This window comes from Ureibacillus sp. FSL W8-0352 (assembly GCF_038004345.1).
Classification (GTDB): domain Bacteria; phylum Bacillota; class Bacilli; order Bacillales_A; family Planococcaceae; genus Ureibacillus; species Ureibacillus thermosphaericus.
This window is the reverse complement of the sequence record NZ_JBBOQT010000001.1, coordinates 1672474-1730144: the sequence shown is the minus strand read 5'-3', so window position 1 is coordinate 1730144 and position 57671 is coordinate 1672474. Positions and strand designations below refer to the sequence as shown.

42 protein-coding genes and 6 pseudogenes (1 of these 48 running past the window's edge) are annotated in these 57671 nt (G+C 36.5%); 39 read left to right on the top strand and 9 right to left on the bottom strand.

Translation table 11 applies throughout. The features are described from left to right. From brxC to NST98_RS08790, 7 genes are all read left to right on the top strand, one after another. Window positions 1-188, top strand: partial view of a BREX system P-loop protein BrxC gene (gene brxC, locus NST98_RS08820; RefSeq protein WP_340714948.1) — the final stretch only. Its footprint begins 3382 nt before the window's first position; 188 of the gene's 3570 nt are visible here — the last part of the coding sequence; its start codon lies beyond the left edge, outside the window; its stop codon occupies window positions 186-188. A gap of 13 nt (window positions 189-201) precedes the next feature. Next, the gene (gene pglX, locus NST98_RS08815; protein ID WP_340714947.1) at window positions 202-3681 is read left to right on the top strand and encodes a BREX-1 system adenine-specific DNA-methyltransferase PglX; all 3480 of its coding nucleotides are present in this window, start codon (window positions 202-204) and stop codon (window positions 3679-3681) included. Window positions 3682-3688: 7 nt separating this feature from the next. Beyond that, a complete protein-coding gene (locus NST98_RS08810) occupies window positions 3689-3922 on the top strand; it encodes a hypothetical protein (RefSeq protein ID WP_340714946.1) in 234 nt (77 codons plus the stop codon). Next, window positions 3912-4178: a type II toxin-antitoxin system RelE family toxin gene (locus NST98_RS08805; RefSeq protein WP_340714945.1), complete on the top strand. Its 267-nt coding sequence runs from the start codon at window positions 3912-3914 to the stop codon at window positions 4176-4178. The genes NST98_RS08810 and NST98_RS08805 overlap by 11 nt, the downstream gene beginning before the upstream one ends. Window positions 4179-4288: 110 nt before the next feature. Then, on the top strand, window positions 4289-6844 hold the full coding sequence (gene pglZ / locus NST98_RS08800) for a BREX-1 system phosphatase PglZ type A (protein WP_340714944.1): 2556 nt from the start codon (window positions 4289-4291) through the stop codon (window positions 6842-6844). Window positions 6845-6862: 18 nt separating this feature from the next. Further along, entirely contained in the window at window positions 6863-8911 is a 2049-nt protein-coding gene (gene brxL, locus NST98_RS08795; RefSeq protein ID WP_208650573.1) for a protease Lon-related BREX system protein BrxL, read from the top strand. 226 nt (window positions 8912-9137) lie between these two features. Then, on the top strand, window positions 9138-9710 hold the full coding sequence (locus NST98_RS08790) for a sce7726 family protein (protein ID WP_208650572.1): 573 nt from the start codon (window positions 9138-9140) through the stop codon (window positions 9708-9710). On the opposite strand, the gene NST98_RS08785 is transcribed toward NST98_RS08790, so the two are convergent. The 3 genes and pseudogenes from NST98_RS08785 to NST98_RS08775 form a co-directional block, all read right to left on the bottom strand. After that, on the bottom strand, window positions 9679-10191 hold the full coding sequence (locus NST98_RS08785) for a beta family protein (RefSeq protein ID WP_340714943.1): 513 nt from the start codon (window positions 10189-10191) through the stop codon (window positions 9679-9681). The genes NST98_RS08790 and NST98_RS08785 overlap by 32 nt on opposite strands. A 25-nt stretch (window positions 10192-10216) precedes the next feature. Then, complete coding sequence (locus tag NST98_RS08780; protein ID WP_340714942.1) at window positions 10217-10669, bottom strand: beta family protein; 453 nt, start codon at window positions 10667-10669, stop codon at window positions 10217-10219. Window positions 10670-10841: 172 nt separating this feature from the next. Next, window positions 10842-11953, bottom strand: a pseudogene (locus tag NST98_RS08775) (IS4 family transposase). Window positions 11954-12140: 187 nt separating this feature from the next. Here NST98_RS08775 and NST98_RS08770 point away from each other — a divergent pair. Together NST98_RS08770 and NST98_RS17295 are read left to right on the top strand one after the other, a co-directional pair. Next, complete coding sequence (locus NST98_RS08770; RefSeq protein WP_141603158.1) at window positions 12141-12599, top strand: hypothetical protein; 459 nt, start codon at window positions 12141-12143, stop codon at window positions 12597-12599. Between the two features lie 476 nt (window positions 12600-13075). Beyond that, window positions 13076-13183: pseudogene (locus tag NST98_RS17295) on the top strand (IS3 family transposase); the annotation flags it as partial. Window positions 13184-13396: 213 nt separating this feature from the next. Here NST98_RS17295 and NST98_RS08760 read toward each other — a convergent pair. After that, window positions 13397-13696 (bottom strand): annotated as a pseudogene (locus NST98_RS08760) (IS982 family transposase); the annotation flags it as partial. A 305-nt stretch (window positions 13697-14001) separates the two neighbouring features. On the opposite strand from NST98_RS08760, the gene NST98_RS08755 reads away from it, so the two are divergent. The 9 genes from NST98_RS08755 (at window position 14002) to NST98_RS08715 (ending at window position 24864) form a co-directional block, all read left to right on the top strand. Then, window positions 14002-14916 carry a polyprenyl synthetase family protein gene (locus tag NST98_RS08755; RefSeq protein WP_340714940.1) on the top strand — a complete coding sequence of 305 codons (915 nt, stop codon included), beginning with the start codon at window positions 14002-14004 and terminating at the stop codon, window positions 14914-14916. Window positions 14917-14933: 17 nt separating this feature from the next. Next, window positions 14934-15089: a competence pheromone ComX gene (gene comX / locus NST98_RS08750; protein WP_008881885.1), complete on the top strand. Its 156-nt coding sequence runs from the start codon at window positions 14934-14936 to the stop codon at window positions 15087-15089. 6 nt (window positions 15090-15095) lie between these two features. Next, the gene (locus NST98_RS08745) at window positions 15096-16220 is read left to right on the top strand and encodes a PDZ domain-containing protein (RefSeq protein ID WP_340714939.1); all 1125 of its coding nucleotides are present in this window, start codon (window positions 15096-15098) and stop codon (window positions 16218-16220) included. Between the two features lie 152 nt (window positions 16221-16372). Further along, complete coding sequence (locus NST98_RS08740; protein WP_096550514.1) at window positions 16373-17734, top strand: IS4 family transposase; 1362 nt, start codon at window positions 16373-16375, stop codon at window positions 17732-17734. Between the two features lie 141 nt (window positions 17735-17875). Further along, entirely contained in the window at window positions 17876-18901 is a 1026-nt protein-coding gene (locus tag NST98_RS08735) for a sensor histidine kinase (protein WP_340714938.1), read from the top strand. Between the two features lie 22 nt (window positions 18902-18923). Further along, on the top strand, window positions 18924-19595 hold the full coding sequence (locus tag NST98_RS08730) for a response regulator transcription factor (RefSeq protein ID WP_340714937.1): 672 nt from the start codon (window positions 18924-18926) through the stop codon (window positions 19593-19595). A gap of 138 nt (window positions 19596-19733) precedes the next feature. Next, window positions 19734-20729, top strand: a complete 996-nt coding sequence (locus NST98_RS08725) for a 3-oxoacyl-[acyl-carrier-protein] synthase III C-terminal domain-containing protein (RefSeq protein WP_208650568.1) — start codon at window positions 19734-19736, stop codon at window positions 20727-20729. A 39-nt stretch (window positions 20730-20768) separates the two neighbouring features. Then, window positions 20769-22946, top strand: a complete 2178-nt coding sequence (locus NST98_RS08720) for an MMPL family transporter (protein WP_328216815.1) — start codon at window positions 20769-20771, stop codon at window positions 22944-22946. A gap of 265 nt (window positions 22947-23211) precedes the next feature. Continuing rightward, the gene (locus NST98_RS08715) at window positions 23212-24864 is read left to right on the top strand and encodes an IS1182 family transposase (protein ID WP_340714936.1); all 1653 of its coding nucleotides are present in this window, start codon (window positions 23212-23214) and stop codon (window positions 24862-24864) included. Window positions 24865-25181: 317 nt separating this feature from the next. On the opposite strand, the pseudogene NST98_RS08710 reads toward NST98_RS08715, so the two are convergent. Further along, window positions 25182-26336 (bottom strand): annotated as a pseudogene (locus tag NST98_RS08710) (IS701 family transposase). Between the two features lie 363 nt (window positions 26337-26699). Between NST98_RS08710 and NST98_RS08705 the strand changes: the two are divergent. From NST98_RS08705 to NST98_RS08695, 3 genes are all read left to right on the top strand, one after another. Then, window positions 26700-27236, top strand: a complete 537-nt coding sequence (locus tag NST98_RS08705; RefSeq protein WP_340714935.1) for a lanthionine synthetase LanC family protein — start codon at window positions 26700-26702, stop codon at window positions 27234-27236. Between the two features lie 129 nt (window positions 27237-27365). Continuing rightward, window positions 27366-28064, top strand: a complete 699-nt coding sequence (locus NST98_RS08700; protein WP_340715707.1) for a response regulator transcription factor — start codon at window positions 27366-27368, stop codon at window positions 28062-28064. Next, window positions 28051-29478 (top strand): HAMP domain-containing sensor histidine kinase, encoded by a 1428-nt coding sequence (locus NST98_RS08695; protein WP_340714934.1) that lies wholly within the window; start codon window positions 28051-28053, stop codon window positions 29476-29478. Before NST98_RS08700 ends, NST98_RS08695 begins: the two co-directional genes overlap by 14 nt. Window positions 29479-29782: 304 nt before the next feature. Here the strand turns inward: NST98_RS08695 and NST98_RS17290 are convergent. Next, a pseudogene (locus NST98_RS17290) lies at window positions 29783-30536 on the bottom strand (IS1634 family transposase); the annotation flags it as partial. A gap of 364 nt (window positions 30537-30900) precedes the next feature. On the opposite strand from NST98_RS17290, the gene NST98_RS08685 reads away from it, so the two are divergent. From NST98_RS08685 to NST98_RS08630, 12 genes and pseudogenes are all read left to right on the top strand, one after another. After that, the gene (locus tag NST98_RS08685; RefSeq protein ID WP_340715706.1) at window positions 30901-31593 is read left to right on the top strand and encodes a lantibiotic protection ABC transporter ATP-binding protein; all 693 of its coding nucleotides are present in this window, start codon (window positions 30901-30903) and stop codon (window positions 31591-31593) included. 15 nt (window positions 31594-31608) lie between these two features. Beyond that, a complete protein-coding gene (locus NST98_RS08680; RefSeq protein WP_340714932.1) occupies window positions 31609-32355 on the top strand; it encodes a lantibiotic immunity ABC transporter MutE/EpiE family permease subunit in 747 nt (248 codons plus the stop codon). A 1-nt stretch (window position 32356) separates the two neighbouring features. After that, window positions 32357-33142, top strand: a complete 786-nt coding sequence (locus NST98_RS08675) for a lantibiotic immunity ABC transporter MutG family permease subunit (RefSeq protein WP_340714931.1) — start codon at window positions 32357-32359, stop codon at window positions 33140-33142. Window positions 33143-33177: 35 nt separating this feature from the next. Then, window positions 33178-33612: a NisI/SpaI family lantibiotic immunity lipoprotein gene (locus NST98_RS08670; RefSeq protein WP_340714930.1), complete on the top strand. Its 435-nt coding sequence runs from the start codon at window positions 33178-33180 to the stop codon at window positions 33610-33612. Window positions 33613-34033: 421 nt separating this feature from the next. Further along, a pseudogene (locus tag NST98_RS08665) lies at window positions 34034-35201 on the top strand (IS256 family transposase). A gap of 206 nt (window positions 35202-35407) precedes the next feature. Then, window positions 35408-35695: a hypothetical protein gene (locus NST98_RS08660; protein ID WP_340714929.1), complete on the top strand. Its 288-nt coding sequence runs from the start codon at window positions 35408-35410 to the stop codon at window positions 35693-35695. Window positions 35696-35925: 230 nt separating this feature from the next. Next, window positions 35926-37287, top strand: a complete 1362-nt coding sequence (locus NST98_RS08655) for an IS4 family transposase (protein ID WP_340714928.1) — start codon at window positions 35926-35928, stop codon at window positions 37285-37287. Between the two features lie 238 nt (window positions 37288-37525). Next, the gene (locus NST98_RS08650; RefSeq protein WP_340714927.1) at window positions 37526-38560 is read left to right on the top strand and encodes a Wadjet anti-phage system protein JetD domain-containing protein; all 1035 of its coding nucleotides are present in this window, start codon (window positions 37526-37528) and stop codon (window positions 38558-38560) included. Beyond that, a complete protein-coding gene (locus NST98_RS08645) occupies window positions 38530-40038 on the top strand; it encodes a replicative DNA helicase (protein WP_141602345.1) in 1509 nt (502 codons plus the stop codon). Before NST98_RS08650 ends, NST98_RS08645 begins: the two co-directional genes overlap by 31 nt. Next, window positions 40025-40768 (top strand): DUF6063 family protein, encoded by a 744-nt coding sequence (locus NST98_RS08640; protein WP_340714926.1) that lies wholly within the window; start codon window positions 40025-40027, stop codon window positions 40766-40768. The genes NST98_RS08645 and NST98_RS08640 overlap by 14 nt, the downstream gene beginning before the upstream one ends. Next, window positions 40752-45170, top strand: coding sequence for a hypothetical protein (locus NST98_RS08635; protein WP_340714925.1), 4419 nt, complete (start codon window positions 40752-40754; stop codon window positions 45168-45170). Before NST98_RS08640 ends, NST98_RS08635 begins: the two co-directional genes overlap by 17 nt. Window positions 45171-45656: 486 nt before the next feature. Beyond that, window positions 45657-45806, top strand: a complete 150-nt coding sequence (locus NST98_RS08630; RefSeq protein ID WP_340714173.1) for a hypothetical protein — start codon at window positions 45657-45659, stop codon at window positions 45804-45806. Window positions 45807-45983: 177 nt separating this feature from the next. On the opposite strand, the gene NST98_RS08625 is transcribed toward NST98_RS08630, so the two are convergent. From NST98_RS08625 to hutG, 3 genes are all read right to left on the bottom strand, one after another. Continuing rightward, the gene (locus NST98_RS08625) at window positions 45984-46208 is read right to left on the bottom strand and encodes a hypothetical protein (RefSeq protein WP_016838192.1); all 225 of its coding nucleotides are present in this window, start codon (window positions 46206-46208) and stop codon (window positions 45984-45986) included. 368 nt (window positions 46209-46576) lie between these two features. After that, a complete protein-coding gene (gltS, locus tag NST98_RS08620; protein WP_340714924.1) occupies window positions 46577-47755 on the bottom strand; it encodes a sodium/glutamate symporter in 1179 nt (392 codons plus the stop codon). 5 nt (window positions 47756-47760) lie between these two features. After that, a complete protein-coding gene (gene hutG, locus NST98_RS08615; RefSeq protein ID WP_340715705.1) occupies window positions 47761-48696 on the bottom strand; it encodes a formimidoylglutamase in 936 nt (311 codons plus the stop codon). Between the two features lie 127 nt (window positions 48697-48823). Between hutG and NST98_RS08610 the strand changes: the two genes are divergently transcribed. The 6 genes from NST98_RS08610 to NST98_RS08585 all read left to right on the top strand — a co-directional run bounded on the left by NST98_RS08610 (window position 48824) and on the right by NST98_RS08585 (window position 56296). Then, the gene (locus NST98_RS08610) at window positions 48824-49711 is read left to right on the top strand and encodes a LysR family transcriptional regulator (RefSeq protein WP_340714923.1); all 888 of its coding nucleotides are present in this window, start codon (window positions 48824-48826) and stop codon (window positions 49709-49711) included. 95 nt (window positions 49712-49806) lie between these two features. Beyond that, on the top strand, window positions 49807-51558 hold the full coding sequence (gene pabB / locus NST98_RS08605) for an aminodeoxychorismate synthase component I (protein WP_340714922.1): 1752 nt from the start codon (window positions 49807-49809) through the stop codon (window positions 51556-51558). Between the two features lie 207 nt (window positions 51559-51765). Further along, window positions 51766-52974, top strand: coding sequence for a dicarboxylate/amino acid:cation symporter (locus tag NST98_RS08600; protein ID WP_340714921.1), 1209 nt, complete (start codon window positions 51766-51768; stop codon window positions 52972-52974). 233 nt (window positions 52975-53207) lie between these two features. Continuing rightward, window positions 53208-54494 carry a mechanosensitive ion channel family protein gene (locus NST98_RS08595; RefSeq protein ID WP_340714920.1) on the top strand — a complete coding sequence of 429 codons (1287 nt, stop codon included), beginning with the start codon at window positions 53208-53210 and terminating at the stop codon, window positions 54492-54494. Window positions 54495-54569: 75 nt separating this feature from the next. Further along, window positions 54570-55283 (top strand): glucosamine-6-phosphate deaminase, encoded by a 714-nt coding sequence (gene nagB / locus NST98_RS08590; RefSeq protein WP_340715704.1) that lies wholly within the window; start codon window positions 54570-54572, stop codon window positions 55281-55283. 122 nt (window positions 55284-55405) lie between these two features. After that, a complete protein-coding gene (locus NST98_RS08585) occupies window positions 55406-56296 on the top strand; it encodes a S66 peptidase family protein (protein WP_340714919.1) in 891 nt (296 codons plus the stop codon). Window positions 56297-57671 lie beyond the last annotated feature (1375 nt).

Sequence of the window (57671 nt, the reverse complement as noted above, 5' to 3'; positions counted from 1 at the left end):
GAACTGTTGTAGAACCACCAATTGCTGCGATTGAACAAGCTCCGAAAAAACAACAAGTAAAAATATCACAATTGGTATCTGTAAAAACATTGAAAACGGAAGAAGAGGTCGATAAATATATCCATACCCTCTCCAATAAATTAAAACAAATCATTAAAGAAAATAAACAAATTGAGTTAGTTGATTAAGGGTGAAGAAAATATGAATAAAAGTGCATTAAAGAAATTTGCAACAGAAGCACGAAAAGAACTGCTTGAACGGGTTGAACTACAAGCAAGAAAAATCGGGATTACGGAAGATGCGATAAAAAAAGCTGATGTGGAAAGCTCCGATGCCGTCTTTATTGACGGCAGACAGCTTTCTGACATCGAAAGACACCAAAGAAATAAATTGATTGCCCGTATCAAAGAAATTGGATTTAAGCGGGTAATGGAAGAAACGGCATATACATGGTTTAACCGATTTATCGCCTTACGCTTTATGGAAGTGAATGACTATCTTCCAACAAAAGTGAGAGTGCTCTCTTCGTTGGATCCAAACAGCGCCGAGCCGGATATGATGAAAGAGGCATTGTCTCTTGATTTAGAGATTGATAATGAGTATGTATATGAATTGAAAATAAACAATAAAACGGATGTACTATTCAAATATCTCATTAAAGTACATTGTAACGATTTAAACCGATATATGCCGTTTATGTTTGAAACGGTTGAGGACTATAAAGAAATTCTTTTTCCAGAAGGATTGCTTGGTAAAGACACTTTCCTTCGAAAACTAACAGATACCAATGAAATTCCAGAAGAAGATTGGAAAAATATTGAGATAATTGGATGGTTATATCAATTTTATATTTCTGAAGAAAAAGACCGTGTTTTTAAAGAGAAAAAGAAATATAAGGCAGAAGAAATCCCTTATGCAACCCAATTATTTACGCCCGATTGGATTGTACGATATATGGTACAAAATTCATTGGGAAGATATTGGACAGAAGCCCATCCAGAACATAATGATTTAAAAGATAATTGGGAATTTTTCATTGAACATCAAGAAGAAGATTTTCAAGAGAAAATAGCGCCTTATGTCAATAAGGAGTTAAAGGTAGAAGAGATTAAATGTTTTGACCCAGCTATGGGGAGTGGGCATATTTTAGTCTATATGTTTGATGTTCTATATGAAATTTATAGCAAATGCGGTTATATAGAGAGGGAAATTCCTCGCCTCATTATCGAAAATAATTTATATGGCTTAGATATAGATGATCGAGCTTATCAATTGGCATGCTTTTCTGTTGTGATGAAAGCTCTTCAATACAATCGCCGTTTTCTTCGTAGCATTGAACGGGAAGGGTTAACATTGAATCTGGCTTCCATAGAAGAAACGAATAATTGGACGGACGAAGACATTGTCTATATTACTGGTGAAGAAAAAGGGGAACTTTTTGATAAAATTAAAACTTTTATTGACCAGTATAAAAATGCGAAAACATTTGGTTCATTGATTAAAATCACAGAAAAAGATACAACATTTTTAGAAAAACGACTAGAGGAAATAAAAGAAACTCCTGTAACAGATATCTTTGATGAAGAAAAACGTGAACAAGTATTAGAATTACTACCATTATTAATTAAACAAACGAAAATTATGAGGAAACAATATGATGTTGTTATCATGAACCCACCCTATATGGGTTCTGGAAATATGAATAAGGATTTATCAGAATTTCTAAGAAAAAATTATCCTGATTCGAAATCGGACTTATTCGCGGCATTTATGGAAGTAGACCATTATTTAAAAGAAAATAGTTTTTATGCGGCTATTAACCAACATTCATGGATGTTTATATCTAGTTATGAGAAATTACGTAAGAAATTAATTAATGATAAATCTATAGACACAATGTTACATCTAGGCCCAAGAGCATTTGAGGAAATTGGTGGAGAAGTAGTTCAATCCACAACATTTATTTTGAGAAACTCAAAATGTATAGAAATTAATAATGGAACTTATATCCGTTTGGTTGACGAAAAAACAACTGTTGATAAGAAGAAGAAAGGAATAGAAGCAGTTCAAAATCCTAATGTAACTTATCGATATACATTTAATCAAGAAAATTTTAGTAAAATTCCAGGAAGTCCAATTGCTTATTGGGCTTCAGAAAATGTAATTGATTTATTTAATAAAAGAATAGGTAATTTTTTTAAAGCGAATGCTGGAATTTCTACTGGAAACAATGAAAAGTATATTTTTTACTGGCATGAAGTACCTTTTAATAAAATTGCAATAGATAATTATAATAAAGACTATGCTTTTGTTCCTCTTTCAAAAGGTGGAGAATATAGAAAGTGGTATGGCAATCAATCTTATGTAGTTAAATATAATGAAAAAACTTTAGAAGAGATGGTAAAATTACCAGGTTTCAGACACGATGGAAAAAAATATTATTTTATGAATTTATTATCATGGAGCAAAATTACAAGTTCAAAGTTTAGTGTTAGATATTATGAATCTAATCATATTTTTGATAGTGCTGCGCCTACAATTAGTTCAATATGTATTGAGTATGAATTATTAGGATTTTTAAATAGTAAATTAGCTAACTATTTCCTATCTTTTTTAAGTCCAACATTAAATTTTCCACCTGGATATATAGAATTATTACCGTATATTAAATCCGATAACAATTATGTTGTTGAAAAAGTTAAAAAGTGTTTAAGTATAAGTACGGAAGATTGGAACTTATTTGAAACTTCTCGAGATTTTCTGAAACATCCATTTTTAAATGGATCTTCTAATAAAATAAAGTATTCATTTGAACAATGGAAACAATTTACTGAAAAACAATTCAATCAGTTAAAACAAAACGAGGAAGAACTAAACCGAATCTTTATTGAAATTTATGGTTTACAAGATGAATTGACTCCAGATGTAGCGGATGAGGATATAACAGTTCGTAAAGCTGATTTAGAACGGGATATTAAGAGCTTCATCTCTTATGCTGTCGGCTGTATGTTCGGGCGTTATTCTCTTGACGAAGAAGGTTTGATTTACGCAGGAGGAGAGTTTGATCCAACCCGTTATAAAACGTTCCCTGCAGATGAAGACAATATTTTGCCAATCCTTTCAGGTTCATATTTTGAAGATGATATTGTGTCGAAGTTTGTGGATTTTGTAAAAATTACCTTTAGTGAAGAGACATTAGAAGAGAATTTGGATTTCATTGCTGATGCTATTGGACGAAAACCAAATGAAACCGCAAAAGAAACATTGCGACATTATTTCTTAAATGACTTCTTCAAAGATCATGTTCAAACATATAAGAAACGGCCGATTTATTGGTTATTTACATCAGGTAAGGAAAAAGCCTTTAATTGCCTGATTTATACGCATCGTTATGATAAAACAACCCTTTCCCGCATCCGTACGGATTATTTACATGAAGTCCAAACACGTATGGAAGCAGAAAAACTTCAGTTACTAGAAATTATTGAAGGAGATTTCTCAGCTAAAGAAATTACAAAAGCCAAGAAAGAACTAAAAGCCCTTGAGAAAAAAATTGATGAATTAAAAGCTTATGATGAATTACTTCACCACATGGCCGATATGCAAATTGAAATTGACCTTGATGATGGTGTAAAAGTGAGTTATGAAAAGTTTAAAGGGTTGGTAGCACCAATTAAGTAAAGGGGAAATGATGATGGAAATTACGAAATGGGATTTATTTAAGCAAATCGATCAAATGCCTGCTGATAAATACAAAATCATAAAAGATTTTCTTGATAAGTTAAACGAAGATTCCATCGAAGAAGTTGTTCTTGATAAAGAGACAAAGAAAGAGATTGAAAGAAGCTATGAAGAATATCAAAAAGGTGAATTCCTAACCTTTGACCAAGTCTTTGAGGATGATGGAAAGCGTGAAGTATGAACTCCGCTTTTCAAAATTGGCAGCAAAAAATATTAAAAAATTAGATAGAGTGACGCAAGAAAGAATAAAAAAATCCTTATTACAATTATCTGAATCCCCTTTTGACTTTACGAAGCATGATATAAAAAAATTGGCAGGCTATACGAATTCTTATCGATTGCGTGTAGGAAAATATCGGATTCTTTATACTATCATGGAGCATGAAATTGTGATTTTTGTTTTTAATGTTGATAGTCGTGGAGATATTTATAAATAGTTATATGTTTAAAGCAAGTCCGCTTTGGATTTGCTTTCTTCTTTTTTCTTAGCGTCATTGTTGGAACGCTGGATTATACGGTAATATTGATAATTAGGTAGGTGATTGCAATGAATTTAACCCAAATTACATCTGCATTACAAGATATTTTTAATGACCCCCTCGAAGATGGAGAACTCCGAAAAATTGTCTTTTGGGTAGATCGGGATCAAGAGTTTATTGAAGACATTCAACAATTTACTTTAGAGGATGTAAAAATTGAAACCTTGACAGAAAATAATCAATTTTATATGAAGTATTTATTAGAGGAAGAAGACCCAACTTCAAATTATTTAATCTATACCAACTTAGACTTGGAAATAGAACATAATTGGTTGGCAGATACCGTTCTATATTCGAAGACTTTCTATGCTGATCGCATTTCTTTAATTTTAAATGATCTTCGAATGGATTCTTCTTTGCGTCCTGTCATCAAAAAATATGAAAAGTTCTTTAACAATAAAGAACGCTATCGAAAGTTTCAAGCTTTCCAAATGGATTCTTACAATGAAGAAATGATCGAAATTGCCATCATGAGTGTTTTTTGCAATTTGAAAACACCTGACTTTGAAGAGGTGTTGAAAACAGTTTTAATGGATACGTTGGAAGATGAAAACAACAAGTATTTAACACAAATGGAGAAGTTTTTTGATATTGATGCTTTTTGGAAATATGCAGCAGAATATTATGGTTATGAACGGGAAACAAAAAGTTTAAAAACATTATTTATTCATTTGGCAGTAACAGCTTTCAGTCATTCTGTCAAAGAGGAATATTTAGCGGATATTAAAGATTATATTGCTGTTCGAAACCGAACAAATGCCCTAGTATTCATTGATCATTGGATGCATCACAAAGCCGATTACGTTGTATTTAATGATTATATTGAGTTGGTGGAAAGAGAAATTCAACTTCCTCAAATTTTACTATCCATTCCGATTGATGAATTTAAACAGGCTGAGATTTTTCCTTATATTGATAAAACCATTATTATGTATATTGCTAATAGCCTATTGGAAAAGCTTGAAGATTTTGAAGAATATATTAAGCTCATTAAATTAAGAAGGGCAAAACATTTTTATGAACGGTTTGCTGCGGTTTATGAAGCACTTTATTATACAGTAAAAATGCATGAGTTTTATAAAGAATATTCCCTTGGTATTCCTACTGGTCAGGCAATTGATATGTTTAACGCATATCAAACAAAGTATCATGTAATGGATACATATTATCGCAAGTTTTACGTTGCCTATGATCAGGAGAATAATGAACTTTTGAAAAAATTGAAAGAACAAGTGGAATATCTTTATACTCATTGGTATATGGGTGAATTGAGTGCTCATTGGACCCAAGCCGTGAAATCGGAAATGACGGAACAATGGTCATTACCTGGTGTATTGAATCAGCAAAAATTTTATTCTTCCATTATTGCTCCTCATATTTATAAAGGAGAGCGGGTATTTGTTATTATTTCAGATGCCTTACGTTATGAAATCGGTGTCGAACTTGCAGAGCGTTTGAATGCGGAAACGATTGGAATATGCGAAATTCAGTCAATGCTTGGGGTCATTCCGTCTGTTACTAAGCTTGGCATGGCAGCCCTTCTCCCTCATAAAACGATTGATATAAATGAATCTGGACAAGTGCTTGTGAATGGACAGGTTTCATCCGGACTTGAACATCGAAAATCTATTCTTGAAGGGGTAACAGAAGATAGTATCGCTATTTATTATCAAGATATATTGAATATGAATAAAGCAGGTAGACGTGAAACCTTTAAAGGTAAGAAACTCATTTATATTTACCATGACACCATTGATGCGGTAGGTGACAAAGCAACAACCGAAATTTATACCTTTGATGCGGCAGAAAAAGCGGTCAATCAATTGTATGATTTAGTAAAAATAATTCGTGATGATTTAAGTGGTACAAATATTTATATTACGGCAGACCATGGTTTTTTATATCAACGTGAGCCTTTACAAGAAAGCGATAAAATCATAAAAGAGCCAATGGAAATGATTGAAGCCAAAAGTCGCTATATTTTATCCAAAGAGAAAAAAGAGGTATCTGGACAAACTTGCATTGATTTATCTTCCGTTATTCGCAATGAGTTGCAATTTTTTGTGTATGTGCCGAATGGAACAATTCGCAATCGAAATCAAGGATCAGGTATCAATTTTGTCCATGGTGGGGCAAGCTTACAAGAAATTGTTGTTCCGCTGCTCATTTTCAAAAATAAACGGGCAGGTCAAAAGGGCGTTAAATCCATTTCAAAAGTGGATATAAGATTGACAAGTACGATGAGAAGAATTACTAATAGCATTTTCCATTTGAGTTTCTTCCAGACAGAGAAAGTGGAAGAAAAAATGAATCCTCGTACAGTTATCATATACATGGCAGATGAGGAAGGAAATATTTTATCAAATGAAGAAAGAGTAATTGGAGATCGAACATCAGATGATCCAGCAGAACGCACGTTTAAGTTACAATTTGCATTAAAAAGTCTTCCTTATGACCGCAATAAAACGTACTATCTGATTATTAAAGATATGGAAACAGGAATTATGACGGAAAAAATTCCATTTTCAATAAATTTAGGCATTGTAAGCGATTTTGATTTTTAGGCGTTAGGGGGCGGAATTATGAGCGAAGAGGCAGCAGTTCTCGATTTAGATAAAAAATTGAATCAATATTTTGCAGGCCGTGTTGTTCGCAAGGATTTAACCAAACTAATTAAGGAAGGCGCCAATGTCCCTGTTTATGTTCTTGAATACTTATTGGGAATGTATTGCGCAACTGATGATGAAGAAAGTATCCGTGAGGGAATTGAACGAGTGAAAAAGATTCTTGCAGATAATTTTGTGCGTCCGGATGAAGCAGAAAAGATTAAATCTAAAATTCGTGAGTTAGGTCAATATTCAATTATTGATAAAGTAACCGTAAAATTAAATCCCAAATTGGATGTATATGAAGCGGAATTTTCCAATCTAGGTTTAAAAGGAGTGCCGATTCCTTCTAATTTTGTAAAGGAATATGACAAGCTTCTAGTGGGCGGCATTTGGAGCATGGTGAAGATTGATTATTTTTACGATGAAGAAGTGCGCAACATTAATCCATTCAGCGTTAGTAATTTAAAGCCGATTCAGCTGCCTAATATGGACATCAATGAAATTTTTGAAGGACGAAAACATTTTACGAAAGATGAATGGATTGATGTTCTTATTCGATCTGTTGGTATGGAACCAACTCAATTAGAAGAACGGGTGAAATGGCATCTATTATTGCGTTTAGTACCGCTTGTGGAAAATAACTATAATATGTGTGAATTGGGTCCAAGGGGAACAGGAAAATCCCATGTTTATAAAGAAATTTCGCCGAATTCGATTCTAGTTTCTGGTGGACAAACAACAGTAGCGAACCTTTTCTACAATATGTCTACTCGAAAAATTGGTCTTGTTGGATTATGGGATTGTGTGGCTTTTGATGAAGTGGCAGGCATTAAATTTAAAGACAAAGATGGCATTCAAATCATGAAAGATTATATGGCATCTGGGTCTTTTGCAAGGGGGAAGGAGGAAAAGAATGCTTCCGCTTCCATGGTGTTTGTCGGCAACATCAATCAAAGTGTGGACGTATTGTTGAAAACATCTCATTTATTTGCACCGTTTCCTGATGAAATGGCAAATGATACCGCATTTTTTGATCGTATGCATTATTATTTACCTGGCTGGGAGATTCCAAAAATGCGTCCAGAATTCTTTACAGACAAATATGGTTTTATTGTCGATTATGTAGCGGAATTTTTTAGAGAGATGAGAAAACGTTCCTTCTCTGATGCAATTGACCGATATTTTAAATTAGGAAACAATTTAAATCAGCGAGATACGATTGCGGTTCGGAAAACTGTATCTGGATTAGTGAAGTTAATTTATCCAAATGGAGAATATGTGAAGGAAGATATTGAAGAAATTTTAAAATATGCATTGGAAGGTCGTCGTCGTGTAAAAGAACAATTGAAAAAAATCGGTGGCATGGAATTTTATGATATAATGTTTTCTTATATTGATAAGGAAACTTTACTAGAGGAATATGTTTCCGTTCCTGAACAAGGGGGCGGAAAATTAATCCCAGAAGGAATTGGTAAACCAGGTCATGTGTATGTTGTTGGTCAAAGTGATTCAGGAATGATTGGCGTTTACAAACTTGAAAATCAAGTGGTTAGTGGAACAGGAAAGTTTGAAAAATCTGGTGTCGGTTCTCATCGTGGTGCAAAAGAAAGCTTAGATACGGCATTTCGTTATTTTGCCGCAAATTGTAAGAGTATAAGTAATTCTATTAGTACCAAAACAAAAGATTACTTGATGCACATAAGCGATTTGCAAGGAATTGGTTTAACGGGAGAATTGGCTGTTGCGGAATTAATTGGTCTGTGCTCCGGAGCATTGGATAAACCGGTTCTAGAGTCAACGGTTGTCATTGGGAATATGACTGTTGGAGGAACAATTTCTAAAGTTGAGGAGTTAGCCAATGTTTTGCAAGTTTGTGTGGATGCTGGAGCGAAAAAGGTTTTAATTCCTGCATTATCGGCTGTAGATTTTCAAACGGTTCCATCGGATTTATTAGTTAAAGTGCAACCCATTTTTTATGCGGATCCGATTGATGCTGTGTTTAAAGCGTTGGGGGTGAACTGAAGCAATAGGTTCAACCAGGCTATTTGAAGTGCTCTGTAAGATGAATTTCTTACGGGGCATTATTTATCTACAAGTAGCTGTAAAAAATCATAATTGTTCAATAATAAATTATCATTGCGAAATTGTTCTTAGAATCACATAATTTTTCTTGAGCATAAAAAGGAATAACATATTAGTTGTTGAAATATATTTTATTATAAATGAGTATTTTTTGGAGTGAAAGTATATGTTGACGGATAATGAAATTAGACGAAAACTGGTCGAAACATTAGAAAAGAAAAATAAAAATAAACATTACAGAATTATTGAAGAATTGTCCATCTGTGATGGCTTAGCTCGAGCAGATGTAGTGATAGCCAATGGATTATTACATGGTTATGAAATAAAAAGTGATTTTGATACACTTGAGCGTTTAGAAAATCAAATAAAACATTATGAAAAAACTTTTGACAAATGTACAATAGTCATTGGAGAAAAGTTTATAGATGTTATTGAAGAAAAAGTACCGGAGTATTGGGGAATTATCATGGCATATATGAATAGGTACGGAAATGTGTCCATTAAAAGAATTAGGGCTAGTAAATTTAATAAGCAAATAGAAGCCACAAATCTTTTAGATCTTTTATGGAGAAACGAAATAATTAAATATTTAAAGGAAAATAAGATTCGTGGCTACTCTAATAAAGATAAATTTGGATTAAAAGAGTTGGTGATATCTAATATTCCTTTAAATAAAATTAAAGAATTTACAAGGGAAACATTAAAAACTAGAACTGGTTGGAGAGGTGATTTACCATAAAGGTTATATGATGATTTGTTCCGATCGCACGCCAAGTTGTTGTGTTACCAGGTTTTTTAATCTCTCCAACTGCTCTCTTATAAATTTCAGCATCTCCCCACGAGTAATCTTTTCCCAGAAAGTATGCGGAATTAACAAGAAGACTACTTGCTTCTGCTACTTTATTTATATTTAATCCCCCTTTTTTTATAGCATCTCCTTTGTATATAACGTATGCATCATCAATTGAGTATCGAATATTAAAAGAAATTGGCATACCAGGGATATACTCTAGGAAACTCCAGTGATTAATTGCATAATCTGAGTAAACTAACTTTACACCATTATTATCAAAGAATTCTTTTACTTTATTAAATAATTTACTTTCTACTCTTGGTAAAAGCGAAAGGTTATGTTTTTCCACAGAAAGAGTTTGTGGAAAAGAATTACTTGAAAAGATAATATTTCTAAATAAAGTTATATCAATATCTAAATTAGACACTGTCTTAGTGAGGTGAGAGATTTTATTAACAAACATCTTTAACATTGATGATTAAATCCGTATCAGATATCTCGATCAGTTTTAAAATATCTTGTATAACTTCAGGAAATTCATCTTCTAAAATTTCTTCCAAATACAAGTTTAATGCTAGTCCATTCTGCGATTTATCCATCAATTTTGCTATCAAATTTTCTTCATCGTAAGAGTATATTACAGGAATTGTATATTCCATATCACATTTATTAATTAACTTTAAAAATTCATTTTCACTTAAATCGTTTCGAATTTCTTGTGAAACATCAAAATAAAAAAATTGTTTGTCCCAAAAATCTTGTGTTCCATTAAACTTTTGATATACATCAGGAGTGATTTCTAATACAGGACGGATTTGATTTTTTACTTCATCATTTAAATTAAGTAATGCATCTTTTTCTCCCTGTTTACATTTGAGGATAGGAACATATAACAATTTAATCACCTTCCTACTTTACTTAAATAAAGTCACTAGTGTTGCATAAATATTGTCGTAATTTTCAGTTTTATTATTTTTCCTGTTTAGAGCCAAAAAGGTAAATACCCAATTAAAGGTGGCTCCATCCATTTGGAAATTTATTGACAATTAGACCTGTGCGACGACGACAATTTACTTATTAAGGGATGGCTTTTCCTTCAATTTTTCGAAGCCAGATATGCGCTGATTTCCACAATGCAGCCCTTAAATAACGGCTAATTTGTAAGGTTTTTCGCGTACTATTTGTTTCGATTTGTGCCAGAACATGTAGGCAAAAAACAATCAGTGCGATAAATACTTGATTTTGAATCGCCCATTCACTTTGACCATAGAATTTTTTGATGCTGAGATGTTGTTTGATCCATTTAAAAAACAGTTCAATAGCCCATCGTGATTTGTACATCTCGGAAATTTCTTCGGCGCTTAAATCAAAACGATTTGTGATTAAATGGAGTTCATTTTCTTTTGAATCCATCACTTTTAGAAGGCGAAAGTAATTTTCAGCACGGTTTTGAGTTGTGCCAATCAATACCATTTGATCCGACAAAACACTCGTATCTTCGGGTAGTTTAAAATCATAAACTTCCCGTATAACAGCGTTTTTCCGTAGTCTGGAAAGAAGTAGCCGTCATCCGTCATACGATCAAAGCGCTCATAGTCTAGATAGCCACGGTCAAACACATACATGCATTCCTTGTCATCCACCATGATTTCAAGCTGTCCACGGTCATGTTCTCTTGCCGTTGTCATCAAAGCTTTTTCAGGATAGGATATCCCCTTTTCCATAAACACAAGGCGCAAATGCAGCTTTACACCAGCCTTTGTTTTGCGAAACTTCGCCCATTTATGATTGGTCAAATTAAGTGGCAATGTGCTTGAATCAATGATTTTTAAAGGCATGACCCGTTTTGTGTATTGTGTTTTGGCATGAATTTTTGCGACTAAATCAAGAAAAAGCTTTTGAAATAGATCTGGGTTTATACCATTTAATCGCCGTGACAACTGTGAAATACTAATAGAATTAAGGTCGACCCCTTTTTGAAGTTGGTCATCAAAAAGGCAATCGCTTAGCGCATGGAGACTTTCGATTTCTTCCAATTGCGCAAAAAGCAGTAATTTTAGAAATGGCTCTGTCGTTAATTTTTTCGTATAGTAATCTAATTTCATCGTTTTCACCTGTTCTTCAAATAATTGAAGATTTATTGGCGAAAACCATTGTCCAAATGAAGTTTTTCGTGTAATCTTGTCCATGAGTTTGGTCCTTTTTAGTGGATTTGGACGGGTTACCACCTGACTTATCCATTATAAAGGACTTTTTCTTTTCACAAAATAAAATAAGTGAAGATTGTGAGTCTTTTTAATATTAAAATTAAATTAATGCAACACTAGTGTACATTTTTTAATGTTCTATTTTTCAATTACGGGAGGAAGATAAAAATTGATATTTATCAGTATAATTAAAGGTATTATAGTTGGAGTGATTACAGCTTTTGTAGTTCCTTTCATTTGTATTAATGGATTGAGTGGTTTATATGGCGGTCTTTACAATGTATTTGGTAGTCGATGGACTTATATAGCTTATTTAATTGCTATCATCCCTACCTTTGGATACGTTGGTTTCTATTTTTCAAATAAATCTACATTATCTAACAGACATAGATGGAAAGTTTCAGCTATTTCAGTATTCATTATTAGTATAATTGCAAATTCTGTTGGATTATTGATCGGATATATTTTAGTATTAGGTAGCTTAGAAACAGTGAATGTCGAAGAGGTTGTGCCTTTTATGCTTTTGCTGGGTACACTACTTCTACCTATTACAATACCTTTAGGAAAGTTTATCTTAGATATACTTTATCGTTGGATTCATAAAATTCCGTTTTCTACATCTAAATAAAATAATTTAAAACTCTCAAGATTTGTTAATAAAAAGATTACTATCAATGAAATAAAATTAAAAAAAGAGAGGTTTAACTTAGTACTTGCCACTGATGGCATGTTGGTATAATCATCCCAAATCAAATCCCCTTATGAAAGTATTTTAACACATTATGAAAATTTGATGTTAGTCTAAAAAGTGGACACGACCTAGAAAGGTTATAATAAAACTAATTACATTAAGGGAGTGTCCAACGTGGGAAAAAGTTTTGATAAAGAATTTAAACTTCATGCCGTTAAGTTAGTTGTAGAAGAAGGCAACACTATCGCTGCAACAGCACGGTAGATCGATTTATCGCCAAAAACATTGCATAGATGGGTATAAGATCCTGTTCACAGTTTTGTTAGAAGTGGAAACCTCCGGTTGAAAGAGCAAGCATTGCGAGAAGTACAAAAGCGAATTCGTAACCTAGAATAGGAAAACTCCATCCTAAAAAAGCCAAAGTAAGTGTATTTGAGTACATTGAGTGTTTTTACAACTACAAACGAATCCATTCCGACAATCGATATCCATCTCCAGTGATGTATGAAAAGGCGTATTAATTATCTATTTCCTTGTCAGAAATGAAAGAGGATAACACCTTCATTCCCTGACAAGGCCAGCAAGCGAAGCGCGGTAGAAAAAATCTCTATTTTTTTGTGTCTATTTTCTTGACATAACACCAACGTTCGTTTGGCAATTTGGATGTGCATCTTAAATCCATAGAAGAACATCTTCTTGAAGGATTAATCGATTGATAAATTCAAGCGTGGAGGGTGCATCTTAAATCCATAGAAGAACATCTTCTTGAAAGCACGATATCTGATATCCGCCACATCTCGAAACCGTTTTATACGTGAAGTACGTGTATAATGGCACAGATCGGTAAACTGTCTACAATGGTATACGCGTGAGAATGTCCAAGTTTGCGAATTGATGTCGAATCCATTTAATCATCCAACGTAGCGAGCGACAACAACGATGGTATCGAGAACGCTCAGGGAATGCCTTTTCTGTAATAGGTTTTCGACCACAAAGCGATGCCATGCCCGCTCCGATGTGAAGCTAAAAATTTCATGAGCACATGGTGGCTTCTTATAAAATGAGGATGCCTTTTGAAATCAACCTCTCAAACATAAATATTCTTTAGAAACCGTGTTGTAAAAAAACTCACTCTTCGCCATTTTCTGCTACTTCCACCAATCCCAAAATATGTTAGTTGGATAAAACATGTTCATCAGATAATACATAGTGAATCCCTCTTTGTCAAAGCAAAGGGGTTATTGTTTTGAAAATTACTCTGATTTGAAGAAGGAATTTTATAAATCTTGTTGAAATTTACCTATTTGGAAATATTTATTTTATGCAAGGTGTTGCTGAAATGATCGAAAAAGAAGCAGTGAAGATGCAAATGAAAGAGATCGTTACAGCATCTTTTTCCGTACCGTCTTTAAAAGAGTCGGTATTGACATCAATAGAGGAGCACACAAAACAAAGCGACTTTTTGTTCGGCCGCTTAGCTGGTGTGCATTATCAGATGTTTTCCGAAAACATGAAGGAAACTGAACGAATCGCAGCGTCTGTAGAACTGATGATGTTGGCGGGAGATATGCTCGATGACCTCGTTGATCAAGACAGCTTGGAAACCACGTGGAACAAAGCACCTCTTACAACTTCACTTCATATAGCCATAGGGTTATTGTTAGCAGGACAAAAAGCTATTGTGGATTTACTTATTGATGATCATAAAAAAGCAAAGGCACAGTTATATATTTCATCTCGATTGCTTCAAAGCGTAAACGGGCAGCATATGGATGTCACATATGACATACAGACGGAAGCGGAGTATATAGAAATGGTGAAGAAAAAATCAGGTTCTTTAGTAGCAATGGCGTGTTTCGTCGGAACTGCATTAGCAGATGCTGAAAAAAACACTGTCATCATTGAAAAGTATGCCAATGATATAGGAATTGCTGCACAAATCGACAATGATATGGATGCGTTGTATCGTTGGGATGAGAAGAACGACATCAAAGCGAAGAAGAAGTCGCTTCCGATTTTGTACATGCTAACAAGTAAACGGGATAACTTACTGAAACAGTATTTTAGCAATCATGTTGATTACAATGAGCTTTATGTCCAAAAGGAAAAAGTGATTCAGCAAATGGAACAGGAAGGAGCGTTTTACTATGCAAAAGTGATGAGCCAGATTTACAAGGAAAAGGCTTTGCAAGAAATCGAGAAACTGGATGTAAACGATAGGTACAAATCCGCACTAAAAATGATAATTTTATAATTTCGGAGGGAGTAAATATGCAAGAAATGATTCGTTTTTTAATGGAAAATCCAGAGGTTATTGAAAAATTAAAAAGTGGTACAGTAAGCTTAGTAGGTTTAGATGAACTCGAAGTTCAAGCGATAATAAAGGTATTTAGCCAATCCGTTACCCCCCTTGGATATTGGAAGTAGAGAGCGATGAGACGAACGATTACCGTGATAAGCGTAGCTGCGATTGTGGCACTATATTTAACCATTTTCAATGTGAAGCATCCATTGATCGGCATGGATGTAGAGAAAAATAAGAACGGTGATATTGTTGTAAGCGATATTTACGAGTTTGGTTGGGCAAAAAAAAATGGCATTCATATTAATGATCAAGTGCTGAAAGTGGACGGAAAGCCCCCGCTCTCCCATTTTACTGTCCGGAAATACAAAACAATTGAACAAGCGAAAACAATAACGATTCAGAGAGAAAATCAAATCCAAACATTGACGGTTGACTATAAATCGCATGGAACGGAACAATGGCTGTATTATATCGCCTTGCCGATGGGTTTTTTTCTATTCGCTGTTAGTTTAAGCATTTTTTTGCTTCGTCTGCGGCCGGATGACAAATCGGCCACCGTGCTTATTTACTTTTTATTATTGATAGGGCTTTGTTATATAAGTGCCAGTTTATCAGCGAAATATGCACTGTTTGGAAGGCAAATGTTTAACGGTATATTTTTAATATTGCCTGCCGTCTTTTTGCACTTCGTTCATCATTATTTTGAAAAAGAAAAGAAAGTGTGGTTCGCGAAAAAAATCGTCTTTTCCCTTTATGGGTTTAACTTAGTGATGTTCGTTGCCTCACTCATATCTTTATCGTTTCGTTCGATCAGTGAAGCAGAAGTGCTATTGGCTACATTTTTTATCAACATGGTCATCATTCTGGCTTTGTTAGGAAAAGGATTCGTTTATTTTAAAAAAGATGAACAGCAACATACGGTTAAAGGGTTGTTTTTCGCAATTGGGTTATCTGCCGCACCATTTGTTTTATTTTATGCTCTCCCCGTTCTAATCATTGGAAAATGGGGACTGCCAGCTGAATTAACCGTTACTTCGTTTTTTGTGTTGCCCTCCGTCTTTCTTTATTTGATTTGTACGGATCGGCTATTTCGATTGCAGTTTTCCATCAATCACTTTGTATACTATGCTCTTTTATCATTATTTCCGGCTTTTCTTGTTACATTGCTTTATGCCAAATTTGTCAATGAAGCGTGGAGACTTGTTGAACTCGCTTTGTTGTTTTTACTAATTTACTCAACTTTCGCAGAGTAATATCTTATTGCAACTCTTGATATGACTGTTTTATATCGTCTTTCATTATTTCTCTTGTTTTTTATTGATTTTATTTTTTTAAAAGAAAAAGACACCTATCTTTTGGTAAAATTATGGTGAACAAACCAAATACCAAAGAAGGTGTCACCATTATGATAACGAAAAAAGATACTTTTGCACAACTACCAAAAGAACTTGAACGAAGATTTTCTGAATTAAATATAGGCAAACATTTGAGAAAAGCGAGAATTACTAAGGGATTTGGTTATTCATGCTTATCTATTTTCCGTCTTATTTTTTTGCTTGTTTTCCAATATAAAAATTGGTTTCAAGCACTTCAAAGTAAGAAAGCCGTGGACTTACCTAAAAAAGATACGATCTACCGTTTTCTAAATTCATCTACTTATGCTTGGCGAACTTTTTTACTTTCCTTATGTCAAGATCTTACTGGACGTATAAAAAAGCTTACATCAAACAACAGAGTGAAGGTGTTTATTGTTGATGATTCACTCTTTTCACGCAACCGAAGCAAGTCTGTTGAACTTCTTTCACGAGTATTTGATCATACAGAGAAACGATTCTATAAGGGGTTTCAGTTGCTTACTCTTGGTTGGTCTGATGGATATTCTTTTCTACCTGTAGACTTTGCTTTATTGAGTTCAGCGAAAAAGGAAAATCAACTTAACGGGGTCGATGAATCCATTGATAAACGCACTTCCGGCTACAAGCGTCGTCTTGAAGCACAACAAGATAAGCCAAGCGTTGTCTCTGCTTTATTGGATCATGCCTTAAATGCAGGAATTACAGCTGATTATGTGTTAATGGATACTTGGTTTACGCATGAGCCTTTGATTGAAAAAATCACGGATAAAGGTTTATTTGTCATTGGTATGGTCAAGCAGCTAAAACAACGTTATTTCATAGATGGTGAAGCCCATACTCTGGATGAACTCTTTAAAAAAGCAAAGCGTACCATGGAAAAGAAAGACCTACTCGGTTCGATCCATGTTCATCTTGCAAAAGGACGACAAGTCAAGATTGTATTCGTGCGTAACCGCAATAAAAAGAGTGAATGGTTAGCCATTTTGAGTACAGATACCACACTTTCAGATGAAGAAATTGTGCGTATTTACGGGATGCGCTGGGACATCGAAACATTTTTCAAGTGTACCAAATCATTGCTTAACCTAGCAAAAGAATTTCAAGGTCGTTCGTATGATCTGTTGATTAGTCATACAACGATTGTGTTTACTCGCTTTATACTCTTAGAGTGGGAGCGTAGACAAAACAACGATCCTAAAACGATTGGAAATCTCTTTTTTCTATTATGTGAAGATGTAAAAGATATGAATCTAGAGAGTGCATTGAATCAATTATTAGCGATCTTCCAAACATTAGCAGAAGCTAATGTTTGTTTGAACATGGAATTATTTAAAAGTAAAGTACAAGAATGGATTGCGTCTTTACCCAATTACATCAAGAGATGTCTGACAATATCTGTGTGCGAAAGTTGAGTAATTTATATAATAAATATCCTTGCTCTCTATTTAAAAGAATGTTTCGATCGAACATTAAGGACGAAGTTATACGTACAAAAAGACTTTTATCAAGAAAGTATATATCGGATCGGCGAAGCATTAAAAAAACAGAAAAACATGCAAGAAGTGATCCGATGCATGGAAAAAGAAGTGAGAGAAGTATTAGATATAGAGAATCTGGCTTTTGTACAATTGGCGGTCCAAAATAGGCAAGCACCTTTTCATTGCGATGAAAAAGAGTGGATGAAGTTAATCAAAAAGATGGATGGTCAACCACTTTCGATTGGAAAAATCATTGAAAATAAGCGTTTGTTTGCGGTCTTTGTAGGCTCGTTCCGCCAAAGTCCTTTACTATTAATAGGAAAAAAGAAACATCCCATTCCATTTCGGGCAGAACAAAAAGATTGGTTATCAACCATTGTCTATTATGCCAGTATCACGATTGAAAATATGTTAAAAGTAGAGGATTTCATAAAAGAGTTAGATAGCTTAAAGGAAAGAAGTAATTCTGTTTGGCTCACTCGTTTGATCTTTCGATGGTCGGAAAAGGAAAGAAGAAAGTTAGCCATTGATCTGCACGATACGATTCTTCAAGATTTAATTGTTTTAAAACGGAAAGTGGAGAGCTTGCGCTTTCAAAATATGCGTATGGAAGAAATGAAAAAGCAGCTAAACAATATCGAAGAAGAAATCGTAGATATGATTGATTTAACAAGAGAGATATGCCATGAATTAAGGCCGCCATTTTTGAGTCAAATCGGATTAAAGGAAGCGATCGTACAGTTAATCCAACGATTCCAATTACGTGTGAATGTAAAAGTGGAATGGCATATTCATTTATCAACCAAATTAGATGAAGAACGAGAACTTGCAGTATATCGGATTATCCAAGAATTATTAAACAATGCGCTGAAACATTCGCAGGCATCACATATTCAACTAACATTGGAGACTTACGATGAGAAAGTTCAACTTCATTATGTTGATAATGGTATAGGTATAGACATGGAAACATTAAATCATTGTGATGGCAAGCTTGGTTTGTTTGGCATAAAAGAGCGCGTTGAAAGCTTGAGTGGAACATGCGAGATGACGTCACAACTTGGAGATGGGCTACATATCATTGTCACAATCCCGTTATGAACATGGAAGGGGACTTACTTGTATGATTCATATTTTAATTGTCGATGATCATCGCCTTGTTGGTGAAGGGACAAAGAACATGCTGGAGAACGAACAAGATTTTCAAGTAGAACTTGTTACATCTGGCACAGAAGCGGAACAGATGATGGAACAACGTACATATGATGTGTTTTTGCTTGATTGGCGTATGCCGGATATGAGCGGCACCGAATTAAGTAAGCGAATTCTTCAAAAACAACCGAATGCGAAAATTGTCATATATACCGGATATGATGTTGCTCCTTTTTTTAATTATTTGATTGAATCAGGCATTACAGGTTTTGTCAGTAAAACGGGGACAAGCGAGCAATTGATTACAGCGATTCGCTGTGCATTAAGAGATGAAGTTGTCATTCCTGTGCATTTACTGCGTCAGCTGCATCGTTGCGAAGAAAAGGCCAAGATTGCAGAAAGTGAAGAACATGTTGCGCTGAGTCAGCTCGAGCAAGAAATATTAATGGAAGTCGCCAACGGTTTATGTAATAAAGACATTGCCAAAAAACATCATATAAGCCAGCGAAGTGTAGAAAGACACCTATCGCGTATCTTCATCAAGCTACACGTATCTTCACGAATAGAAGCCGTGGAAAAAGCAAAACAATTAGGACTCATTCCAGAGCTTCATATGTTGTTAACGCCTTCATCGGATCGGTGAGGGCGTTTTCTCTTTTTTATTCAGGACTCCGCCATTTCGTGTCGGTACCCCGTCAAAAAATGGCGGGGTTCCGATACGATGTTGGCGGTGAAGGAACAAGGGATCATAAATATAATTGAGTATAGGGAGGGGATAAAAATGTTTAAAGTAAAAATTGCTGGAATGGGAAAAGCCGTTGGTTCACTGAAAGTAAAAAGTGAAGAATTAGAAGAAAAAATGAATGTTACGAGCGGTTGGATTGTTAAGGCAACAGGTATTGAGTCTAGACATTATGTTGATTTTGAAAATGGAGAAAATGCGTTAACATTAGGTGTAAAAGCTGCTAAGCAGGCAATCCAAAATAGCGGAATTGATCCGGAGCAGATTGATTGTATAATTGGTGCAAATGGTTCTCCATTACAGGCCATTCCGTGCGGAGCTAGTTTATTTCAGCGAGAATTAGGTTTGGGCGATTCAGGGATTCCGTGTTTTGATGTTGATACGACGTGTTATAGTTTCGGATTAGCTTTATTTGTGGCGGCTAATCTTATTCATAATCAAGTCTACAATTGCATCTTAATCATCAGTTCAGATGCTCCAAGTCCAACATTGCCAAAAACTTCTAATGAGGTAAGAGCTCTGTTTGGAGATGGGGCTGCTGCTGCGATTGTCACCAAATCTGCAAAAGATGAAAAAAGCGTTCTTCATTATTTCAAAATGCAAACTTATGGTTCAGGGGCAAATTTGACATGTGTGAAAGGAGGAGGTACGTTAAGACACCCTAATGATCCAAATACGAGAATGGAAGATAATTTGTTTCAGATGGATGGCAGAAAAGTGTTTAGGTATGCAGTTCGTTTGCTTCCTGATTTTTTTCAAGATTTTTTTTCTGAAAGTGGTATATGTCAAAGTGATGTTAAATATTTATTCCCTCATCAAACAAGCAAGCATGGAATAGACATTTTTAGAAAGTTTGGATTTCATTCAGAACAAATTGCCTCTCATATTTCTACACATGGGAACTGTATTGCAGCTTCTCTCCCAATGTTATTGTTTGACTATATAGAAGATAACAAGATTAATAGAGGAGATTTAGTGTTATTATTCGGAACTTCCGCCGGTTTATCTATAGGGTGTGTAGCCTTAACATATTAAAACAATACAGTGAATATTTTTTTGGATGTGATGATATTCATGTTTAAAAGCTTAGGTAAGATGACATATGTCTATCGCTGGATTATATTAGCTTTATGGGGAATCGCTTCATTTTTACTTATTTTATATGCATTTAAACTCCCGGATGTGCTCAGTGGCGATGGGTTTGAGATGAAAGGTTCTTATGCAAAAGTCCAAAAAATAGCGAAAGAGGAATTTAATCTTCCTAATAATAGCGTTATTGTTTTATTCGAAAAGGAAGAAAAAGTAAAGGAGGAGGCGTTTAGGCAGTTTATACTAAAAAAGCTGGAAAGTGTTCAAAATGTAGAGGGATTAGTTAGTCTTATATCTCCTTATGATCAAGAAGGGCAGTTAAAAGGCAGTGTAGCATTTGCTGTTTTGGGATTTGATCGGGAATTTAACGATATGGGGGATATACTCAATGAGTTAAAGATGAAGTTAAAAAGTGAGGATGGAATTCATATTCGTTTGACAGGACCGGCATTGATTAATGAGGATATGAATAAGGCAAGTCAAGAAGATTTGAAGAAAGCAGAAATGATTGGAATCCCGATTGCTTTAATTGTTTTATTAATCGCATTTGGGAGTTTTGTCGCGGCATCTGTTCCGATTGTGATTGGCTTACTTGCTGTTGGTTGTTCGATGGGAACTTTGTATTTCATCGGTCAGCAGAAAGAGTTATCCATCTTTACATTGAATATTGTTCCGATGATTGGATTGGCTTTAGGAATTGATTTTGCTTTGTTATTTATCAGTCGTTTTCGGGAAGAGCTAAAATCTAGGGATGTAAAGGAAGCAATTGTTGTTACAGCGCAAACTGCGGGGAGAGCTATCTTATTTTCGGCTTTATGCGTGATTTTAGGGTTAGCTAGCATGTTAGTTATTGATGTTGAAATTTTTAAGACAGTGGCCATCAGCGGAGCAGTGATTGTCATCTTCTCATTAGTCATAGCGCTGACATTTCTGCCTGCTCTTTTATCTGTAATAGGAAGAAATATTAACAAATTACAGGTTCTCGAGATTAAAGGAAGCGGAGAGGGTGTATGGCATCGATTTTCTAAGTTTGTCATGAATCGAGCAGGGATATTGTTGTTGATTAGCTTTGGAATTTTGCTTTTCTGTTCAATCCCTATTTCTAAGATGAAACTGAGCATCCCTGATGCTACAGCGCTTCCAAAGGAATATGATACTAGGATAGCGTACGAAATTTACGAAAAAGAATTTTTGGGTGAAAATCATTCGGAAGTGCTAATGATCGTTCGCACGAAAGAAAATGATATACTTGAAAAAGAATCTCTTAGACAGCTGGAAAATTTGTTGCAAGATTTAAAGAAGGAAGAGATCGTGGCAAGTGTTGATTCTATCTTTTCAATCATGGGAGATTTACATTACCAACAACTTTATATGCTTCTGCACAATGATGAAACGAAGAAAAAAATAGCTCCTTTCATTAATAAATTAGTGAAAGGTAATCAAACGATTTTTACTGTTCATTTAAATGTTGATTTTGATTCGGAAGAAGCAAAAGAGTTTGTGAAGCGCTGGGAAAAAAATGACGGTCAGATTGAAGTGTTATTGGGAGGTTTACCAAAGTTTAACCAAGAAATTCATGATGAAATCTCCGAAAATTTCAAGTATAGTTTATTGATAGTTTTTGTATCTACATTTATTATTTTAGTTCTAGCATTTCGTTCGATTGTTATTCCTTTAAAAGCTATTGTGATGAATATCATGAGTTTAATGGCTTCATTTGGGCTTTTAGTATGGATTTTTCAAGAAGGACATTTTGGCTTTGAACCGGTTCCCGCTATCGCCCTTATGATTCCGGTCTTCGTTTTTGGAGTTGTCTTCGGTTTATCCATGGATTATGAAGTTTTCCTGTTGTCTAAAATTCAAGAAATCTACTTGAAGACGAATGACAATGATAGAGCTACAATCGAAGGCTTATCCTCGACTAGCAGGGTGATTACATTTGCAGCGCTGATTATGATTATCGTAACAGGAGCATTTGCGTTTACAGGTATTGTTCCCGTCAAACAAATGGGGTTAGGAATAGCACTGGCTATTTTTATTGATGCTACAGTTGTTCGATTATTGCTTGTTCCATCGTTAATGAAGCTCATGGGAGATATAAATTGGTGGGCACCTAAGTTTTTAAAAAAGCTTCAACGAGCAAACGTTTTTCATGAATACTAAAAAGAATACGCCAAAGCAAAAAGCGTCGAAATGAATAAGTTTTATGCCGGAATAATAAGCTTATTGTATCATTTACAAATTTTTAACGAATTAAACGTAAACTTTGACAGAAGGAGGCTGGGACAAAACCCCCTCTAAAATGGAAACAGCCCATGAAATTTTGGAATGAAATTTCATGAGCTGTTCTTCATTTTTTCAATAAAAAATAAGGACCTCTTCTGTTAAAATTAAGTTACCACCAAAACTAACAGAAAGAAGGGTCCTTATGTTTAAATATTATAACATGAATCAATTAGTTTTACCTCTAGATTTAGAAATAAAATTACAAGAAAATGATATTGCCTTCCATATTCACCATTTAGTTGAAAGTATTCCAGATGAAGCCTTCCAGCCGTTTCTTCGAAATACAGGTTGTCCTGCTTATCATCCACGCATGATGCTAAAAATTATTTTGTGTGCCTATTCGCAGTCTGTCTTTTCAGGTCGAAAAATTGAAGCGCTATTAAAGGACAGTATACGAATGATGTGGTTGGCACAAGGATATGAACCAAGTTATCGGACGATCAATCGTTTTCGTGTGCATCCGGAAGTAAAAGAATTAATTCGTCAATGTTTTGTCCAATTCCGTTGCCAACTGGTGGAAGAAAAGTTAATCGATCAAGAAGCCATTTTTATCGATGGTACGAAGATTGAAGCGAATGCCAATAAATTTACTTTCGTATGGAAGAAATCCATTGAAAAATACAACCAAAACTTAATTGAAAAGTCCAATCAGTTATACAACGAACTATTAGAAAAAGAAATCATCCCTGAAATGGAGCGGGAAAATGAGGGAGAACTGTCCGTAGAAGAACTCGCTCAAATGGTGCAACAAGTCGATGAAGTCATTAAGGAATATGACCAAAAGATAGAAACATCGCCCGATGCCACAGAACGAAAAGCATTAAGAAGCGAACGAAAATATCCAAAACAAGCGTACAAACAATTAATAGACTTCATTCTACGAAAACAAAAATACCAAAAAGACTTGGACATCTTGGGGGAACGGAACAGTTATTCCAAAACAGATCAAGATGCGACGTTCATGCGAATGAAAGACGACTATATGAAAAACGGTCAATTGAAAGCTGGATACAATGTACAAATCGCAACAGAAGGTCAATACGCACTAGCTTATAGCATCTTTCCAAATCCTACTGATACACGTACATTAATTCCGTTCTTGAATAAGATAGAAAAGGATTATTTTCCGTTACCAAAGTATATTGTCGCAGATGCTGGTTATGGTAGTGAACAAAACTATGAAGACATCCTTTCGAATCGAAAATGTGAGGCACTCATTCCATATACCATGTATGAGAAAGAACAAAAGAAGAAATATAAACAAAATCCATTTCATCCAGACAATTGGATGTACGACGAAGAAAGTGATACCTACATTTGTCCAAATCAGCAGCGAGTAACCTTCCGTTATCGTTCTGTACGTACAGATAAGACTGGTTTCAAACGAGAATTGAAAATCTATGAATGTGAAAACTGTTCAGGATGTCCATTTCGTTCATCATGCACAAAAGCAAAGGAAGGCAATCACCGAAAGGTCATGGTGAATGAAAAATGGGAACAACAAAAAGAATATGTAAGAGCGAAGCTTTCAGAAGAAAAAGCTGGTTCTATTTTCCGTCAACGTAAAATAGACGTAGAACCAGTTTTTGGATTCTTGAAGGCTAATTTGCGTTTCACTCGATTTTCCGTTCGAGGAAAATCGAAAGTGGAAAATGAAATGGGCATTGCCTTAATGGCCGTGAATTTACGAAAATACACGGCCAACAAAGATCAACTAACCAAAAATAATGGGGATAAATGGAAAAAGGAGAATTTGAGCCAACTCAAATTCTCCTTTTTCCTATCTAGAAGCTAGTTTTGTCCCAGCCCCGTGTGGAGGAAACCAGTCTTCCCCTCTATTCTAAATCTATTTCAGAGATACCCTATCTATCTTACATTACACAAAATTCTTGACGGTACCAAAAAATATGAAAATAAAGAAAAAATATTAGAAAAACATTAGATTTTCTATTTAACTTAAATATCGAAAAGAAGTTTTCAGATCCGGTATTAACTGCTTGATGAGAAAGGATTGGGAATTTGTCGGATAGTGAGTCCTTTCATCATTAGTACTGTAGATGAGTGAATTTCATTACATTTATTACCATCTACAAAAAGTAAACAAAGATACCCTTATGCCACTCGTAACTGGTTTTTAATGGAATCTAGTGGCACTCCTCGTTGAGCTTCGTAATAAATAAACTCAATGAGATTGTGAATTTTTCTCGATCTCACACTCGCAAGATCGGTTGAAAAATCACTTGAATGTTCTGTCATGCAATAGATATACGTAAATTGTACGATGACCCAAAATCGTTTAATGGCTCGCTCATGTCGGATTCGATCTCGATCGAAACCTAATGTTTCTTTCGTTTGCCGAAAGTAGCTTTCGATCGACCAGCGTTTCGCATAGTATTCAAGAATAGCCTGATCGCTCAGTTTTTGTGTCTGTACTTAAAAAACAACGCAAATGCTCGCTCGTCATCGGTTGATCGTTTTTCCAAACCGCATTTGGAATGTCGTTCAATGCCGCTTCGTAGCGATACACTCGATACGTTTCCCCTCCCACGGTCACAAGGTGGATATCGGAAACATCGATGTAACGGCAAATTCTTTGGGGATTGACGAATTCCTTGTGGATACGGGATGCGGTTGGTTTTCAATGCTGCGATGACATACCATCCTTTCGTTAGGCACGTTTCAATGAGCGATTTCGATGTATACCAAGAGTCAAACAGAACATAGACACGATGGTTCCACCCATGGAGCGATTGGCTCATTTGGCGTGCGAGAGCGATTTTACTAATTCCTGATGTCTTATCGTAACGGGCAAAGGCATAAGGGAACGCACGATGAGCAAATCATCATCCAGACTACCTGATGCCCCCATACGAATTTGCCTTCGGTGTGTGAAAAATGATGATCACACCCTTCAATAGGAGACTTAGCCTGTAACGAGGGCTTTGTCTTTTGGCAAATCGTATCATCAATCATCAGGAAAACCGGCTCATTCGTTTGTTTCGCTAATCGGTGAATCTGCTTACAAACGGATTGTTGTGCGGCTTGAAGAAGTCGGTTTTCATCCCAAACGTCTTTGTGCAAAAAATGACTCAACGTCGTTTGGTGTTTCGGATGGTAACTATCCGTCAGAGTACCAGAACATCCTTTTGTGAGCATTCCATCTATGAGGTGGACGAGATGGTTCATCACAGACTTGGAATAATAAAGTTTTAATCCGAGAGAAGATCATGTATGGTAGATTTCTTGATGATGTGCTAATCTATCCATACGAGAGACATGAACCTCCTTGTTTGGGTAGTTTGGTAGCACATCTATTCTAACCAAGGAATCGGCTCATGTCTCTTTTTATGTTTATTTGTAAATTTATGTTAGTAAATTTGCTCAAGTACAGTTAAAATATATAATTGATTTGTCTCAAGACAAAGAGATGGAAGATTTAAAGATTCCTGGATGGTATATTCTTCCTGAACATGCTTTTTCGGAAAGGGAAAAAAGAAATTGGCCGTCCGGTTTCATTAACTCGGGCTCTCTCACGGCATACCTGCTTTATTAATTATTTTGTGCAATGCCAAAAAACTGAATATTTATATGGATTGACTAGATGAATGTATTCAAAAAATAGCCGATTTTTTGATCAAGTTTCAAATTAAAGATGAAATCGGAGATTATTGGGGAACGCATGTTTCTTTAGAAGAATACAAACAGGGAACAGTCTTGAACAAAAATACAAGAGATGCATGGTGCTACGGAACCCCCGGTGTCGCTTATTCATTGCTTATCGCGGGGAAAACGTTGAATAATCAGTCGTATATTGACTGTGCCGTAAGCGGAATGGAACTGGCAAGCAAGCGGCTTTACGACATTTTTTCTCCCTCCTTTTGTCATGGTTTGGCAGGCGTGGCATACATCTGCAATCGGTTTTATGAGGAAACGAATATCAGTGATTTTTGTCAAACCACCCTTACATTGGCCAATGACATTATGAAATATTACAATGAGGAATATCCATTTGGTTTTAAAAATATTGAGGGAAGCGAAGAAAACAAGGAATATTATGATTATGTCGGATTAATAGACGGAACGGCAGGAATTTTGTTGACGTTGTTAGCGATCCAAAACGGTAAAAAAACGCCTTGGGACAGCGCGTTTTTATTATCCAAAGTTTAACATATGGATAAAAGAAAAAGGCAGGGTATTCTCTCTGATATTTTAAAAGGGGACCCCTATCTGCATGAATACGGAATTACTTGAAAAAGTTGTTCAAATTTCATGAATGATAAGGTGGGAGCTGGAAGCATGCATTTGAAGAAAATTTTAGTTGTAGATGATAATGAAGATATTTGTCTTACAATCAAGCAATATTTGGAACTTTATAATTACACAGTGGAATATGTACATAACGGCACCGAGGCATTGCAAATCATTAACAATGATTTTGATTTGATTATCTTGGACATTATGATGGAAGGCCTTGATGGAATGGAATTGTGTGGGATTATCCGTGACAAAGTGAATTGTCCGATTATTTTTGTCAGCGCAAAAACGCTGGAGGAAGACAAAGTTCAAGCTCTATCCATCGGCGGGGACGACTATATGTCCAAACCTTTCAGTTTAAAAGAGTTGAAAGCAAGAATTGATTCCCATTTAAGACGGGAAGAGCGGATCCGTTCGAATGACAGGCATTTGTTAAGTTCTAAAAATATTACCATCGATCTTTTGGCCAATGAAGTCTTTTGTAAAGGGGTTCAATTGCATTTAACAAAAAAAGAATATGAGATTATTAAATTGTTAATGTTGAATAAAAATATGGTCTTTTCTAAGGAAAGAATTTTTGAACGGGTATGGGGATTGGATTCGGAAAGTCAATTAGAAACGGTGACTGAAAGCATTAAAAACATACGGAAGAAAATTCGGTCTTTGGATAAGGAAAACTCCTATATTAAAACATTATACGGATTAGGCTATAAATGGGATGTTACAAATGAAAAAGGATAAAACAATAAAAAGAGATTTTTATTTATTGGTTGTAAAGGTCTTCTTATCAACGATTTTGTCTTCGGCAGTTACTTATTTATGTTTAATCTATCTTATCTTTATGTTTACCGAAAATAATATGATTAAACCGACGGATTATTTTGTGAAATATCTGGATGTTATTGAAAAAAAGATTGAAGAAAGCGCTCCGGACATTTTAAACGGGGAGCTAATTAATCTAGATCAGTACAGTGAAAAAATTGAAGGGGAAGTATTGGATATCAATGGCAATCATCTTTACGGCAATCAGGATGTTGTGGGATATAAAGTGAAAGTCGGTGAAGTAATTAATCGTGAGATTGTAAAAGGAAGCTATGTTTACAGATTTATCCCCATTAAACATGATAATGCCATTCAAGCGGTGTATGTGCTGAAGGCTCCTTTCGGGTTTATCATTAATAATCAGGCTCGCCTCGGAATCGTGTTTATTTATGTTGTGTTGTTGATTTCTCCGTTAATATTTTTTGTGATTTATTTAATTTTTTATACGTCCAAGCTGTATAAATCCTTGTTTAATAATATTAAAGTGTTGCTTCAGGCTGCGGATAAAATTTCCAACGGAGATTTTGATTTTAAGATCTCGGGATTGAAAAGAAAAGAGTTTATGAGGATCCAAGATTCGTTTAATACGATGATCGACGCTTTGAAAGAGATGATTGAAAGTATATCCAAGATCGATGATGAACGAAAAATCATGGTGTCGTCGATTGCCCACGACATACGAACGCCGTTAACTGTTATTCAAGGGCAAATGGATTTAATTAACGATTTGAAAGACATAGAAAATTTTGATATTACCCCGCATTTAGATATTATGCGGAAAAATTGCAGTAAAATGAGCATGCTTATGGACAATTTGTCGCTTCTTTATAAAGTGGAAAACGTCGACTTTTTGTTGAATATTAAAAGAGTTGATTTGGGTAGAATGCTTCATGAGAAAAAACAAGAAATATCAACCATGGCTCATTATAAAAAAAACGTTCATATTCATTTTGATGTCCACTTAAGCAAACGATATTATTTTCTTGATGAAGCCATGTTAATGAGGGTTTTGGATAATATTTTGTATAACAGTCTGAGATTTACAACCAGCGGGGAAATTAAACTTGAAGTACATGATGAATCCGACGGTCATTCAAGCAAAATTTATTTTAAATGTTCGGATACGGGGACCGGATTCAAGGAAAAAGATACGTCTCGGTTATTCAAGGCATTTTACCAAGATGAGCAATATAAAAACCATGTCGGGTTAGGCCTTTATATTTCGAAAAAAATTGTCAATAATTATGACGGACAGATTCAGGCGTACAACAATGAAAACGGTGGGGCAACCGTTGAGTTTTATATCAAGGAGCTATCCAATTATTTGTTGTAAATCGAGTGGAACTGTATCATCTTTTAAAAGAAAGTTTTCGACATGTAAGGATTTTAAAAATTTTCGCATTTCACAAGAAGAGGCGTCTCATCATTCGTTTTCGGATGGGAGATTCCCCTATTTTTATACCTTCAAAAAAGTAACGAAAAAATATAGGTAGCCAAAATAATATATTCGTAAAGAAAAAAGGTCTGGATTTTGTAATGCTCCGGGCCTTTTATGTGTCGGGAACTTTTAAGCTTTGAACAAATTGCTCAGAAAGTTTTTTATAATAGCGAATGCAGGTAAGGTAAAACCTACACCAGTTTTCCTCACTCACCATTCCACGGTTGCCAACGAGAAGCACTTTGTCGATCGGGTAACGCTTTTTCATATCCTCAATAACTTCCCGAACGTTTTTGTATCGTGCATATTGCCAGGGAAGACTTGGGTACCAATCGGAATGCCTTGTTTGGTCATGAGGAGTTCAATCAACACTTATTTCCGATCGGAACGGTGGTCTTTGGAGAAACCTCATTTGGCAATCTCTTCATCAGCCTCTTCCCCTTCGAAGCAGCTGCTTGTCGTATCATAAAACACGATATCCACATCAAGAGAAATCAAATCCGTTAAATTCCCATATAACTGCATTTCTTTTCTTTCTTCCAAGAAGTCCAAGCACGATAGTAGTGTTGAAGCTGGATTTCAGAAAACCCTTCTGCGTAAATGGTGTCAACCCACCGCTTGAAAATCCGATATTTACTTCCCGGATCCATTAGGCGATTTAATACCATGGCAAAAATAGCTTCATCATATTGTGAAACTATTTCCGCGTCATCCATCAACTTCTTCAGAAGACGACCTAAACCGAGCATGTCCCAAATTTTACGGAACAGATAGACCGGACCGAATTCCTTCGTCCATTTGACTGTAACAGAAGTTTTAGTTTGGTTATGGATTCGCTCAAAATAGCGCTCTGAAAATTTGGTCAGTCCTTCAATCAGTGTATCAAGAGAGCCGCTTTCCAATAAAATTTCCAACCTCCCCAAGTTATAGAGCGTTTCTTGGCGAACCTTATTTCACAATTAAGTTTTTGTTTTGTAGTAGGGTGGTGTCAAACCTAATTCAAAATAATTATAAAAACTTTATATTGAAAAGGTAGTATGAAGTTGGAAATGATTGATGAAAGTATCGAAAAAAATTGGGTGAATCCGTAAATGGTAAAATTGCAGTAATTTTCCGGATTCCCCTTAATACAAAGGAACAGAACATATGGCTTTTAAGACCGATCTGAGCTTTTTTAAATATGACTGTAAAAATATCGGGTCGGCAACATTGATCAAAGATGATGCTGATCAAGGAAACAGTGCGTTTTCCGGGATAACTTATCAAGCCGCCGAGTCGTTAAAATTTAATTTTTTTAACGTTGAAAGGAGAATAAAAATGTCAGAGTATTTTTTGGAAACGAAACAATTAACCAAAGCTTTCGGCAAACAGCTTGCCGTTGACAATGTATCAATCAGGGTCAAGGAAAACACGATTTACGGATTGCTTGGACCAAACGGAGCCGGGAAATCAACTATTTTAAAAATGTTAACGGGTCTTTTGCGGCCGACAAAAGGCGAAATTCTCTTTAATGGGCATCCGTGGAGCAGAAAAGATCTTAAGGAGATCGGCGCGCTTATTGAGTCACCGGCCCTTTACGGCAATTTAACGGCTTATGAAAATTTGCTGGTTCATGCAAAATTATTAAATCTTCCGGATTCAAGAATTAAAGAAGTGCTGAAAATCGTAGGTTTGGAAAATTCAGAGAAAAAGAAAACCTCGCAGTTTTCCTTCGGGATGAAGCAACGATTAGGGATTGCCAAAGCACTTTTAAATGATCCGAAGCTTCTGATTCTCGATGAACCAACCAATGGACTGGACCCGCTTGGTATTCAAGAATTACGAAAACTTATCAGATCTTTCCCGAAACAAGGAATGACGGTCATTTTATCAAGTCATATTTTGCCGGAAGTAAAACAATTGGCCGATCACATTGGCATCATCCAAAACGGAAAACTTAAATATCAAGGAGAAATAGAGGAAGATCAAGATCTGGAAAAATTCTTTATCGATGTAGTCAGCGGATTATGAGGGAGGCTGTAAATCATGCTGAATATGATACAATCTGAACGTTTAAAATATAAGCGGACTTTTGCGAAAAAGCTTGTATATATTGCACCGTTTTTCTTTGTACTATACGCCATTATTACCATGCCTACGATCCATTCCAAATATAATTATTTCGAATACACGGTATTTAATTGGTGGCCGTTAATATTTCTTCCTTTGGGGACGGCATTGATCGCGTCACTGGCCGCCATGCGAGAAAAAAAGTCAGGAAATTACAGAGCTTTACGTTGTCACGATATCAGCATTCCGCGAATGTGGTTCAGTAAAATCATTGTGATTGCCTATTATACATTGCTTTCATCCATTGAACTGATCATTTTGTTGATCCTGTTAAAATTATTTTTACCCAACAGCATTTCATCAGCAGCTGTCGTTGTAATGGCCAGTCTTACCATATGGATCACATCGTTGGCATACATCCCAATCGGGTTGTTTTTTGCTGAACGATTCGGAACCGTTATTTCCATAATTGTCAGTTTGATAGGGATTGTATTGGGCGTAATCATGGCTCCAGAATCATATTGGATGTTTATTCCTTGGAGTTGGGGAATGAGATTGATGTCTCCGATCGTCGGTGTTCATCCGAACGGAGTACCGTTGAAAGAGGGGAATCCTTTGTTGGATCCTTCCGTTATTCCAATAGGCATTCTTGCCTCCATTGTTATTTTTGTTTTATTATCTCTTGTTACCGCGTTTTGGTTTTCGAGAAAAGAGGTGAACTGAATTGTCTTTTTTGAATGTTTTGTCATCCGAATGGCTAAAGACAAGGCGTACAACCATTAGGCTGATCGTGTTTGTGACGCCGATTATTTATCCAATCTTTATGCTATGGTATTTTTCCAGATACAACGATCCTTTTTGGCAAGTGAAAATATATGGAGGATTTTTTGAGGTGTTGAGTGTCTCGTTACCGATTATTATTTCTTTGCTTACCGGTTTGATCGCCTATCAAGAAGAAAAATCGGGAAGTTTCATGAATGTGTTGACTGGTCCTGTTTCAAGAGCGAAATTTTACTTTGGGAAACTTTCTTTGCTTATTTTTGCCGCCATTGCGGATATATTCTTGGCAACTTTCCTTATGTTGTTGGGGATGAGATATATTTTGAACATAGAAAATGTGCATTACGATTTATTTTTGCAAGGAGCGCTTTTGTCCTTGGTCGGATCACTTATTCTTTTTTCCTTGCATTTGCTGATCAGTTTTGCATTCGGGATGGGTGCGTCTATTGCGATCGGTGGCGGAGGATTCCTTGTTTCAGCAATTATTGGGGCAACGGTTGTGGGTGATAATATTTGGCAATATATTCCGTGGGCTTGGACCGTTCGCCTTTCGCAAATTCCCATGTTATTGATGCTTGAGGTCAAACATACATTTGGAATGGAGTTGTCGGACTTGTATTTTCAAGAGTTGATGAAAGGGATCATACTCGCAAGTATATGTTTTATTCTCGTAACATTGCTAGGTTTAGTTTGGTTTAATCGTTGGGAAGGGGGCAAGTCCTATGAATAAAGGAAAAAATACAGGGGAAGGAGGAGAAAAGAAAAGTGAAAAATTCCGTCCTGCTTATGGCTGTTGCCGGGGTAATTCTTTTGGGAGGCTGTTCCCTATTAACAGATTTGAAACAAACCGCCTCCGAGAATATGGAGATTGATAAAAAGTTGCCGAAATATAAGTTGAATATGGAAAATTTTAAGGAAATCAGCTATGAGGGTAAAACCTATGTGATTCAAGAAGCGGAAGTTACGAAAGAAGATTTGGATGAACCGATTGGAAAGGTTACGGAAACGATCACGATTAATGAAAATAATGAGATACTAAGCAAAAAAGAGCTTAAAAAAGTTGAAGTGGTTCCAAAGGAAGAAGACGAGAAACGAACGCATTTAAACTATGGTTGGGTATACAGCATAAAAGATGTAAGTCCGGATGAAGAAGTTGCGGTAGTTATTAACAATAAATTTCATGTAGCCAAAATGAAATAAAGTTCATAGATGGTATGTATTTGAAAAGTACTTTCCTCTTTGGAGGGAGTGCTTTTTTTCGAGAGCTTAAAATATTTTGTGTAAACATCAACAATTGTTGCATTGAATATTGAATAGTGGAGCATCGGATGATTCTAGCGTTACCAAAACTGTTACTGCGGTAAATGCCGCTGCGGCCTTTTGGATCAGGTGAACTTAGGTAAAAATCATCGGGATAGGATGTTTGGCGATAAAGTCGTCGTTCTGTTCCGATGTTTTTTATTTATCAACAGAAAACGTAGATTTATTAAAGATGAAATTAAATTTGACACGCAACGATGATGTATAAAATTTTGTGTCAAGCATTTTGCTAGACCAAAAGAAAAAAGGTAGGGGATTCTCTGATTTGACCAAACATTCTAGAGAAAGGAGAACCCTACCTATGTCTAAAGGTATACCGAATTTAGACTGGGTCAATCAACTGGAAAACATCATTCGTCAGTTTGTAAGGGAAAAACTAGAGTTGATCATGAAGGAAGAAATTCAGAGTTTCCTCGAAATTGAACAGAAGGGAACGTCGAATAGAAGAAACGGCTATTACCATCGAAACCTAGATACGCAGTATGGTCGTATCGAAGGCCTTTCTGTTCCAAGAGACCGAAACGGGGAATTTCAAACGCAGTTGTTCCCCCCCTTATCAACGCCACACCGGCTGGCTCGAGGAAGCCATCATTAGGATGTACCAAAGTGGCATGAGTACACGGGAAATTGGCAAGTTTATCGAACGAATTCTAGGAAATGCCTATTCTCCTGCAACGATCAGCCGTATTACCGATGTAGTGAAGGAAGACATCGAGAAATGGCACGCTCGTCCACTGCACAAGCGTTATTCCGTCTTATATTTGGATGGTTTATACGTAAAACTTCGCCGGGATACGGTAGAGAAAGAAGTCATTTATGTGGTGTTAGGAGTGAATGAAGAAGGGTATCGAGAAATTCTGGATTTCTTCGTGGGAGGACAAGAAAGCGCCTATGGATGGCGGGAGATTCTCCAGCAGCTCTACCAAAGAGGCGTCAAGGAAGTGCTTCTGGGCGTCTTCGATGGCCTTCCGGGGCTGGAGGAAGCTTTTCGGGCCGTTTATCCGAAAGCCGATGTGCAGCGTTGTGTCGTGCACAAAGTACGTAATACCTTAAATCGTGTTCGGAAAAAAGACCAATTCGAAGTGGCAGAGGACCTCAAGCTGATTGATCGCGCGCCGAATAAGGAGATGGCATTACAGATGTTTCAACAGTTTGAGTCGAAATGGTCCAGCAAGTATCCAAGAGAAGTCCAATCTTGGGCCAATGAGTTGGATGCCCTCCTAACATTTATGGATGATCCAAGCCGTATTCGAAGTGTGATTTACACGACGAATACCATTGAACGAACGATCAAGGAGATTCGGAAACGTCTCAAGCCGATGAACAGTTTGAGCAGTTTAGAAGCCGCGGAAAAAGTCGTGTATTTGACCATCCAAGATTTTAATGAGAAATGGGCAGGACGAAAGTTACGAGGATTTTCCGAAGCTCATGAAGCCCTCGAGCGAATGTTTGAAGAACGTTACAATTAACTAAATAATGTAAATAAATGAGATAAGGGGGATTCTCCCTTTCCATACAGGAGACTGAATATTCAGTCTCCTGTGTGGAAGAAACAGCCCCCTCTCTATTCTAAATCCATTTCAGAGATGCCCTACCTATCTTACATTACACAAAATTCTTGACGGTACCCAGCAATGGAACACCAAAAACAATGGAGCGAAACTTGATAAAAACTATGTCTAAGGAAGATTTTAAAAATGTCTTTAAAGAAATATCAAAGGAATATGAAAATAAAGGAGTTGAGCTATCTAACCAAGAAAATGAATTAATTAACGAACTGTATTCTCTATTCTTCCAACAGGATGAAACACTAAAGGATGAAGTAATTGAAGATGAGCGATACCATTGTCCACTGACAGGAAAGAAGTACAAAAGTTTAAAGCCTATGATTAAAAATGCCATTAAAATAAGGCTTGAAGAAATATATAATGAAGGAAAAGAAACGGTATTGGCTAACGATTAAAGTTGTTAGTCTTTTTTAGATTACATAAATAAAATTATCATAGTAAAATTACTTACTCAACTTTCGCAGTGAAAAATTTATGAATAATCCTTGATTTGATAGGTTTCTTTGGGTATCTCATATTCACTTGACACTGAAAAAATTCGTCTAAAAAACAAAAAGACACCTCTTTCTTTTGGTAAACTATTGGTGACCAAACCAAAAACCAAAGAAAGAAAGATGTCACCATTATGATAACGAAAAAAGAGTATTTTGCGCAATTACCAAAAGAAATAAAAGACGGATTTTCTGAATTACAAATTGGTAATCATTTAAGAAAAGCTGGAATTATCAAGGCTTGTGGTTATTCTTGTTTATCGATTTTTCAACTATTATTTCTTCTTGTTTTTCAATACAGAAACTGGTACCACGCCTTACAAAGTAAAAAGGCTGCCGATTTACCAGGAAAAGATACCATTTATCGTTTTTTGAACTCGTCTACGTATAACTGGAGAACCTTTTTACTATCTCTGAGCTCCGAAATGATTCGTCGTGTGAAACAAACGATTTCGAAGCGCCGTGTTACCGTGTTTATTGTAGACGATTCGATTTATTCTCGTAACCGTAGTAAATCGGTTGAGCTTCTAGCTAAAGTATTCGATCATTTCACTCGTCAGTTTGTCAATGGTTTTCAACTATTAACGCTCGGATGGTCCGATGGCTTTACATTTGTACCTATCGATTTCGCTCTTTTGAGTTCAGCGAACCAAAAGAATCGCTTGAACGAAATCCATTCGTCCATTGATAAACGAACCACAGGCTACAAACGACGGCTCGAGGCATTGGAAGCAAAAACAAACATGGTGTTGAAATTAGTAGAACATGCATTGGATAAAGGAATTTTCGCTGATTATGTGCTCATGGATACATGGTTTACTCATGCCCCGTTGGTGGAGAAGATTCACTCCAAAGGCCTTTTTGTCATTGGCATGGTCAAACAGCTGAAACAACGTTATCTTTTCAACGGAGAACGTTTAACCTTGGAACAACTGTATCGAAAAGCGAAACGAGACATTGGTAAAAAAGAAACACTCGGCTCGATTCACGCAACCCTTCATACGGGTTTACCAGTGAAAATCGTGTTTGTGCGGAATCGAAACAACCAAAGTGAATGGCTGGCCATTTTGAGTACAGATACCACGCTGTCTAATGAAGAAATCGTTCGAATCTATGGGATGCGTTGGGACATCGAAACCTTTTTTAAATTCAGTAAATCGTTTTTACATTTAGCCAAAGAGTTTCAAGGTCGTTCCTATGACATGATGATTAGCCATACTACCATTGTCTTCACTCGGTATATCTTGATTGCTTGGCAACTTCGGAAAGAAGAGGATCCGAAGACCATGGGCAACTTATTCTTGTTTCTATGTGACGAAGTAAAGGAAATGGACTTTAAAACGGCTTTACTACAATTGGTTTCTCTTTTCCAAACTTTGGCTGAAGCTAAGATTTATTTGAGTATGGGCATTTTTCAGTGTCAACTGTCCAATTGGATTACTTCTTTACCTCGTTATATCAAGGACTGTCTTCATATTTCTGTGTGCGAAAGTTGAGTAAAGAATACATTAATGGAAAGAAATAGAAACACTTCTCAACAAAAATTTCCATTTTTTATTGTTTTGACAAATCTATTGATTGCTCCGTAAAACGATTTTTATTGAAATCCCCTCCCCAAAACCAAACATTTCTTGAACTGTGCAACATTCCCCTAACTTTCTTCACAGACTTGTATTTCCAATTTCCCTTCATTTTAAGTAAAATAGGAAAAAAGAATGTTCGGAGGTAAGGATAGTGGATGAAATTTACCGCGCACTTAATGGCTATCCGAAAAGAATGATAGGATTATCCGCATTGGAAGCAATCATGGGGAATTTCTTTCATACATACGAAGAATATGCCGGCTTTATTTTGAAGCTGGAACAGGAAGGCATTTTGGAGATGGTGAAGTCTAAAGGAAGAACGACAAGAAATCCATCGCTCGCCTTTCAGTACCGGATCAATAAAAGTCTGCTTCAAACCGGTTTCCATCAAGAGATTCAACATTATCGCAACAAGTTCCATCCATCCATAAACCTTGATGAATATTACAAAAAAGATCCTTCCATTTGGCGGCACGATCTTCCTTATCTCATCAAAATCAATGAATACATAAAAACATTTGGTTTTCCGAAAGAGTCCGTTCCTGCACCGGAGCGCAGTTTTGAACTGGTCCAGGATGAAAAATGGCTCACTGAAAAAGGGGGAAAAGAGCTGCTGGAGCGTATCGGACTCTTCCATTCTTTTAACATCATCCCTGTTTCCGACCCGTTGATGTTTGCCATCCATCCCAAGCTGGTCACAAAGGATACACAGTTTCACCTCATTGTTGAAAATAAAACGACTTATCAAGGTCTGCTTCCGGCTTTGCCATCCACTGAATTTTCCACATTGATTTACGGAAGTGGGAAGAAAATCATCCATAGCATCGAACAGTTCCGGGATCAATATCCGGTCAACGCCCAGCATCATTTTTTCTATTTCGGCGACATTGACCGGGAAGGAGTGTCCATTTGGCATTCGTTGAACCAAAAAATCAAAGCCCATTTGGCATTGCCATTCTATAAAGCTTGTCTTGAAAAACAGCCGATCGCCGGAAAAGAATATCAAAGACAATATACTGAAGCTCAAGAAAAATTCATTAGCCAATTTCCGCAAAAGGAGCAAGAACAACTGGCGATGATGTTTTCGCAAGGGAAGTATTACCCGCAGGAAATCTTAAAATCAAAAGAATTGCAGGAAATTTGGAGGGGATCCGATTGGAACAGATGGATATGCAAGCGTTATTAAGCGGATATAGAGATCGGATCCGGCGCATCGCCCTGTTTGAACCGTTGAATGAATTGGATCGGAAAAGGGATGTTGATTTAAATGGGACGAAGATTGATATGAAAGGGCTTGGCCTCCTCACTTTGCTTTTTTTCTTTGAACAGAAGTTGATGCGAAATCAAAGGACAGGTGTCAAAGAATTGGCTTCCTTTTTAAAAGAGGTCACGAAAGAAGTGTATATGCTGAAAGAGGAAACCTATGAAGAACTGGCCAGAACCTTGATTCAAAATTTCCGCCCGACCCACGGAAAAAAACGCAGCTACGGTTATTTTGATTGGGAGGAAAAGGCGGAGGAGACCATTGAATATTCCATTTTGAAGGCGAACGATTTTGATGCCGGAACGAATAGCCAATTCTATACATTGGATGAAGATGGATTGGAATTGATTTTTGCAACGAAGGAATTTTATAGTGAGTTCCAAATATCCATCAACCAATTGATTTTACGGAAACAGCTGGAAAAGGGGGAATTTAAGGGGGCACTCCGGCAAATCAATGAAATGCGGGTGGCCGTCGAGACGTTGCAGGAACGCATTGTCAAATTGAAGCATGAAATCCAGCGAAGCATTGTGTCCGAAGAAACGTTTGAGCGGTATAAAGAGCTGCTTGATGATATTTTTCAGAGGTTGGAACGGGAAGATGAAGAATTCAAAGAATTGAGGGAGTTTGTCAAAGAAACGAGGGAACGATTGTTTGCCGAAAATATTCATCAAAAGGAGCAGAAAACGTATCAATACATTTTGCAGATCAACAGGGAATTGGAGAAAGTGCACTATGAACATTCCGAGCTTCTGAATCAGACGCTCCATTTGAAAAACACGACTTTGATTACAGCCCAGGAGTCGCTTTATTATACGGGCATGCATTCCTTTAACTTCGACCAAGATATCGTGTCTCTCATTGTGTCCACCCCTTTGCCGTTGGATGCGATGAAAGGCGTTCTCCATCCTTTCCTGAAAGTGGAAGAAAATGAATTTTGGTCGCCGCTTGCTGTTTTGGAAGAACAGAATATCGTGGAAGACCGAAAAGAGAAGGTGGAATATCACTTTTATGAAGTGGATGACGAAAACAGCTTCAATTCATATAAACAATGGATTTCAGAAAAATATAAAGAGCTGATGGAACATTTTCTGAAGGCTTATGAAGAAAATAGCGGCAATACGTTATCCGAGTTCATATCCTATCTCGAAAGAAATCAATTGGAGAATCTATTCCAAATGCGGTATTTCTACGATTTTTGGATTGTTCTCCACCAACGTTCGCCTATTCAAGCGGGAACGGATGATGAAGAAAGCAGAACGGTTTTTGATGAGGCCTTTCGATTATTGGGAAAACGCAAATTAATCGTTACGGAAGATAAAGCGATCATTCAAAAAGTAGATCGCTATTCCATCAGTGAAATGAACATAAAGTTGGAGGATGAAGATGAACTATTCTGAACAAACGGTGTTGCAAGCCTTTCGACTATATACGAAGCTGGCAAGGGACGGGGTTTTGGGCAAAGAGGCCGTTCAAATCTATAATGCCGATGAAGATGTGCGCGCCCTTCTTGAATTGTTCAGCCAGGAAGTGCATTGCGCCATAATCAAAACGAGTGAAGAACTGTTTCTCGTTCCTGAAACAAAACTGTCTCCATTCCATGTAAGCAATGAGTGGATTAAACGGAAATATTTGCGTTCCGGTGCGACGAATGCGGATATGTATCTTCTTTATTTTTGCATACTTGTTCTTTTCGGCAGTTTTTATGATTCCTATCAAAGTCCGCATCCCACAAGGCAATTTATCGGCATGGATGATTGGATCCGGCTGATTCAGGAGCGGATTGATCATTTGAAATCCCATGATGAGGAACAATTAAAAGCATCGGAAAAAGAGTTTTCTTACAATTGGAGCGCTATCATCGAAAAATGGGATGATATGGATGATATTAAGGAAACCGCTAAGCGGCAATCAGGAAATACGATTAGCCGAATGAGCTTCCTGCATATGGTTGCAAAGTTTTTGAGCGACCAACAGTTGATCCGGGAAATCGGGAATAATGAAATCACCTTGACGGAAAAAGCGATGACCATCATCCAGCGATTTTTCATGGCAGTGGAATATAACAAAGGGATTTTTGAGTTTCTTTACGGTTTTGATAAGGAGGGACAACATGCCGGCCATCAATAAAATCAGATTGACCAATATTGTCTATGAAGAAGGCAACAAGCGTTATAATGATGAACTCTTTTTATTCAACGGATATAATGGGGCGATTCTTCTTGAAAACGGCGGAGGGAAGACCGTTTTTATCCAAACGGTATTGCAAGGGATGATTCCCCATACCGATTTGGCGGATCGAAAAATTAAAAACACTTTGGTGTTGGAAAATGCCCCGGCCCATATTGCGATCGAATGGATACTCAACGAACGTCCACGGCGATATGTAGTGACGGCGGTGACCCTTTTTATGACGGATAAAGGATTGGATTCTTACCGCTATGTTTATGAATATGATGAAGGGGATCAGAACGGAATCGAAGGCATTCCTTTTGTTCGGGAAGGACAAGGCGGCACCAGACCTGCCGACAAGGGAGAAATGCTTGATTATTACAATGGCATGAAGGAACGATATCCTTTATCGGCAAGAACGTTTTCGACAATCAAAGAATATCGGAAGTTTATTGAAGAACAATACCATATTATTGCCGATGAATGGGAAAGTATTGTGACAATCAACAGCTCGGAAGGGGGCGTCGAGGCCTTTTTCGAAGCCTGCAAAAACACCACCCAGTTATTTGACCGCTTATTGATACCGACCGTTGAACAATCGATTGCGGGTCATCATCCAACCCTTTTTGCCGATATCTTTGAAAAACAGCTGGATAATTTGAAACTTTATAAAAAACTGAAAGAAACCATTGAAGAGAACAAGCGGATCCAACATCAACTGGAAAAATACGTGCAAACGTTTGAAAAACTGCATTCCTCCCAGCTTGCCTATGACAAGTCGAAGCAGAAGGCAAAAGGAATATGGGAAGAGATTCAAATTCAAAAAATCGATGTTGCAAAAGAAATGGAAAAGAATGAAGAGCAATTCAATCTTTGGATTCAAAAGAAAAAAGAACATGAAGTGAAAGTGGCGTCTTATCAGATTGCCGTTGAGGAAGAAAAATACGAACAACTGCAGAAAGATTATGATCTGGCAAATGTTGAATATGGCACAAAAAAGGAAGAACTGGAGCAACATAGCCTTGCCTATTATTCATTGAAATTTGGGAAATGCAAGCAACTTTTGAATCATTATCAAAAGGAAATTGCGTTTGTTGAAAGCGAAATGAAGAAGCTGGAAGAAATAGAAGAGCTCTCGGATTTGCAAAACCAATTGGAAGAAACGAAGCAGGCGCTGCTCGGACATTTTATTGAACAGATGGATGACATGAAAAAGAATATGGAACAAATCCAATTCGAACTCAATCCGATTGTAAGGCAAATCGATACATTGCAGGAAGAAAAGCGGTCCATCGAAAAACATGATTTGGATAAGCAAAGGGAAATCGCCGGTGTTCAGAAAACCATCCAAATGAGGGAAGCGGATATCGAAAGGTTGAAACAAACTTTGCTTTCCAATCCACAGCACGAACAAGTGGAAGAGAAAATGGCCGAATGGCAAAACCGCCATCAATTTTTGGATGAAGAACTGATACGGCTGCACGGAGAGAAGAAGGAAAAAGAGAAGCAATCGATTGAGCTGGATGAAACCATCGAAAAATTAAAAAATGAGAAGAACGGTTTGCATGTTGCAAAAGAACAATTGAAAAACGAGAAAAGCCAAATTGAAAATGAACAAAGAAAATTGATTCGAATTTTGGGAAGATTAAGACCGCAATGGGCCATTCTGGAATCGGTCTATGAAAATGAACACTCCATTTATAACCGGCTTTATGAAACCATCGAAAAATTGAAAAAGGAAAAAGAGGTTTTATTATACAAAGAGCGGGTGGCATTGCGTTTAGTCGATGATTATGGGGAACAGAAAACATTTTTCAGCGATCCGTTGATTGAAGCGCGGATAAAATCATGGAAAAATCAATTGGACTATTGTGTAACGGGTATTGAATATTTGCAGATGCTGAATGAAGCGGATTATGAAGAAAAAATCTTCTATCCGTTATGGGCTGTCACTTTGATTACAACCAATAAATCGAAGGAAGAATTGCAAAAGAAAGTGGAAGACCTTGCAGATGAACTTCGATACCCGATTCAAATACTGACGACCGAAGAAGCGGCGAAGATAAAGAAAGATGCCGTCCAACCGGAGCCATCCTGGATTATTCCTGCTCATTGGGAAAAAGGGATGATGGAAGAGACCTTTGGGCAATGGAAAGAAAAAGTCCGTGTGGATGCGGAAAAAGCGACGAAGGAAAGAGAACTGAAAGAAACGGAACAAAAAGAATGGGAATATGCCCTACAAGCCTTCCAACAATTTTTGAAAGACTATCCATATGAACGGCTGACCAATTTTCAAAAAAGATGGTCGGAAACGATGTTAAAAATCGAACAAATCGAAAGAGAAATTGAAAATGCGGAGCAGCAGCGAAAGAATCTGAAGCATCAAATCACAACCATCGGGGAACAAATGGAACTTTGCCAAGAAGAAATGCAAGGGCTTGAACGGAAAATCCAGGAAGGGAATCAATATTTCCATTATTGCCGTGAAGTAAAAGAGGCCAAGGAAGTTGAAAAAGAGTTGAAAGACGTATTGGCCAATATAAAAGCCAAAAAAGCACATTTAGCCGCACAATTATTGGATTATAACGAACAAAAGGCTGCACTGGAGGAACGCAAACAAAATTTAAAATGGAAATTAGATTCTCTTAAAAATGATGAAGAGTATAAAGAAGTGCAATCATTGACCCCAATTTTTACCGGGGAAAGCCGGAAAAATCTCCGCGACAAAATCCAGACGCTGAATTTGAAAATCCATCAAGCGTCAAAAAGTATAGGAGAATTGAATGAAAAGCTGGCCAATGCCAAACACAATTTGACTAAATTGCAGGAAGAGATGGATCAGATCCGCAATGAATGTGAAAATGTGCATGAACATTGGGAATTTCCATCAGATGGAGAACATTTATTGCAAAATAAGATTATCAAAATAAAAGAGTTGAAACAGGCATTAAACAAGTTGGAAAAACAGGTTACTGAAAAGCTTTCTGCAAAGGAAGAGCAAAAAGGAAAAAGAAATCATTTGAAACAGCTTTTCCGTGAAAATTTTCCGGATTATGATATTTACACATTCTCCGTTCCATTAAACCAAGCGGAAGAAGAGCTTGCTGAAGAAAAGAAGGCGCTTCAAAAAGAGAAGAATTATTTGGATGAACAGATGGAACAAGTGTCACGAGAGCAAAACAAGATTGATGAAGCGGAACGCGAGCTGATCAAATTCATTGAAAAACATCATTTTAACGCACCACAAGTCGTGACAATCCCTTTAAGTGAAAATGAAAAAATGGATTTTATCTATAATCGGAAGAAAATGGTGAAAGCCATTATCCAAGAATTGGAGCAACATAGTGGACAAGTGGAGAAGGAAAAGGAAGCGGTGGATGCCCAAAAACAAGCTTATAAGCAGTTTTGTTCAACGATTTCTGATAATAAATTGCAAAAAATGGCGATTGAAGGTGTGGATTATAAGACGGGTTATGAAGAGTTATTGGATTTTAAAAAGAATATGATGATCCGAATCGAGCGGTCGACGAATTATGCCAATGAACATATACGGCAAAAAGATGAGGAATTGCAGGCATATATCAACCAAATCCATAACCATTTAAAAACAGTGGTAGAAGAGTTGAAACAAATTCCAAAACATACAAAAGTAAAAGAAGAGGATCAATGGAAAACGATTTATACTTTTACGATCCCTCAATGGGACGAAGAAGAAGGTAAGCAGCGGATCCGCGATTACATTGAGTGGATTATGCTTCAACTGGAGTCGGATCGTTATGTAAAAGAAAATGGCCTTCAGGATGAAACGAAAGTTCGGAATGACATTGAAATGTGGCTGCAAACCAAACAGCTTCTGCAAGTGGTGATGAAAAATGAAGGCATGAAAGTAAGTTGCCGCAAAGTGACAAACGAAAATAAAGTGTCGACAAGGTCCTATTCTTGGGAGCAGAGCAATGTATGGTCAGGCGGAGAAAAATGGAGCAAAAATATGACGTTGTTTTTGGGCTTGTTAAAATACGTCGCTGAAAAGAAACAGCATCAAAAAACAAACATGAAGCACAGCCGGGTGGTGATTTTGGACAATCCATTCGGCAAAGCATCGAGCGACCATGTGCTCAGTCCGGTTTTCTTTGTTGCGGAACAATTGGGATTCCAAATCATCGCATTGACTGCCCATGCGGAAGGGAAGTTTTTGCGGGATTATTTCCCTGTAATTTATAGCTGCAAACTCCGTGAAGCCAAACAAGCCAATAAACAAATCGTCGCAACGGAAAAATGGCTCCACCACGCATACTTCCGCGACCATGAACCGGAAGCGTTGGAAAGACTGACAGAAAAGGAACAAATGTCTTTGTTCTAGAAAACGTGGGTTTATTCAAAAGAGCGAATGAGAATGATGATTGGCTTTCTCATTCGCTCTTTTCGTGCGCCCGGCATGTACATGAACTATAGGGTGTAAGTCCCGAACCCCGAAGACAGAAGTAGAGGTTAGCCAAGAGCAAGGGTGTCCGTGGTGACGCGGAATCTGAAGGAAGCTGGAGGCAAAACACCGGTCCGAGGAACACGAACCTCATATAAGGCTAGGTATGATTGAGTGAGTTTGCGAAACAAAACAAAGCTCTTTCTGTCGAAGGTCATATCGAGTAAATGAGGCGGATAGATGGTGTGAAAGTGCATGTACTTACCCGGGGAGGTCTGGCGGATAGGTGAAGTACGCTTCATAACCTACTTAGTGATAAGTAGCTGAACCGTCAGAAGTCAGCAGAGGTCATAGTATTAGTTGGTCTAGAACAACTGAGAAGGACCGAACAATTAAGAGAGAATAGCCCTTGGCATTCAGTGAGTCATGATGAACACAGAAAACGTAGTACCTCACTTGAGGAAGGAAGCGGTGAATCCCGTGGAAGACCTCTTGGAGGGTGGAGTGACCACTGGCATAAAGAGAACAGCTATTCACGGAAGTTATATAAAGACTTGCGTCAATCATCTTAATTGAACCGCCGTATACGGAACCGTACGTACGGTGGTGTGAGAGGACGGGAGTTAATCGCTCCCTCCTACTCGATTAATGCTTTGGCAATTATTTTACCAAGTTTGACTATTATCCTTGGCATTTTGGCTATTATCGAATCAACTTTGACTATTATCGCCGATTTTTGAAGTTGATTTTAATTTATTGGCTATTAAATTCATAAGTTTGACTATTATCTTCTAAAGAATGACTATTATGTTCAAAGAGTTGACTATTATCGATTATTTCGTAAACTTTTTTCGATTGATTGGCTATTATGTTCACAAATTTGACTATTAACATAAGCAGAATGACTATTATTGTGCCATCTTTGGCTAATATCTCGCTTAATCTATGCAAAATCAGCCACACCTTTTCACTTTTCAAAGTTGTTGGCCTCATAGTTTAGATAGAAAAAACATTAAATTTTGCACTAACCCGTAATTTATATAATACCGAATTCAAACGACGCATATAAATCGATTGCACCTCCCTGTAAGTTAGAGTTATCGATTACAGAGGAGGTGTATTATTTGGTAATTGAAAAACTGAACATCGTACCGTCAAATTAGAAGACGATTCATCTCTCGCTTCAACAAATCGTGCTCCTCACAGGCCTATATGTGTAATTTAAACAACGAATTTGAAGTTTTGGTTAATAAGAATCCAATATAAAATGACGAAAATCAAAAAATGGCTCTATCTATTTGGTGCTAGAATATGAACACCAAGAAAGAGCCATTTTTACTTATGCATTATTTAAACAAATTAATAGTTGTAATAATAATCGGTATTCCAAATACGTCGATGAGGAATGCACCTACAATTGGCACTACGAGGAAAGCTTTTTGCGATGGACCGAATCGTCCGACAATGGCATGCATATTTGCCATCGCATTTGGAGTGGCTCCCAGTCCATGGCCGAGAAAACCTGAAATCATGACTGCCGCATCGTAATTTTTGCCGAGCAATCTAAATAATACAAACATAGCAAGTAAAACAATAAATAACACTTGTACCAACACAATGATTAATAAAGGCAATGCTAAATCTGTAATTTCCCAAAGCTTAATACTCATCAACGCCATGGATAAGAAAATTCCTAAGGTAATATCCCAAATAATGGATACAGTTTTCATATTGATAGCACCCGATTTGATTTTATCAAGAATGTTGCGAACAATAACCGCTACAAACATAGCACCAACATAGCCAGGTAATACAAAATCCGTTAGCTCGGAGAACCATTTTCCTATATAGGAACCAACCGTCATACAGAATGTGATGATTAATACTTGAGTAAAGAACGTTTGAGTTGTCACTTGTTCATGATCTGTATCCAATGAAGAAACTTCCATTTCCTCCTTAGATGGTTTTAAATCATATTTTGAAATTAAATGTTTCGCTGCAGGTCCACCAACTAATCCACCTGCTACAAGTCCAAGCGTTGCAGCTGCTGCACCGACTGTCATTGCTCCTTCAAATCCTAATTCTTCGAGCGTTTGACCAAAGGCAGCTGCGGCACCGTGACCACCCTCCATTGATACTGCACCAGCCATCATTCCGATTAATGGTTCAATGCCTAAAAGTGATGCTAATCCCACCCCAATGACGTTTTGCATTAACGCTAAAAAACCACAAGCGAGCCAGTAAATAATAAGCAGCTTTCCGCCGAGTTTTACTAATTTAAAACTGGCTCCTAATCCTACTGTAGTAAAGAATGTTATCATAAATAAACTTTGCAATGAAGTATCAAGAGTGATTTCAAAACCTGCAGACTTAGAAATCGTGACAATCAGTGCAAATAATAATCCCCCTACAACTGGTGCTGGTATACAGAAACGTTGAAAAATTCCTACCTTTTTAATAATGAATGTACCGATTGTTAAAAACAACACCGCTAAGAAAATAGTTGTAATTTGATCAAACGCCATCGTTTTTACCCCCTTTGTTTTATCATGAACATGATCACTTCATTGACGAAATATGCCGCTAATTTTGCAGTTTGGCCATATAAATCGAAGGTTGGATTTACTTCACAAATATCGAATGAAGCCACCTTTGGAGATTGAAGCACATGCTGGATGATTTTTCGAACCTCAACAGCATTTAGTCCAAAAGGTGATGGGGCACTGACCCCAGGCGCTTCTGCTGCATTAATGACATCCATGCAAAGTGTTAACAAAATCACTTCATTTTGATTGATAAAAGAATCGATTTCATTTAGAGCTTGATTCATATTTTCTCGTATTTGTTGCTCTAAAATTGTAGTGACTCGAAACTCTTTTGCTCTTTCAAACAGTTCCAGTGTATTTCCGTATTGTTGTATACCGATTACACAATAAGATGCATGATTGTCATGATCTAAAATTTGTTTAAACATCGTTCCAGATGAAGTCGTTTCTTCATAACTTCGCAAGTCAAAATGAGCATCGATATTTATGATTCCTAATTTTTTATCACGACCGATGTATTGTCGAATACCTAAGTAGTGACCATATAATGTTTCGTGTCCTCCCCCGAGCACAATCACTTTCGAACCGTTTGTCCGTACTTCCGCTATTTTTTCCCCTAATAATTTTTGAGCTTTTTCTAATTCCGCATCTTCACAGCTTATATTTCCTAAGTCAGCGATACAGGCCGATTCCCCGTGCCAAGGTATATTTGCCAAAGCTTTTCGAATGGCATTAGGTCCTTCTTTGGCACCGATTCGTCCTTGATTTCGACGAACCCCTTCATCACATTGGAAGCCTACGATTGCCACGTTTGGTATTGGGTCAATATTTTTTTCTAGCTGTACGATTTCATGGAATCGTTTGCTTTTTTCATCTCCATAGTCAGTTCTTCCAGACCAAATTCGTCGTAATGATGTCATCAAAAACGCATCCCCTTAATTTTGAAATATTCTGAGTAGTTAGTATCAGTATAGTTTGAATTGATTCATAAATCTAATATATAATTTGAATAATATTATAGATAATAACTATAAATAGGGTGATTGAATGGATATGAAGCAATTGCGTTACTTTATAAAACTTGTGGAATGCATGAGTTATACGAAAGCATCAGAAGAATTACACATTGCCCAGCCTTCGTTAAGTATTGCAATGAAAAAATTAGAATCTGACGTAGGCTATCCTTTGTTTGAAGGACATACTCGAAAACTTCAATTAACAGATGTTGGGGAATTTCTATACGGTAGAGCCAAGGAGATTTTGGAGAACTTAGATATATTAAAAATTGAATTGCAAGAAATCGGTTCAGTTGGGGATGGTTGTTTGATATTAGGGTTAATTGAATCTGCAAAACATTGGATACCGCAAACATTAAAGAAATTAAAGCAAGATTATCCATTCATCAACGTTAAGCTAGTCGATATTTTAGGTGCGGAAAGTGTCAAACAAGCTTTACGAACGCATCAATCGCATGTCATTATTACCAATCAAATTATTAACGAAAAAGATATTGTTTCGATACCGCTATACGAAGAAAGATTAGTAGCTGTTTTGCCAAAGAATCATCATTTAAAAGAGAAAGACACTTTGGAATTGAAAGATATATATAAGGAACCATTTATAATTAGTACTGAAGGATTCCAAACACGATTAGATGTATTAAAAGCGTTTGAAATGAACAATTTGCCTATGAATGATAAATATGAGATTGAACGATTCGAAACAGCCATTTCCCTAGTGCAGGAAGGATTGGGCGTGACGATTTTACCTGAAAATTATTTAAAGGGTTCTACAAGTGAAGCGGTTATTCAAAAAGTAATGGAACATCCAAATCTTAAACGTACTGTGCATCTCACTTACTTAAATCAACGCTACTTACCAAAATCCATTCGAAGGTATATCGAATTAGTGCAAGAACATTTTTCTAGAGCATAGCTTGGCCATTTCTGTTATTCAAAAAGAGTTTTCATAACTACTTAATTTTTCTATACTATGTATAGAAATTTCTAAAATAGAAAAGGAAATGGAACATGAATACACAAATTTCAGAGCAAACACCACGATTGTATTTTGAATTTGCGAATTCTAAAGGAAATATAGAGCCGATTACGTTTCTTCATCCTGAAAAAATCATTTCGACTTACGACATCAGTGAAGTGTTAACTTGTCTTCAAGAAGTACAGGAAGGGGTTAAGCATGGATATTACGCGGCAGGTTTCTTGTCTTATGAGAGTGCTGCAGCTTTTGACTCTGCGCTTAAAGTGAAGCCTGGACATACAATGCCATTGCTATGGTTTGGCCTTTTTAAAGAACCTTTGCATGAAGCGCCAGCAGTGAAGAATTCCTATTCACTAACCCAGTGGAAGCCCGATGTAAATGAAGAAGAGTATCGGGAAGCCATCCAATTTATTAAAGATTCCATTGCGAATGGAATTACCTATCAAACGAATTATACGATTCGTTTACATGCGCAATTTGAAGGTGATTCATTTGCATTATTCAATAAAATGAAAAAAGCTCAATCGGCAAATTATTGCGCTTACATTCATACAGGAGAACATAGTATTCTATCGGCTTCTCCTGAATTGTTTTTCCATATTGAAGGGGAGAAAATTACAACTCGCCCAATGAAGGGGACAGTTAAAAGGGGAAAAACTTTTGAAGAAGATCAAGAAAAGGCAAAGTGGCTCTATCATTCAGAAAAAAATTGTGCAGAAAATGTAATGATTGTTGATTTGCTGCGTAATGATTTAGGGGCTGTTGCCGAAACCGGAACAGTGACGGTACCCCGATTATTTGATATTGAACAGTATCCAACGGTCCATCAAATGACATCGACTGTTACTGCAACCTTGAAAAAAGAAACAGAACTAGTAGATGTGTTAAAAGCTATTTTTCCGTGTGGGTCGATTACTGGAGCACCGAAAGCTAGTACAATGGACATTATCACAAAGTTAGAAAAAACGCCTCGTGAAGTATATTGTGGTGCTATTGGCTACATTACTCCAAATAAAGAAGCTATTTTTAATGTGCCAATTCGGACGGTACTGATTGAGCATCAATCAGGAAAGGCCACTTATGGTGTAGGAGGCGGCATTACTTGGGACTCCACTGCTGAAGATGAATTTAATGAAATTCTTGCAAAATCTGATTTCCTTACTCGAGAAGTGAAAGAATTTCAATTATTAGAAAGCTTATTGTTGGATGATGGAGAATTCTTCTTACTAGAGGAACATCTGAATCGATTAGGGAAATCAGCAGCGTATTTTCAGTATCAACTGGATATCGATGAAGTAAAACAGAAGTTGAAAGAGTTTGCAAAAGCTAATCAATCAGGACAATGGAAAGTTCGATTACTTGTCAATCCAAGTGGTACATGTACAATTGAAGGGCAATCAATCGTGAAAATGGAGTCTCCTAAAAAGGTTGCACTTGCTAAAACTCCAGTAAATTCGGAACATGTATTTTTATATCATAAAACAACGAATCGAGATCTTTATGAATCGTTCAAGCCTCAATCAGCAGATATTTTTGACGTCCTTTTATGGAATGAAAGAGAAGAGTTGACGGAGTTTATAAACGGTAATGTTGTATTAGAGTTGGACGGAAAACTTTGGACTCCACCTGTTAGCAGCGGATTGCTTGCAGGTACTTTCCGTGAACATTTATTAAAAGCAGGAGAGATTAAAGAAAAGGTTTTGACATTGGAAGATTTGAAAAAGTGTTCGAAAGTATGGTTTATCAATAGTGTAAGAAAATGGATTGAAATAGAATTTGTTTAAGGCATTTTTGGACTTCTAATTTGGAAGTCCTTTTTTTGTGGAAAAGAGACGAGTCTTGTTTTCATAAGCAAGGAATTCATATCTGAAACAATGACTAGCATAGGATAAAACAATCATTGTTTTGTTCAATTTTTTTGTAAGGGGGGAGACAACTAAATCATTGTTTGGGATGGGTAAGTCACGGAATTACACAAAAGGGGGTTCATAATGAGAAAGATTGGTCTGTTAACACAAATTTTAATCGCCTTTGTTCTTGCGATTATTGTGGGGGTTATTGTTGGACCAAGTATTGAAGTGGTAAAACCTCTTGGGGATTTATTTTTAAGACTTATTAAATTTATTATTGTTCCATTAGTACTTGCATCCCTTGTGATTGGAGTTGCCGGTACAGGTGATATAAAGCGAATCGGCAGAATGGGTGGAATTACTTTTGCTTATTATTTAATTACGACAGCTATTGCTGTATTGATTGGATTAATTCTTGCTAATATTTTTAAGCCCGGTTCAGGTCTAAATTTAACAATTTCTGAAGAAGCAGCTGAACCTAAGGAAGTGCCGGGAGCTATTGATACGTTGTTGAATATTATTCCTATAAATCCTATTCAATCATTGGTTGACGCTAATATGCTTCAAATAATTTTCTTCGCACTTTTCCTCGGAGTAGCCATTGCATTGGTTGGAGATAGAGCAAAACCCGTTTATGATTTTTTCGATGGACTTGCAGAAATTATGTATAAAATTACCCATATTGTGATGAAAGTTGCTCCAATCGGGATTTTTGGTTTAATTGCTCCAGTTGTAGGACAATACGGTGCTTCTGTCCTCCTCCCACTCATCAAATTGATTCTCGTTGTTTATATTGGATGTATTCTTCATGCACTTATTGTATATTCAAGTTCAGTGAAGTTTTTAGCCAACTATAGCCCAGTTAAATTTTTCAAAGGGATTTTGCCTGCAAGCTTAGTTGCTTTTAGTTCGTCCAGCAGTTCTGCCACATTGCCAATCACAATTCAAAATACGGAAGAAAATTTGGGTGTGTCAAAGAAAGTAAGCAGCTTTGTGTTGCCGCTTGGGGCTACCATCAATATGGATGGAACGGCATTGTATCAAGGGGTATGCGTGCTGTTTATCGCCCAGTTTTTAGGTGTCGATCTTTCATTTACACAGCAATTGATTATTGTGTTAACTGCAACGCTTGCATCAATTGGTACTGCAGGTGTTCCAGGGGCTGGGTTAATCATGCTGACAATGGTGATTACAGCAGTTGGATTACCATTAGAAGCATTAGCATTGGTTGCAGGGGTTGACCGCGTTTTAGATATGATTCGCACATCAATCAATGTTACAGGAGATGCATCTGCAGCGGTTGTTGTTCAAGCTTTTGAGGATAAGCAAGGGGCGGATTCCGCGGAATGATTCGTTAAACAATTTGTAAGCGTTATATTATCATACAAAAAAGCAATTCGGTTCAAGTTTGAACTGTAGTTGCTTTTTGTATGTTCGTTTTGATGATAATGAAGAACAAATAGTTATTCCATAATTTGCATGTCTGCTTTTATTTTAGCCTAATTAAACCCTTTTGTTATAATAGTGGAGATTTGCTCAATGGGTATTAGTGAAGTAAAGAATTGAATAAGAAGGGGAATACGATGGAATTTATACGCAATTACCTTATAAGTTATGAATTGAACGACACGTGGGTTCGTTATTTATCAATTGCCATCATGATTGCGTTCATTATCATTGTTTGTATCATTGCGAACTTTATTGCCAAAAAAATCGTCATTCGTTTTATCATCAAAATCATACATAAAAATAATTTTACTTGGGATAACATCTTGCTGGAAAGTAAGATATTTCATAGGCTGTCTCATTTAGTACCTGCTATTATTATTTTTTATTCTGCTGCCATTTTTCCTACTTATCAGAGTACAATTGAGAAGTTTGCGATAACGTACATGATCATTGTTGCTTTAGGTTTGCTGAATAGCCTATTAACAGCTTTTCATGATATTTATCAAACGTATGAGATTTCGAAAATTCGACCAATCAAAAGTTATATTCAAGTAGCTAAAATTGCCAATTATATTATCGGAACGATTTTGGTAATTGCTAATCTATTAGGAGAAAATCCAATTATTCTTTTAAGTGGAATCGGTGCGTTATCAGCTGTGTTTATGTTAGTGTTCCGCGACTCTTTGCTAGGTCTTGTAGCCGGCATCCAGCTGACAGCTAATGATATGGTACGGGTTGGCGATTGGATTGAAATGCCGAAGTATGGTGCGAATGGAGATGTCATTGATATTTCCTTAAATACTGTGAAAGTGCGAAATTTCGACAGAACGATTACGTCTGTTCCGAGTTATGCGTTAATTTCTGATTCTTTTATTAACTGGAGAGGAATGCAGGCATCGGGTAATCGGCGAATTAAACGATCGTTGTTTATAGATATTACAAGTATTTCTTTCTGTTCCGAAGAATTGCTTGAAAAATGTAAAAAAATTCATTTGCTCAAAGATTACATTGTTCATCGCCAAAAGGAGATTGAAGAATATAACCAAAAGCATCAAATTGACCGATTAGCCAATTCAGTAAATGGTAGAGCTTTAACGAATATCGGACTATTTCGTGTGTACATCACTCAATACTTAATACATCATCCAGGTATCAATGAGGAAGCTACATTAATGGTTCGGCAATTAGCACCGACTGAAAACGGATTACCATTGGAAATATATGCTTTTGCCAATACAGTGGTATGGACGGAATATGAGTCCATTCAATCTGATATTTTTGATCATTTATTTGCTGTTGCACAAGAATTCGGTCTTCGTCTTTTCCAAATGCCGACCGGAAGCGATTTAAAAAATATGCCGCATATTCTTGACAATGCGCAGATTAATGAAAGATACGTTGAATTTGTTGCGAAAAAATAATGGTCATTATTGTTAGTTGATAATAAAATAAAAAAGGGCGCCAAATTTAAATTATAGGAGGAAAAAATGAGTTCAATTAAATGGATTGAAACAAAAGATTACGAGGATTTAAGTAAAAAAGCTTGTGACATCTTTGTAGAACAATTACAAAACAAACCAAATTCAGTAATTGGGTTAGCGACAGGAAGTACGCCAATTGGCTTGTATAAAGAGTTAGTTCAACAATATCATTCAGGTAATGTTTCTTTTAAAGATGTGGTTTCATTTAATTTAGATGAATACGTTGGAATTGACCCAAATAATGAGGCAAGTTATCACTACTTCATGAATTATCATTTATTCAAACATGTAGATATTCAAAAGGAAAACATCCACATTCCAGAAGGTCATAGCTCTGATTTAGAAACTGCATGTCGTACATATGAACAACAAATAAAAGAAGCAGGTGGAATCGATCTTCAAGTACTTGGTATCGGAGTAAATGGACATATCGGATTCAACGAACCTGGCACACCTTTCGATTCTCTTACACATATTGTAGAATTAACCCAATCCACAATAGAAGCAAATCAAAAGTATTTTGAAAAACCAGAGGATATGCCTAGAAAAGCAATCACAATGGGTATTCAATCAATTTTAAATGCAAAGAAGATTATTTTGTTAATTTCCGGAGAAACGAAACAAGAAGCTTATGACCGTCTTCGTACCGGTGTAATAACAGAAGATTTACCGGCAAGTGCTTTACACCAACATCCTGATGTAACGGTTATTTATACAGGAGTAAAATAAAATAAGTGAAAAGGGCCGCGTAAGGTGAGACGGCTCTTTTTTTCTGGACTAATCTCTAGAAGCATTGTTCAACGCCATTTGTTAATATAGTTGTAGTATCAATAAATTGTAGGAGGAACTCAATGAAAATAAGGCCAATGCACTTAAATAAAGGAGATACTGTAGGGATTATAGCACTAAGCGGTCCTATTGATTTGGAAAGCTTGCAACGAAATATATCTCTATTCACCGATATGGGATTACATTATAAATTAGGAAAAACCATTGAGCTTAATGAACATGATTTTGAGGAAACAGATGAAGCGTGGGTTCATGACTTGCATCAAATGATTGAAGACCCTGAAGTGAAAGGAATTTTTTGTGCCACTGGATATGGTGCTGCGAAAATAGCTGATAAAATCGACTATCCACTACTAACTGAACATCCAAAAATATTTTGGGGATTTTCAGACATTACCTTTTTACATATAGCCATTCAACAATATTCAAATATTGTTACATTCCATGGACCTTCTCTTTCAAAAGAATTGGACGAACAATCGAAAAAAATGTTTTACCAATTATTTTCGCCTTTTGAAATTTATTATGATGAAACAATTTCACCTCTTGAAAGTTTAATACCTGGTTCTGTACGTGGTGAATTTATAGGCGGAAATTTGCGTAGAATTGTCGATACACTCGGCACAAAGTTTGAAATTGACACGCGCGATAAAATTTTACTTATTGAAGATAAAGGATTGAGTATTGAAGAAATTGACCGTATGTTTAATCATTTAAGATTGGCAGGGAAATTGAAAGAGGCATGTGGGTTTGTGATTGGGCGATTAGGAAATGGTGGTGTAGAAGAGAACGCATTATCCTTAATAAAGGAATATTTGTTGCCATATAAAAAACCTACAGTTGCGCGATTTAACATTGGCCACTCTACACCAAACATAGGCATTCCCCTTGGGGTGGATGTTATATTAGATGCTGATGAAAAATTGTTGCGATTTTTGCCAGGAGTGGAATAGTTTTTTGAATGAAGTTGTGAGATATGCATCTTTGATGGTTTAGGGGTGATGATATGGATTGGTTGAAAGTTCTGTCCTTATTATGTATTGCGTTAGGTTTCCTGATTGGAATTTATGGATTAAAGAAACGATCAATATTAACGATTATTTCTGGTATTTCCTTTTTATTAATTCCGATTTTTATTTCATTCGGATGGTTTGGTTTCATACTCTTCTTTCCTCCGTTAGTGTTTGTTTTTTCAAATAGGTCAAAAAAATAGTTGTGAGGTGTTATCTGAGGGATATCGTCATGGAGTTGACTATAATTCATTGTAGTTTAACCATTTTCACTTGTGTGGAGTCGATTGGCAAATAACTTCCCTGGGTTGACTATAATCCAATGCAATTTGACTATTAAAGTATGAATTTTGACTATTATCCTTTGATTGGGGAGTCGGAATTTTTCGATTGGCAAATATCTTCCCGAGTTTGACTATAATCCAGCTGAGTTTGACTAATAAATCATGAACTTTGACTATTATCCTTTGATTGGGGAGTCGGATTTTTTTGATTGGCAAATATCTTCTCGAGTTTGACTATAATCCAGCTGAGTTTGACTAATAAATCATGGACTTTGACTATTATCCTTTGATTGGGGAGTCGGATTTTTTCGATTGGCAAATATCTTCTCGAGTTTGACTATAATCCAGCTGAGTTTGACTAATAAATCATGAACTTTGACTATTATCCTTTGATTGGGGAGTCGGATTTTTTTGATTGGCAAATATCTTCTCGAGTTTGACTATAATCCAGCTGAGTTTGACTAATAAATCACGGACTTTGACTATTATCCTTTGATTGGGGAGTTAGAATTTTTCGATTGGCAAATATCTTCCCTGGGTTGACTATAATCCAGCTGAGTTTGACTAATAAATCATGGACTTTGACTATTATCCTTTGATTGGGGAGTCGGATTTTTTCGATTGGCAAATATCTTCCCGAGTTTGACTATAATCCAGCTGAGTTTGACTAATAAATCATGGACTTTGACTATTATCCTTTGATTGGGGAGTCGGAATTTTTTGATTGGCAAATATCTTCTCGAGTTTGACTATAATCCAGCTGAGTTTGACTAATAAATCATGGACTTTGACTATTATCCTTTGATTGGGGAGTCGGATTTTTTCGATTGGCAAATATCTTCCCGAGTTTGACTATAATCCAGCTGAGTTTGACTAATAAATCACGGACTTTGACTATTATCCTTTGATTGGGGAGTCGGAATTTTTCGATTGGCAAATATCTTCCCGAGTTTGACTATAATCCAGCTGAGTTTGACTAATAAATCATGGACTTTGACTATTATCCTTTGATTGGGGAGTCGGATTTTTTTGAT

What these genes read in the sequence shown, in the direction of transcription:
- pglX (WP_340714947.1), top strand. Translation starts at nt 202, where the DNA reads ATGAATAAAAGTGCATTAAAGAAATTTGCAACAGAAGCACGAAAAGAA.
- NST98_RS08810 (WP_340714946.1), top strand. Translation starts at nt 3,689, where the DNA reads ATGATGATGGAAATTACGAAATGGGATTTATTTAAGCAAATCGATCAA.
- pglZ (WP_340714944.1), top strand. Translation starts at nt 4,289, where the DNA reads ATGAATTTAACCCAAATTACATCTGCATTACAAGATATTTTTAATGAC.
- brxL (WP_208650573.1), top strand. Translation starts at nt 6,863, where the DNA reads ATGAGCGAAGAGGCAGCAGTTCTCGATTTAGATAAAAAATTGAATCAA.
- NST98_RS08790 (WP_208650572.1), top strand. Translation starts at nt 9,138, where the DNA reads ATGTTGACGGATAATGAAATTAGACGAAAACTGGTCGAAACATTAGAA.
- NST98_RS08755 (WP_340714940.1), top strand. Translation starts at nt 14,002, where the DNA reads ATGATCGAAAAAGAAGCAGTGAAGATGCAAATGAAAGAGATCGTTACA.
- comX (WP_008881885.1), top strand. Translation starts at nt 14,934, where the DNA reads ATGCAAGAAATGATTCGTTTTTTAATGGAAAATCCAGAGGTTATTGAA.
- NST98_RS08745 (WP_340714939.1), top strand. Translation starts at nt 15,096, where the DNA reads ATGAGACGAACGATTACCGTGATAAGCGTAGCTGCGATTGTGGCACTA.
- NST98_RS08740 (WP_096550514.1), top strand. Translation starts at nt 16,373, where the DNA reads ATGATAACGAAAAAAGATACTTTTGCACAACTACCAAAAGAACTTGAA.
- NST98_RS08735 (WP_340714938.1), top strand. Translation starts at nt 17,876, where the DNA reads ATGCAAGAAGTGATCCGATGCATGGAAAAAGAAGTGAGAGAAGTATTA.
- NST98_RS08730 (WP_340714937.1), top strand. Translation starts at nt 18,924, where the DNA reads ATGATTCATATTTTAATTGTCGATGATCATCGCCTTGTTGGTGAAGGG.
- NST98_RS08725 (WP_208650568.1), top strand. Translation starts at nt 19,734, where the DNA reads ATGTTTAAAGTAAAAATTGCTGGAATGGGAAAAGCCGTTGGTTCACTG.
- NST98_RS08720 (WP_328216815.1), top strand. Translation starts at nt 20,769, where the DNA reads ATGTTTAAAAGCTTAGGTAAGATGACATATGTCTATCGCTGGATTATA.
- NST98_RS08715 (WP_340714936.1), top strand. Translation starts at nt 23,212, where the DNA reads ATGTTTAAATATTATAACATGAATCAATTAGTTTTACCTCTAGATTTA.
- NST98_RS08700 (WP_340715707.1), top strand. Translation starts at nt 27,366, where the DNA reads ATGCATTTGAAGAAAATTTTAGTTGTAGATGATAATGAAGATATTTGT.
- NST98_RS08695 (WP_340714934.1), top strand. Translation starts at nt 28,051, where the DNA reads ATGAAAAAGGATAAAACAATAAAAAGAGATTTTTATTTATTGGTTGTA.
- NST98_RS08685 (WP_340715706.1), top strand. Translation starts at nt 30,901, where the DNA reads ATGTCAGAGTATTTTTTGGAAACGAAACAATTAACCAAAGCTTTCGGC.
- NST98_RS08680 (WP_340714932.1), top strand. Translation starts at nt 31,609, where the DNA reads ATGCTGAATATGATACAATCTGAACGTTTAAAATATAAGCGGACTTTT.
- NST98_RS08660 (WP_340714929.1), top strand. Translation starts at nt 35,408, where the DNA reads ATGTCTAAGGAAGATTTTAAAAATGTCTTTAAAGAAATATCAAAGGAA.
- NST98_RS08655 (WP_340714928.1), top strand. Translation starts at nt 35,926, where the DNA reads ATGATAACGAAAAAAGAGTATTTTGCGCAATTACCAAAAGAAATAAAA.
- NST98_RS08640 (WP_340714926.1), top strand. Translation starts at nt 40,025, where the DNA reads ATGAACTATTCTGAACAAACGGTGTTGCAAGCCTTTCGACTATATACG.
- NST98_RS08635 (WP_340714925.1), top strand. Translation starts at nt 40,752, where the DNA reads ATGCCGGCCATCAATAAAATCAGATTGACCAATATTGTCTATGAAGAA.
- NST98_RS08630 (WP_340714173.1), top strand. Translation starts at nt 45,657, where the DNA reads ATGATGAACACAGAAAACGTAGTACCTCACTTGAGGAAGGAAGCGGTG.
- gltS (WP_340714924.1), bottom strand. Translation starts at nt 47,755, where the DNA reads ATGGCGTTTGATCAAATTACAACTATTTTCTTAGCGGTGTTGTTTTTA.
- hutG (WP_340715705.1), bottom strand. Translation starts at nt 48,696, where the DNA reads ATGACATCATTACGACGAATTTGGTCTGGAAGAACTGACTATGGAGAT.
- NST98_RS08610 (WP_340714923.1), top strand. Translation starts at nt 48,824, where the DNA reads ATGGATATGAAGCAATTGCGTTACTTTATAAAACTTGTGGAATGCATG.
- pabB (WP_340714922.1), top strand. Translation starts at nt 49,807, where the DNA reads ATGAATACACAAATTTCAGAGCAAACACCACGATTGTATTTTGAATTT.
- NST98_RS08600 (WP_340714921.1), top strand. Translation starts at nt 51,766, where the DNA reads ATGAGAAAGATTGGTCTGTTAACACAAATTTTAATCGCCTTTGTTCTT.
- NST98_RS08595 (WP_340714920.1), top strand. Translation starts at nt 53,208, where the DNA reads ATGGAATTTATACGCAATTACCTTATAAGTTATGAATTGAACGACACG.
- NST98_RS08585 (WP_340714919.1), top strand. Translation starts at nt 55,406, where the DNA reads ATGAAAATAAGGCCAATGCACTTAAATAAAGGAGATACTGTAGGGATT.